This window comes from Streptomyces brasiliensis (assembly GCF_014647875.1).
Classification (GTDB): Bacteria; Actinomycetota; Actinomycetes; order Streptomycetales; family Streptomycetaceae; genus Streptomyces; species Streptomyces brasiliensis.
Map to the genome: position 1 here is coordinate 54,556 of NZ_BMQA01000016.1, position 56,129 is coordinate 110,684.

The 56,129-nt window shown below is 69.7% G+C and carries 50 protein-coding genes and 1 pseudogene (2 of these 51 only partly in view); 26 read left to right on the top strand and 25 right to left on the bottom strand.

Going from position 1 to position 56,129, the window contains the following annotated elements:
• Positions 1 to 353 carry the 3' portion of a maleylpyruvate isomerase family mycothiol-dependent enzyme gene (locus IEZ19_RS23845; RefSeq protein ID WP_189313317.1) on the top strand. The gene continues 316 nt to the left of window position 1, outside the view, so only the last 353 of its 669 coding nucleotides appear in the window; the start codon falls outside the window, past its left edge; the stop codon is at positions 351 to 353.
• A gap of 106 nt (positions 354 to 459) precedes the next feature.
• Entirely contained in the window at positions 460 to 1,161 is a 702-nt protein-coding gene (locus tag IEZ19_RS23850; RefSeq protein WP_189313318.1) for a copper homeostasis protein CutC, read from the top strand.
• Positions 1,162 to 1,176: 15 nt separating this feature from the next.
• On the opposite strand, the gene IEZ19_RS23855 is transcribed toward IEZ19_RS23850, so the two are convergent.
• On the bottom strand, positions 1,177 to 3,219 hold the full coding sequence (locus IEZ19_RS23855; protein WP_189313319.1) for a HelD family protein: 2,043 nt from the start codon (positions 3,217 to 3,219) through the stop codon (positions 1,177 to 1,179).
• 283 nt (positions 3,220 to 3,502) lie between these two features.
• Here IEZ19_RS23855 and IEZ19_RS23860 point away from each other — a divergent pair, with 283 nt between their 5' ends.
• Both IEZ19_RS23860 and IEZ19_RS23865 read left to right on the top strand, forming a co-directional pair.
• Positions 3,503 to 3,685, top strand: a complete 183-nt coding sequence (locus tag IEZ19_RS23860; RefSeq protein ID WP_189313320.1) for a hypothetical protein — start codon at positions 3,503 to 3,505, stop codon at positions 3,683 to 3,685.
• An 18-nt stretch (positions 3,686 to 3,703) separates the two neighbouring features.
• On the top strand, positions 3,704 to 4,876 hold the full coding sequence (locus tag IEZ19_RS23865) for a glycosyltransferase 87 family protein (protein WP_229840665.1): 1,173 nt from the start codon (positions 3,704 to 3,706) through the stop codon (positions 4,874 to 4,876).
• A gap of 14 nt (positions 4,877 to 4,890) precedes the next feature.
• On the opposite strand, the gene IEZ19_RS23870 is transcribed toward IEZ19_RS23865, so the two are convergent.
• A complete protein-coding gene (locus IEZ19_RS23870) occupies positions 4,891 to 6,534 on the bottom strand; it encodes a DNA repair helicase XPB (protein ID WP_189313321.1) in 1,644 nt (547 codons plus the stop codon).
• 73 nt (positions 6,535 to 6,607) lie between these two features.
• Positions 6,608 to 9,142: a helicase C-terminal domain-containing protein gene (locus tag IEZ19_RS23875; protein WP_189313322.1), complete on the bottom strand. Its 2,535-nt coding sequence runs from the start codon at positions 9,140 to 9,142 to the stop codon at positions 6,608 to 6,610.
• A gap of 145 nt (positions 9,143 to 9,287) precedes the next feature.
• Between IEZ19_RS23875 and IEZ19_RS23880 the strand changes: the two genes are divergently transcribed.
• Entirely contained in the window at positions 9,288 to 10,256 is a 969-nt protein-coding gene (locus tag IEZ19_RS23880) for a hypothetical protein (protein ID WP_189313323.1), read from the top strand.
• 78 nt (positions 10,257 to 10,334) lie between these two features.
• A complete protein-coding gene (locus tag IEZ19_RS23885) occupies positions 10,335 to 10,967 on the top strand; it encodes an HAD family hydrolase (RefSeq protein WP_189313324.1) in 633 nt (210 codons plus the stop codon).
• On the opposite strand, the gene IEZ19_RS23890 is transcribed toward IEZ19_RS23885, so the two are convergent.
• Positions 10,946 to 11,194 carry a hypothetical protein gene (locus IEZ19_RS23890; protein WP_189313325.1) on the bottom strand — a complete coding sequence of 83 codons (249 nt, stop codon included), beginning with the start codon at positions 11,192 to 11,194 and terminating at the stop codon, positions 10,946 to 10,948. The two genes, IEZ19_RS23885 and IEZ19_RS23890, sit on opposite strands and share 22 nt — an antisense overlap.
• Positions 11,195 to 11,345: 151 nt before the next feature.
• Between IEZ19_RS23890 and IEZ19_RS53115 the strand changes: the two genes are divergently transcribed.
• Positions 11,346 to 11,729, top strand: a complete 384-nt coding sequence (locus IEZ19_RS53115; protein ID WP_189313326.1) for a cold-shock protein — start codon at positions 11,346 to 11,348, stop codon at positions 11,727 to 11,729.
• 4 nt (positions 11,730 to 11,733) lie between these two features.
• On the opposite strand, the gene IEZ19_RS23900 is transcribed toward IEZ19_RS53115, so the two are convergent.
• From IEZ19_RS23900 to IEZ19_RS23915, 4 genes are all read right to left on the bottom strand, one after another.
• Positions 11,734 to 12,582 (bottom strand): 1,4-dihydroxy-6-naphtoate synthase, encoded by an 849-nt coding sequence (locus tag IEZ19_RS23900; protein WP_189313327.1) that lies wholly within the window; start codon positions 12,580 to 12,582, stop codon positions 11,734 to 11,736.
• Positions 12,572 to 13,270: a futalosine hydrolase gene (locus tag IEZ19_RS23905; protein WP_189313328.1), complete on the bottom strand. Its 699-nt coding sequence runs from the start codon at positions 13,268 to 13,270 to the stop codon at positions 12,572 to 12,574. The genes IEZ19_RS23900 and IEZ19_RS23905 overlap by 11 nt, the downstream gene beginning before the upstream one ends.
• A gap of 23 nt (positions 13,271 to 13,293) precedes the next feature.
• On the bottom strand, positions 13,294 to 13,764 hold the full coding sequence (locus IEZ19_RS23910) for a DUF2771 domain-containing protein (RefSeq protein WP_189313329.1): 471 nt from the start codon (positions 13,762 to 13,764) through the stop codon (positions 13,294 to 13,296).
• 62 nt (positions 13,765 to 13,826) lie between these two features.
• On the bottom strand, positions 13,827 to 15,251 hold the full coding sequence (locus IEZ19_RS23915) for an MFS transporter (protein ID WP_189313330.1): 1,425 nt from the start codon (positions 15,249 to 15,251) through the stop codon (positions 13,827 to 13,829).
• Positions 15,252 to 15,539: 288 nt separating this feature from the next.
• Between IEZ19_RS23915 and IEZ19_RS23920 the strand changes: the two genes are divergently transcribed.
• Positions 15,540 to 16,466, top strand: a complete 927-nt coding sequence (locus IEZ19_RS23920) for a DUF3027 domain-containing protein (RefSeq protein ID WP_189313331.1) — start codon at positions 15,540 to 15,542, stop codon at positions 16,464 to 16,466.
• A gap of 139 nt (positions 16,467 to 16,605) precedes the next feature.
• On the opposite strand, the gene IEZ19_RS23925 is transcribed toward IEZ19_RS23920, so the two are convergent.
• A complete protein-coding gene (locus IEZ19_RS23925; RefSeq protein ID WP_189313332.1) occupies positions 16,606 to 17,223 on the bottom strand; it encodes a DUF4232 domain-containing protein in 618 nt (205 codons plus the stop codon).
• Positions 17,224 to 17,471: 248 nt separating this feature from the next.
• On the opposite strand from IEZ19_RS23925, the gene IEZ19_RS23930 reads away from it, so the two are divergent.
• The 5 genes from IEZ19_RS23930 to IEZ19_RS23950 all read left to right on the top strand — a co-directional run bounded on the left by IEZ19_RS23930 (position 17,472) and on the right by IEZ19_RS23950 (position 24,650).
• Positions 17,472 to 20,639 carry a sacsin N-terminal ATP-binding-like domain-containing protein gene (locus IEZ19_RS23930; RefSeq protein ID WP_189313333.1) on the top strand — a complete coding sequence of 1,056 codons (3,168 nt, stop codon included), beginning with the start codon at positions 17,472 to 17,474 and terminating at the stop codon, positions 20,637 to 20,639.
• Between the two features lie 250 nt (positions 20,640 to 20,889).
• Positions 20,890 to 21,822: a hypothetical protein gene (locus IEZ19_RS23935; protein ID WP_189313334.1), complete on the top strand. Its 933-nt coding sequence runs from the start codon at positions 20,890 to 20,892 to the stop codon at positions 21,820 to 21,822.
• Between the two features lie 256 nt (positions 21,823 to 22,078).
• The gene (locus IEZ19_RS23940) at positions 22,079 to 23,002 is read left to right on the top strand and encodes a hypothetical protein (protein ID WP_189313335.1); all 924 of its coding nucleotides are present in this window, start codon (positions 22,079 to 22,081) and stop codon (positions 23,000 to 23,002) included.
• A 244-nt stretch (positions 23,003 to 23,246) separates the two neighbouring features.
• Positions 23,247 to 24,032, top strand: a complete 786-nt coding sequence (locus IEZ19_RS23945) for a hypothetical protein (RefSeq protein ID WP_189313336.1) — start codon at positions 23,247 to 23,249, stop codon at positions 24,030 to 24,032.
• 129 nt (positions 24,033 to 24,161) lie between these two features.
• Positions 24,162 to 24,650, top strand: coding sequence for a hypothetical protein (locus IEZ19_RS23950; protein WP_229840666.1), 489 nt, complete (start codon positions 24,162 to 24,164; stop codon positions 24,648 to 24,650).
• Here the strand turns inward: IEZ19_RS23950 and IEZ19_RS23955 are convergent.
• The 4 genes and pseudogenes from IEZ19_RS23955 to IEZ19_RS23970 form a co-directional block, all read right to left on the bottom strand.
• Positions 24,635 to 25,405 carry an SDR family NAD(P)-dependent oxidoreductase gene (locus IEZ19_RS23955; protein WP_189313337.1) on the bottom strand — a complete coding sequence of 257 codons (771 nt, stop codon included), beginning with the start codon at positions 25,403 to 25,405 and terminating at the stop codon, positions 24,635 to 24,637. The genes IEZ19_RS23950 and IEZ19_RS23955 overlap by 16 nt on opposite strands.
• Before the next feature lie 320 nt (positions 25,406 to 25,725).
• Positions 25,726 to 26,205, bottom strand: a pseudogene (locus tag IEZ19_RS23960) (transposase); the annotation flags it as partial.
• Between the two features lie 45 nt (positions 26,206 to 26,250).
• On the bottom strand, positions 26,251 to 27,876 hold the full coding sequence (locus IEZ19_RS23965; RefSeq protein ID WP_189313338.1) for a flavin-containing monooxygenase: 1,626 nt from the start codon (positions 27,874 to 27,876) through the stop codon (positions 26,251 to 26,253).
• A 116-nt stretch (positions 27,877 to 27,992) separates the two neighbouring features.
• On the bottom strand, positions 27,993 to 28,892 hold the full coding sequence (locus tag IEZ19_RS23970; protein WP_189313339.1) for an alpha/beta hydrolase: 900 nt from the start codon (positions 28,890 to 28,892) through the stop codon (positions 27,993 to 27,995).
• 353 nt (positions 28,893 to 29,245) lie between these two features.
• On the opposite strand from IEZ19_RS23970, the gene IEZ19_RS23975 reads away from it, so the two are divergent.
• From IEZ19_RS23975 to IEZ19_RS23990, 4 genes are all read left to right on the top strand, one after another.
• Positions 29,246 to 30,421, top strand: a complete 1,176-nt coding sequence (locus IEZ19_RS23975; protein ID WP_189313340.1) for a substrate-binding domain-containing protein — start codon at positions 29,246 to 29,248, stop codon at positions 30,419 to 30,421.
• A 215-nt stretch (positions 30,422 to 30,636) separates the two neighbouring features.
• Entirely contained in the window at positions 30,637 to 31,359 is a 723-nt protein-coding gene (locus tag IEZ19_RS23980) for an SDR family NAD(P)-dependent oxidoreductase (protein WP_189313341.1), read from the top strand.
• A 45-nt stretch (positions 31,360 to 31,404) separates the two neighbouring features.
• Positions 31,405 to 34,032, top strand: a complete 2,628-nt coding sequence (locus IEZ19_RS23985; RefSeq protein WP_229840668.1) for an ATP-binding cassette domain-containing protein — start codon at positions 31,405 to 31,407, stop codon at positions 34,030 to 34,032.
• The gene (locus IEZ19_RS23990; RefSeq protein WP_189313342.1) at positions 34,029 to 35,090 is read left to right on the top strand and encodes an ABC transporter permease; all 1,062 of its coding nucleotides are present in this window, start codon (positions 34,029 to 34,031) and stop codon (positions 35,088 to 35,090) included. The genes IEZ19_RS23985 and IEZ19_RS23990 overlap by 4 nt, the downstream gene beginning before the upstream one ends.
• Before the next feature lie 109 nt (positions 35,091 to 35,199).
• On the opposite strand, the gene IEZ19_RS23995 is transcribed toward IEZ19_RS23990, so the two are convergent.
• Together IEZ19_RS23995 and IEZ19_RS24000 are read right to left on the bottom strand one after the other, a co-directional pair.
• A complete protein-coding gene (locus IEZ19_RS23995) occupies positions 35,200 to 36,915 on the bottom strand; it encodes a sigma-54-dependent Fis family transcriptional regulator (RefSeq protein WP_506005001.1) in 1,716 nt (571 codons plus the stop codon).
• Positions 36,916 to 37,045: 130 nt separating this feature from the next.
• The gene (locus IEZ19_RS24000; protein ID WP_229840670.1) at positions 37,046 to 37,720 is read right to left on the bottom strand and encodes a GntR family transcriptional regulator; all 675 of its coding nucleotides are present in this window, start codon (positions 37,718 to 37,720) and stop codon (positions 37,046 to 37,048) included.
• 234 nt (positions 37,721 to 37,954) lie between these two features.
• Here IEZ19_RS24000 and IEZ19_RS24005 point away from each other — a divergent pair, with 234 nt between their 5' ends.
• Genes IEZ19_RS24005 through IEZ19_RS24015 form a run of 3 tightly spaced genes read left to right on the top strand, consistent with a single transcriptional unit; the run spans position 37,955 to position 41,654 of the window.
• Positions 37,955 to 39,445: an NAD-dependent succinate-semialdehyde dehydrogenase gene (locus IEZ19_RS24005; protein ID WP_189313344.1), complete on the top strand. Its 1,491-nt coding sequence runs from the start codon at positions 37,955 to 37,957 to the stop codon at positions 39,443 to 39,445.
• A complete protein-coding gene (locus IEZ19_RS24010; RefSeq protein WP_189313345.1) occupies positions 39,442 to 40,680 on the top strand; it encodes an iron-containing alcohol dehydrogenase in 1,239 nt (412 codons plus the stop codon). The genes IEZ19_RS24005 and IEZ19_RS24010 overlap by 4 nt, the downstream gene beginning before the upstream one ends.
• 32 nt (positions 40,681 to 40,712) lie before the next feature.
• Positions 40,713 to 41,654, top strand: a complete 942-nt coding sequence (locus IEZ19_RS24015; RefSeq protein ID WP_189313346.1) for a 3-hydroxyacyl-CoA dehydrogenase — start codon at positions 40,713 to 40,715, stop codon at positions 41,652 to 41,654.
• Positions 41,655 to 41,784: 130 nt separating this feature from the next.
• On the opposite strand, the gene IEZ19_RS24020 is transcribed toward IEZ19_RS24015, so the two are convergent.
• Complete coding sequence (locus IEZ19_RS24020) at positions 41,785 to 44,181, bottom strand: HAD-IC family P-type ATPase (RefSeq protein ID WP_189313347.1); 2,397 nt, start codon at positions 44,179 to 44,181, stop codon at positions 41,785 to 41,787.
• Positions 44,182 to 44,288: 107 nt separating this feature from the next.
• Positions 44,289 to 44,555 carry a DUF2530 domain-containing protein gene (locus tag IEZ19_RS24025; protein ID WP_189313348.1) on the bottom strand — a complete coding sequence of 89 codons (267 nt, stop codon included), beginning with the start codon at positions 44,553 to 44,555 and terminating at the stop codon, positions 44,289 to 44,291.
• Between the two features lie 167 nt (positions 44,556 to 44,722).
• Here IEZ19_RS24025 and IEZ19_RS24030 point away from each other — a divergent pair, with 167 nt between their 5' ends.
• Positions 44,723 to 46,174: an NCS2 family permease gene (locus IEZ19_RS24030; RefSeq protein WP_189313349.1), complete on the top strand. Its 1,452-nt coding sequence runs from the start codon at positions 44,723 to 44,725 to the stop codon at positions 46,172 to 46,174.
• 16 nt (positions 46,175 to 46,190) lie between these two features.
• On the opposite strand, the gene IEZ19_RS24035 is transcribed toward IEZ19_RS24030, so the two are convergent.
• Positions 46,191 to 46,373, bottom strand: coding sequence for a ribbon-helix-helix protein, CopG family (locus IEZ19_RS24035; protein ID WP_189313350.1), 183 nt, complete (start codon positions 46,371 to 46,373; stop codon positions 46,191 to 46,193).
• Positions 46,374 to 46,548: 175 nt separating this feature from the next.
• Between IEZ19_RS24035 and IEZ19_RS24040 the strand changes: the two genes are divergently transcribed.
• Positions 46,549 to 46,986: a MarR family winged helix-turn-helix transcriptional regulator gene (locus IEZ19_RS24040; protein WP_189313351.1), complete on the top strand. Its 438-nt coding sequence runs from the start codon at positions 46,549 to 46,551 to the stop codon at positions 46,984 to 46,986.
• Positions 46,987 to 47,166: 180 nt separating this feature from the next.
• On the top strand, positions 47,167 to 48,435 hold the full coding sequence (locus tag IEZ19_RS24045) for an MFS transporter (RefSeq protein WP_189313352.1): 1,269 nt from the start codon (positions 47,167 to 47,169) through the stop codon (positions 48,433 to 48,435).
• 14 nt (positions 48,436 to 48,449) lie between these two features.
• Here IEZ19_RS24045 and IEZ19_RS24050 read toward each other — a convergent pair whose 3' ends face one another.
• Positions 48,450 to 49,037 carry a Uma2 family endonuclease gene (locus tag IEZ19_RS24050; RefSeq protein ID WP_189313353.1) on the bottom strand — a complete coding sequence of 196 codons (588 nt, stop codon included), beginning with the start codon at positions 49,035 to 49,037 and terminating at the stop codon, positions 48,450 to 48,452.
• 105 nt (positions 49,038 to 49,142) lie between these two features.
• On the opposite strand from IEZ19_RS24050, the gene thpR reads away from it, so the two are divergent.
• Entirely contained in the window at positions 49,143 to 49,715 is a 573-nt protein-coding gene (thpR, locus tag IEZ19_RS24055) for an RNA 2',3'-cyclic phosphodiesterase (protein ID WP_189313354.1), read from the top strand.
• A gap of 150 nt (positions 49,716 to 49,865) precedes the next feature.
• Here the strand turns inward: thpR and IEZ19_RS24060 are convergent, their stop codons facing one another.
• The 4 genes from IEZ19_RS24060 to IEZ19_RS24075 form a co-directional block, all read right to left on the bottom strand.
• Positions 49,866 to 50,858, bottom strand: a complete 993-nt coding sequence (locus tag IEZ19_RS24060; protein ID WP_189313417.1) for an aldo/keto reductase — start codon at positions 50,856 to 50,858, stop codon at positions 49,866 to 49,868.
• 247 nt (positions 50,859 to 51,105) lie between these two features.
• Positions 51,106 to 51,897 (bottom strand): ABC transporter permease, encoded by a 792-nt coding sequence (locus tag IEZ19_RS24065; RefSeq protein ID WP_189313355.1) that lies wholly within the window; start codon positions 51,895 to 51,897, stop codon positions 51,106 to 51,108.
• Positions 51,894 to 52,856, bottom strand: a complete 963-nt coding sequence (locus IEZ19_RS24070; RefSeq protein WP_189313356.1) for an ATP-binding cassette domain-containing protein — start codon at positions 52,854 to 52,856, stop codon at positions 51,894 to 51,896. Before IEZ19_RS24070 ends, IEZ19_RS24065 begins: the two co-directional genes overlap by 4 nt.
• A 32-nt stretch (positions 52,857 to 52,888) precedes the next feature.
• Positions 52,889 to 53,560 (bottom strand): DUF4097 family beta strand repeat-containing protein, encoded by a 672-nt coding sequence (locus tag IEZ19_RS24075; protein WP_189313357.1) that lies wholly within the window; start codon positions 53,558 to 53,560, stop codon positions 52,889 to 52,891.
• A gap of 221 nt (positions 53,561 to 53,781) precedes the next feature.
• Here IEZ19_RS24075 and IEZ19_RS24080 point away from each other — a divergent pair, with 221 nt between their 5' ends.
• Entirely contained in the window at positions 53,782 to 54,549 is a 768-nt protein-coding gene (locus tag IEZ19_RS24080) for a helix-turn-helix domain-containing protein (protein WP_189313418.1), read from the top strand.
• Here IEZ19_RS24080 and IEZ19_RS24085 read toward each other — a convergent pair.
• Positions 54,546 to 55,112 (bottom strand): Uma2 family endonuclease, encoded by a 567-nt coding sequence (locus IEZ19_RS24085; RefSeq protein WP_189313358.1) that lies wholly within the window; start codon positions 55,110 to 55,112, stop codon positions 54,546 to 54,548. The two genes, IEZ19_RS24080 and IEZ19_RS24085, sit on opposite strands and share 4 nt — an antisense overlap.
• A 115-nt stretch (positions 55,113 to 55,227) precedes the next feature.
• On the bottom strand, positions 55,228 to 55,911 hold the full coding sequence (locus IEZ19_RS24090; protein WP_189313359.1) for an SGNH/GDSL hydrolase family protein: 684 nt from the start codon (positions 55,909 to 55,911) through the stop codon (positions 55,228 to 55,230).
• Between the two features lie 88 nt (positions 55,912 to 55,999).
• On the opposite strand from IEZ19_RS24090, the gene IEZ19_RS24095 reads away from it, so the two are divergent.
• Positions 56,000 to 56,129, top strand: the start of a protein-coding gene (locus IEZ19_RS24095; RefSeq protein ID WP_189313360.1) for a TolB-like translocation protein. It continues 842 nt past the right edge of the window; 130 of the gene's 972 nt are visible here — the first part of the coding sequence; its start codon is at positions 56,000 to 56,002; the stop codon falls past the right edge of the window.

Below are 56,129 nucleotides of genomic sequence, written 5' to 3' on the forward strand. Positions count from 1 at the left end.
TGATCGCCGCGGCGGGTGGTGTGCTCGATCTGATCGGGCTCGGCGAGTGGGTGCACGCCGGTGATGTGCGGGACGCTCTCGGCGAGCCCGGCGCCTACACCGGGGACGGTCTGCCGTACGCCCTCACCCTGCTGGCCCGTGCCACCCGGGAGAAGGGGCACCCGCCGCTGCATGCCGACCTCGACGATGTCGACGAGCCGCTGCTCCTCGGCGCGGCGAGCGGCACGCGGACGCCGGCGCGGTTCATCGGCGACGCCGCCACACTCGTACGGCTGTACTCGGGACGACCGCTCGACGGGGCGGTGTACGAACTCGTCGGAGCGGAGGCGGGACGGCTGAACATCTTCGGGTGACGAGCCCCATGACGGGGGTGATCTCGCGGTGCCGTGCCTTCCCGACGTACCCTGATATTGGACTAGACCTGTAGCCGCTCCAGGGAACACCGACGGAAGGGGTCCTATGAGCACGCGTGCAGTCCTGGAGGTGATCGCCCTCGGCGCCGAGGACGCGGTCGCCGCCCAGGCCGGAGGCGCGGACCGCCTCGAGCTGGTCACCGACATGGCGGCCGACGGGCTGACCCCGTCGGCCGAGACCTTCGCGGGGATCCGTGCCGCCGTCGACATCGACCTGCGCGTGATGCTGCGGCTCTCGGACGGGTTCTCGGCGGGCGGCTCTGCCGGGGCGGACCGGCTCGTGCGGGTGGCCCGGGAACTGCGCGGGGCCGGCGCCGATCAGTTCGTGCTCGGGTTCCTGGACACGGACGGCGGGGTCGACCTGGACACGGTGGAGCGGATCGTCGCGGAGCTCGGCGGCTGCCGGTGGACCTTCCACCGTGCGATCGACCGCGCCGCCGACCGCGACGCCCTGCGCAAGCAGCTGGCCGATCTGCCGGGGCTGGACAACTACCTGACCGCGGGGTCACCGGCCGGTGTGGACGACGGTCTCGCCACGCTGTGCGCCGAGGCGCGGAGAGACGGAGAGCCGGGGTACGAGCCGACGATCCTCGTGGGCGGCGGGCTGCGGCTGGAGCATGTGCCGACCCTTCGGGACGCCGGGATCGACGCGTTCCACATCGGAGGCGCGGCCCGGCCCCAGGGCTGGGCGGGGCCGGTGTCCGCGGCGGCCGTGCGGGAGTGGCGGCGGGTGCTGGACGAGGGGTGACCCGCCGCCGCGGTCTCAGGCCAACTGCTCCGGCAACGGCGCCGTATGCGTCACGATCAGCCCCGACACCGCTCGGGTCAGGGCAACGTACAGCCGTCGCAGTCCCGTCCGTTCGTCCGGCTCGCCGTCGACCACCGCCTGTGGTTCGTCCAGGACGACGTAGTCGTACTCCAGGCCCTTGGCGAGGGAGGCCGGGACCAGGGTCAGGCGGGTGTCGCGGGTGGTCTCCTCGCCGGGGGACAGGTACGTGACCCCCGCCGAGGCGAGCGCCTCGGACAGCGCCGGGATCCGGGCGTCCGCGGCGATCAGGCCCGTCGACCCCTCATTGCGCAGCAACTCCTCGCAGGCGCCGACCAGTTCAGCCGGATCACTGACGTGCCGGACCTCGAAGAAGCCCGGGTTCTCGCGGACCGACGCGACCGGCGCGAGGCCCGGCGCGATGTGCGGGAGCAGCCGGGAGGCGTACGTGATGACGTCCGTCGGGACACGGAAACCGGCCGTCAGCTCCTCGATCACGCCGTCGCTCTTGCCCAGGTGGGCCAGCGCCTCGCCCCAGCTCCGGGTCGCCCACGGCGTGGTGCCCTGTGCCAGGTCGCCGAGGACCGTCGCGCTGCCGGTGGTGCAGCGGCGGCCGACGGCCCGGTACTGCATCGGCGAGAGGTCCTGCGCCTCGTCCAGGACGACGTGCCCGAGGGAGTGCGTGCGCTGGACCAGGTCCGTCGCCTCGTCGATCAGCACCGCGTCCGCCGCCGACCACTTGGCCGACTTCACGCTGCGCACCGGCTTCGCCCACAGGATCGTCTTCTGCTCGTCCTCGGTGAGGATCCCGTCCGCGTGCATCGCGAGGAAGTCGCCGTCCGTCAGCAGCCGCAGCACCAGCTTCGCCGGGTCGACCGGCGGCCAGATCTCCTTGACCGCCGCCTTCACCGCGCTGCCCCGGGCCACCGCGTCCTGGACCCGGTCGTCCGGCGCCTCCCCGGACCTTTCCATCTGCACCAGCACCGCGTGCGCGATGCGCTGCGGCAGGGCCTCGCGGGCGGCGCCGTACCGAATCTCCCGGGCCAGCAACTCCCGCACGATCTCCTCGAGTTCGTACGCCGGAACACGCCACCGCCGTGACCCGCGCACGACCACGACCGGCTCCGTCGGCATGGTCACATGCGACTGGACGGCCCGGCGCAGCACCTCCGCCATCCTCGCGTCGCCCTTGACGATCGCGGCGGCCGCGTCGTCCGTGCCGCGCACCTCGACGTCCCGCGCGACCAGGTCGCCGACCGTCGCCTGCCGCACGGCAAGCTCGCCCAGCGCGGGCAGCACCTGCTCGATGTAGTGCAGGAACGACCGGTTCGGCCCGATCACCAGCGTGCCGGTGCGGGCCAGTCGCTCGCGGTGGGCGTACAGGAGATAGGCGACCCGGTGCAGGCCGACAGCGGTCTTCCCGGTACCGGGGCCTCCCTGCACACACACGGTGCCCGACAGCCCGGACCGTACGATCTCGTCCTGCTCGGGCTGGATGGTGGCGACGATGTCACGCATCGGGCCGACGCGCGGGCGCTCGATCTCCTGCTGGAGCAGCTTGCTGGTGCGGGCCGCCTCGGCCGGGTCGGAAAGGTGCTCGTCCTCGTACGCCGTGAGGTCGCCGCCGGTGTAGCCGAAGCGGCGGCGCAGCGCGATGTCCATCGGGTCCTTCTTGGAGGCCCGGTAGAACGGCTGCGAGACGGGCGCGCGCCAGTCGATGACCATCGGGTCGCCGTCCGCGTCGTGCACATGCCGCCGCCCGATGTAGAAGCGCTCGCCCTCCGCGCCCTCCGCCTGCTCGGCGCCGGGTGCGTGCAGATAGTCGAGGCGGCCGAAGAACAGGGGGGTGTCGCTGAGGTCGGCCAGCGCCTTGATGCGCTCCTCGATCTGGCGGGCGAGGACTTCGGCGTTCACCCAGTTCGCGGTGACGTCGCTGATGTCGAGCGACTCGACGTCCTCGCGCATGGCGCGCAGGGCGGAGCGGGAGGAGGCGAGGTGGGAACGCTCTCGGGAGAGGGGGTTGTCGGCGGGCGCGGACAAGGGAGGGCCTCCTGATCTTCCGTGACTGTGGGGCCGGCCGGTTTCCGTCCGGTCGGCTGCACTCCGTGAGGGAGGCGGGCAAGAGCGGAGATTTTAGTGAGGGCGGGGGCCGGGGGCCAATCGTTTTCCCGCGGACTGTTTCGTGCCGCTTGCTCCCCGTCCCCTAGGGGACGCGTCTCCCCGGCACAGGGGCGCGGGTCCCTCCACGGGTGGACGGAGAGATGCCGGAGATTGCCCCTGGAGACCGATGCCGCCCTTATGTCCCTGGAGCGACCATGGAGACATGAGCGCAGCAACCATCCATCCGGTCCCCGCCCGCCCCACGGGCGCGACGGCCATCGACGAAACCGTCCGTCGGCACCGCCTGGGCGACGCCCTGCGGGCCCTGAAGGTGTTCGCGGAGGCGGCGTTCGGTGTCGTCATCCTCGGCGAGTACGGCGAGGAGGCGGGCGTACGCCGAAAGTAATCACATAGGTTCACGTCCGTGGCAAAACGGACGGTGACCCCAGTTGTCCTCTCTCTCCTTCTCCTGTCCTTCTCCTCGTTGGCGGCCCTCTGTTTCCTGCAACCCGTCCCGATGGTCGACGTGCTGGTCTACCGGGCCGAGGGCGAAGCCGTCGTCCACGGCGGTGATCTGTACGGCTTCACGGTCACCGAGTGGCGGCTCCCGGCAACGTATCCGCCCTTCGCGGCGGTCCTGTTCGTCCCGACGACATGGATCCCCGTCCCGGTCCTCAAAGCGACGTTCCTGGCGGGCAACGCGCTCCTGCTGGCCGCATTCACCACCCTCTCCGCCCGCCTCGCGGGCCGCACGGTCCGAGCACCCCTCCTGTGCACAGCCACCGCGCTCGCGCTCTGGCTCGAACCGGTCTTCCAGACGCTCCTCTTCGGCCAGATCAACCTGGCCGTCGCCTGCCTGGTCCTGTGGGACCTCACCCGGCGACCGGGTGCCCGCGGCCGGGGCGTGGCCCTGGGCGTGGCGGCGGGGATCAAGCTCACCCCGGTCGTCTTCGTCGTGTACCTCTTCCTGACGGGCCGCCGCCGGGAGGCGGGTACGGCCATGGCGACGTGCGCCGCGACGACGGCCCTGGGAGCCGTACTGCTCCCGTCGGCCAGCGCCGACTTCTGGACCCGACGGCTCTACGAGACCGGCCGGGTCGGCAAGGCCTGGATCATCGACAACCAGTCCCTCCAGGGCCTGGTCGCAAGGGCGTTGCGCGACCCGGCACCCGGCGTTGCCTGGGCACTCCCGGCGGCGGCGATCGCGGCGGGCGGGCTGTGGCTGGCGGTACACACGAAGGACGACCGTCACGGCATCCTGGTGACGGCCGCCACCGCCCTCCTCGTCTCACCGATCAGCTGGTCCCACCACTGGGTGTGGTGCGTCCCCCTGCTCGCCGTCCTCCTGGCGGACGGTCACATGCGCCTCGCGGCGCTGACGGCGGCCCTGTTCACGGCCCGCACGATGTGGCTCCTGCCGCACGAGGGCGACCGAGACCTCCACTTCCCGTGGTGGCAACAGCCGTTGGCGTCCCCGTACCCGATCTACGCCCTGGCCCTGCTCACCACGGCGGCCCTGCACGCCCGCTCGGTCACCGGAATGCCCGAGGACGCCTCCGTGGGTGTGCCGGTCACCGGTGTGGGAGGCCGGCACTGACGACGGCCCCCGGCTCAGCTCTCCGCGAGGATCTCGTCCGCGTCCACGATCCGGTACGCGTAGCCCTGTTCAGCCAGGAAGCGCTGGCGGTGGGCCGCGAAGTCCTGGTCGATGGTGTCCCGGGCCACCACCGAGTAGAAGTGGGCCTGGTGGCCGTCGGCCTTCGGGCGGAGGACCCGGCCGAGGCGCTGTGCCTCCTCCTGGCGGGAGCCGAACGTGCCCGACACCTGGATGGCGACCGTGGCCTCCGGCAGGTCGATGGAGAAGTTCGCGACCTTCGACACCACCAGCACGCTGATCTCGCCCTCGCGGAACGCGTCGAACAGCTTCTCGCGCTGCGCGTTGGACGTCTCGCCCTTGATGACGGGCGCGTCGAGGTGCTCGCCCAACTCGTCCAGCTGGTCGATGTACTGGCCGATCACCAGGATCTGCTGGCCCTCGAAGCGGCGGACCAGCGCCTCCGTGACCTTGCGCTTCGTCGCCGTCGTGGCGCAGAAGCGGTACTTCTCCTCCGTCTCGGCCGTCGCGTACGCCAGCCGCTCGGAGTCGGTCAGGTTCACGCGGACCTCGACGCAGTCGGCGGGCGCGATGTAACCCTGCGCCTCGATCTCCTTCCAGGGCGCGTCGAACCGCTTCGGGCCGATCAGCGAGAACACGTCCGACTCGCGGCCGTCCTCGCGCACCAGCGTCGCCGTCAGGCCCAGGCGGCGACGCGCCTGCAGGTCGGCCGTGAACTTGAAGACGGGCGCCGGGAGCAGATGCACCTCGTCGTAGACGATCAGGCCCCAGTCACGGGAGTCGAAGAGTTCGAGGTGCGGATAGACGCCCTTCCGCTTCGTCGTCAGCACCTGGTACGTCGCGATGGTGACCGGCCGGACCTCCTTCCGCGTACCGCTGTACTCGCCGATCTCGTCCTCGGTCAGCGAGGTCCGCTTCACCAGCTCGTGCTTCCACTGCCGCGCCGAGACCGTGTTGGTGACGAGGATCAGGGTCGTCGACTTGGCCTGCGCCATGGACCCGGCGCCGACCAGCGTCTTGCCCGCGCCGCACGGCAGCACGACGACACCGCTGCCGCCGTGCCAGAAGTTCTCCACGGCCTGCTTCTGGTACGGCCGCAGCGCCCATCCGTCCTCGGCCAGTTCGATCGGATGCGCCTCGCCGTCCACGTACCCGGCGAGGTCCTCGGCCGGCCAGCCCAGCTTGAGCAGCACCTGCTTGATCTGCCCGCGCTCGGAGGGGTGCACGACGACCGTGTCCGGGTCGATCCGCGTGCCGACCAGCGGGATGATCCGCTTCGAGCGCAGGATCTCCTCGAGGACCGGCCGGTCCGTGGTGGTCAGGACCAGCCCGTGGGCCGGGTGCTTGGACAGGGTCAGCCGTCCGTAACGGTCCATCGTCTCGGCGATGTCGACCAGCAGCGCGTGCGGCACCGGATACCGGCTGTACTGCACCAGCGCGTCGACGACCTGCTCGGCGTCGTGTCCGGCGGCACGCGCGTTCCACAGGCCGAGCGGCGTCACCCGGTAGGTGTGGATGTGCTCCGGCGCCCGCTCCAGCTCGGCGAACGGCGCGATGGCGCGACGGCAGTCGTCCGCCCGCTCGTGGTCGACCTCGAGGAGCAGGGTCTTGTCGGACTGGACGATCAGCGGACCATTCACGCGCGGCACCCTTTCCGTACGGCCATTGTCATCGGCCAAACGTCCAGTGTGCCCTACGGCCGGGTGATCACGGTCAGTCGTCCGCGAGCTCGGCGACTCCCGTGACCCTGTGCAGCGGGTACGTGCGCACCTCGTCAGCGGTGTGGTCGTACGCCGTCACGAAGCCGCCCTCGACGCGGATCGGGGCGATGACGCGCTGGCTCGCCGAGCCCTCGGCGTTGACGTACCCGATCCACAGGGCCTCCCCGGTCAGCACCGCGGCCTGCATGGTGGCGAGGGTCTCGGCGGAGCTGGTGCGGGGCAGGTCGCCGCCGCCCGCCGGGACACCGGCGGGCTTGCGCGGGGCCGTGGCGGCCAGGTCGCCCGCGCGGATCGCCCGGATCGCGGCCGACAGCAGGGTCGCGTCCGGCGTCGGCGGGCCGTCCGGGACCGGCTCGGGTGCCGTGCGGGGCGGGGTGCGGTGCGCGAGGGCGCGGGTGATCAGCACGTCGCCCTCCGCCGACTCGGCGGCCGGGGCGAACCCCATCGCGCGCAGTCCCTCCAGCAGGGTCGCCGGGTCGGCCTGCGTGGCCACCACGGTCGGCGCGAGGCGCCGCAGGCGCAGGGCGGCGGCCCGCTTGTCGGCGAGGATCTCGTTCAGGAGGGCGTCGTCGTCGCAGCGGACGTACGCCGAGGCCGCGCCCACGCGCAGATGGCCGTGCCGGCGCGCCACGTCGTCGATCAGATACGCCAGCGGCTGCGGAACCGGGGTGCGGGCGTGCGCCACGAGGAAGGCGTGCAGGTCGGAGGCGCTGCGGCCGGCGTCCAGGGCGCGGCGTACGGAGGCGGGCGTGAACCGGTAGACCGTCGCGCCACCCTTCGACTCCACGTCTGCCAGCACGCCCAGCATGTCGGCCAGCGGCCGCTCCAGCGGACCCGGCGCCACCGCCGTCAGGTCGGCCTGCAGCAGCACGTGGTCCAGGGGCTCGGGCAGCAACGGCGCCAGCAGCCGCGCAGCCGAGGCGGAGGCGACAGCCTGCTCCGGCGGCGAGAGGGGCAGCAGGGGCGTGTGCGGACGGTGATGGTGGTGGGCGGGCAGCTTGTCGCCAGGGCCGGAGGGAGCACGGGACTCGGCGCTCGGAGCGGGTACCGGGGCCGGCGCTCCCAGCAGGGCCCGGCCCTGCACCGACAGGGCGCCCCGGCCGGTCACCCCGAGCTGCTCCGCCTCGGACAGCGTCCAGCGGGCCAGCCGGGAGCGCAGGTCGTCGTCCTGCTGGGGGCCGCGCAGCGGGCGCTCCCAGCGCAGCCGGGCCAGGACCGAGCCGGGGTCCGGGGCGGCGCCCTCCGGCAGCGTGGCCAGCAGGCTCAGCGCCCGGTGCCGTACCTCCGGCGCCGCCGAGCGGTCCAGGCCGGGGCCCAGCGCCGACAGCGCACGGTCCTTCGCGTCCCGCCCGCCGACCAGCCCCGGCGTACGGGTCGCCGTCAGCCACGCCTCGGCGAGCCGAGCCCAGCGCTCGGCCGGGGGCTGCTCCAGCCACTCGTCGTAGGCCGGGGTCGCCGCGTACCGCTCGTCGGCCTCGCCGTCGGAGGCCAGCAGCCCCGCCGCGTAGGCCAGTTCCACCCAGAACGCGGCGACCGGCTCGGGCACGTCGAGGGCGACCGCCGTCCGCTTCAGGTCCCGCACGCTGAGCCCGCCCGCCCGCAGCACCGAAGGCCCGCCCTCGTCCCAGTCCTTCAGCAGCTCCTCGACGGTCGCCAGAGCGGTGTAGGCCTGGCCGGCCGCCGTGGCGTCCACGATCTGCGGGGCGTGTGTGGCGGCAGGTTCGACCGGCGGCGGTACGGCCTCGGTCGTGCGGTGGGCGCGGCCCTCGCGCAGATGCAGGGCGACCTCGCGGGGGAGTACGACCGTCCCGGGCGCCGTCGGCAGCAGCAGACCGCGGTCCAGGAGCCAGCGCAGACGGGGCGCGGGGTCGGCGGTGACCTGCCCGTACGGAGGACCCCACACCAGCCGGTCCAGCACCTCGCGGGACTCCTCGGAAGCCCCGTCGAGCAGTACGGCCATCCGCTTGCGGTCCGTGAACAGGGCCGTGAGCGCGGCGGCGGCGGAGACCGGGTCGTGCGTGGAGGGGAGCCCGGCGGCGGTGACGATCTCCTGGACGCGGCCCGGCGACATGCCCGCGGTCGCCTCCTGCACCGTCGGGCCCAGGCCCGTCGGGGAGGGATGCTGCGGCGTGGGCGCGAGCACCTCGCGGGCGGTGCGCACCAGCCGCAGCCGGTCGTCGCCGCCCCACACCAGGGCCTGCTCGCGCAGCGTGCCGAGGGCGTGCGGCAGGGCGGCGGAAACGGCCGCGTCACCGCCGTCTCCCGCCATGAGCCGCAGCAGCTCCTCGTACGTCGCCGGATCCGCCGCCACCGCCAGCGCCTCCGCCGTCTGCAGCGCGAACCGGTCCAGCCGCTCCAGCGCGCGCAGCACCGAGGCGCGGGTGCCCGCGCGGGTGGCCAGCTGCGTGAGGTCGGTGGGGACGGGGGTGATGAGGTCGGGGCGGCTGCGCAGCAGCGCGGCCAGGGAGGCTTCGTCCCTGGCACGGAGCGCTTCGGCGAGGGAGCGGGGCCGGTCCGCGGTGCTCATCTGCCCAACGGTAGCCTCCGGCGGCTCGACGGACGACGTGCGGGCTGCTTGTGGTGCACCCTCCGTCGGTGCTGACGTCGGCTGTCGGCGCTCACGCGATACCGTCGCAGCCGGAGTTCAACGGCCACACCCCCGGAGGGACTTCGTGGGTATCGAGAGTGACCAGGTTGTCTACGAGTATCTGAGCCGCGTCGGCGACGTCGCGCAGCAGCGGCAGTTGCCGTCGGCCGTGCGGATGCGGCTGGTGTCGGAGCTGCGCAACGAGATCGACCGCAGCCGCGCCGAGGTCACCGTCGACTCTCCAGCCGCCGTCCGCCGCATCCTGGAGCGCCTCGGCACCCCGGACGAGGTCGTCACCGCCGCGGGCGCGGGCGCCGGTGTGCCACAGCCGCCGTCCGCCGCCGTACCCGCACAGCCCCCACCGCCCGAGTCACGGCCGAAGGGCCTGCGCCGGGTCGTACCGAAGCCGCGCCCGGCCGAACCCGCGCCGCCGACGGACGCCCCCGCCCCACCGCATCTCGCAGGCGAGCACGAACTCGGCGGTCCCGCTGTGCAGCCCGACTGGTGGCGGGTGGACGGCAGCCCCTTCGACGCCGGTGACGCAGTACCCGGCTTCGTCGGCGGCGTGGAGATCCCGGAGCTGCTCAAGCCGCCGCCGAAGGAACGGGAACCGCTCGAGAAGGAACCGCCGGCCGAGGCGGCGCCCGCGACCCCCGAGCCCGCCGCGGCCGAGCCCGCCGCGCCCCGTCGCCGGCTCTTCCTTCCCAGGCCCGCCACCCGCTGGACCAACCCCCTGCTGCTGCTCGCCGCAGCCGCACTCGTCGCCGGCGCGGTCCTCGGCAACTGGTTCGCGCTGATCCTCGGCTGGCTCATCGCCTACGGCTCCCGTCGCCTCACGCCGGCCGAGACCAAGTGGGCCGTCCTGGGCATGCCCGGCCTCGCCCTCACGGCCGGCGTCGTCTGGCTGTGGGGCCGCATCGACGGCCGCTGGGGCGACCCCATCGCCGAGGGCCGGATGAACGCGGCGCTCACGGAGACCTGGCCCTGGGTGGTCCGCGGCGCGGCGGCGGGCTCGGCCCTGTTCCTGGTCTGGCGCTCGCAACGACGGAGGTAGCCGGGTCGGCCCCGGCCGGACCCGGGAGCCGTCGAGGTCACAGCCCCGTCCTGCCTGGTCGCCGTACCCCTGGGCACAATGGCCCATATGACTTCTCCCGCGCTGACCGTCGGCTTCGACCTCGACATGACCCTGATCGACTCCCGGCCCGGCATCCACGCGACCTATGTGGCGCTGGCCGATCGGACCGGGACGTACATCGACGCCGACCTCGCGGTCACGCGGCTCGGGCCGCCGCTCACGGAGGAACTGGTCCACTGGTTCCCGGCCGAGCGGATCGCGCCCATGGCCGACCTTTACCGCTCGATGTACCCGTCGTACGCCATCACCGGCACGCTCGCCATGCCCGGCGCCCGGGAGGCGATCACGGCGGTGCGGGAGGCGGGGGGACAGGCGATCGTCGTCACCGCCAAGCACGAGCCGAACGCCAAGCTGCACCTGGACCACCTGCGCATCGACGCGGACGCGGTCATCGGCGACCTGTGGGCCGAGCAGAAGGCGGAGGCCCTGCGCGCGCACGGCGCGGCCGTGTACGTCGGCGACCATGTGGGGGACGTCCGGGGCGCGCGGACCGCCGGTGCCCTGTCCGTCGCCGTGGCCACCGGCCCGTGCGCCGCGGAGGAACTGCACGCCGCGGGCGCGGACGTCGTCCTGGACGACCTGTCCGCGTTCCCCGGCTGGCTGACCGCCTACCGCGCGGCGCGCGCCTGACGCCGCTGCGCCGCGATCGACCGCAGCACACCCGCGCCGGCGACGAGGAAGCCGACGCCCATCAGCATGCTGAGGCCGAACATGTACGTCGGAAAAGGCTTCGTACCGAGGAAGAGCGGGGCCACGGTGACGAGAGTGGCCACGGCGCCGATGAAGAAGACCACGGCACCGGCGCGGATCAGTCCGTCACCGGGCCCGGCGGAATTCGTTTGGGTTTTGTCACGCACCGGACCAGGGTAGTTCCCAGCGCGAAGGAACAACCGGGTGACGTCTTGTCACCGGCCCGAAGACCATTAGCCTTGGTACCGGCGGGTCGCGGTCAGCCCGCTTAGCCCATTTTCCAGCAGTTTTCCGACGAAGACGAGGACGAGGACAGACGTGCCTACCGGCAAGGTCAAGTGGTTCAATACTGAGAAGGGCTTCGGCTTTCTCTCCCGTGACGACGGCGGTGACGTCTTCGTCCATTCCTCGGTTCTCCCCGCCGGAGTCGATTCGCTCAAGCCGGGACAGCGCGTGGAGTTCGGGGTGGTCGCCGGCCAGCGCGGTGACCAGGCGCTCTCGGTCGTCATCCTCGACCCGACCCCCTCGGTCGCCGCCGCGCAGCGCAAGAAGCCGGACGAGCTTGCCTCCATCGTGCAGGACCTGACGACCCTTCTCGAGAACATCACGCCGATGCTGGAGAAGGGCCGTTATCCCGAGAAGGCCTCCGGCAAGAAGATCGCCGGCCTGCTGCGGGCGGTCGCCGACCAGTTGGACGTCTGAACCGTCAGGGGAATTCGAGTGCCTCCGGGCCGAGGGGCGGCAGCAGCCCCTCGGCCGCCGCGCGTGTGAGCAGCCCGCGGACCGCCGCGTAACCGTCCTCGCCGAGGCCCGACGTGAACTCGTTGACGTACAGCCCGATGTGCTGGTCCGCGACGGCCGGGTCCATCTCCTGGGCGTGCTCCATGACGTAGGGGCGGGAGGCCTCGGGGTCGTCCCAGGCGGCGTGCACCGACGCGCGCACCGACTCGGCGAGCCGTGTCAGCGTCTCCTCGCCCAGCGACCGCTTGGCGATGATCGCGCCCAGCGGGATCGGCAGCCCGGTCGTGCTCTCCCAGTGCTCGCCCATGTCGGCGAGCTTGTGCAGCCCGTAGTTCTGGTACGTGAAGCGCGCCTCGTGGATGACGAGTCCCGCGTCGACCTTCCCGTCCCGCACGGCCGGCATGATCTCGTGGAACGGCATGACCACGATCTCGCCCACGCCGCCCGGCACCGTGTCCGCGGCCCACAGCCGGAACAGCAGATAGGCGGTCGACTTCTCGCTGGGCACCGCGACCGTGCGGCCGGTGAGATCGGCGTCCGCCTCCCGCGTGAGCACCAGCGGCCCGCAGCCCCGGCCCAGCGCGCCGCCGCACGGCAGCAGCGCGTACTCGTCGAGGACGTAAGGCAGCACCGCGTACGACACCTTCAGCACGTCGAACTCACCGCGCTCGGCCATGCCGTTGGTGATGTCGATGTCGGCGAACGTCACGTCCAGCGCGGGCGCGCCGGGGACGCGGCCGTGGGCGAGGGCCTCGAAGACGAAGGTGTCGTTCGGGCAGGGGGAATACGCGATCCTCAGGGGCTCAGTCGTCATGTGGGTTCCAACTCTCCAGTACGGGCGCGAGCTTCCCGAAGCCCTCGGTGAGGGCCGCGAGGGCGTCGCCGATGCGCCAGGCCGCGCGGTCGCGCGGGCCGACGGGATTGGACACGGCGCGGATCTCCAGGACCGGCACACCGTGCGCGCCGGCCGCCTCGGCCACCCCGAAGCCCTCCATGGCCTCGGCGAGGGCACGCGGGTGGCGGTCGCGCAGCGCGTCGGCGCGGGTGGCGGTCCCCGTCACGGTGGACACGGTCAGTACGGCCCCGGCGCGCGCCCCGGTGGCCGCGGACGCGGCTCGTACGAGTGATTCCGGCGGACGGTGACTGACGGCCCCGAAGCCCAGCTCGGTGACCGGGAGGAAGCCGTCGGCGGTCTCGGCGCCCAGATCGGCCGCGGTGATCTCGTCGGCGACGACGAGCGATCCGACGGGCGCGCCCGGCCGGAAACCACCGGCGATCCCGGCGGAGACGACGAGGCCGTAAGGGGCTCCGGCCAGGGCCGCGGCGGTGAGGGCGGCGGCGGTGGAGGCGGCGGCGAGGGCGGGGCCGACACCGGCGGCGAGGAGGTCGTACCCGCTGCTGTCGACGCGGTGGAGCGTCACCCCAGGCAGCCGTACCTCTTTCGTCGTGCCGGGGAACGCCCGGGCCACCGCGTCCCGCTCTGCGGGGACCGCGGTGGCCACCAGGACATGCGGAGCGGACGTGATCAGGCGTCCTTCTTCAGCTTGAAGGACCACAGGCCCTTGACCGTCTTGTCGCCCTCCTTGATGGAGACCGTGGTCGTGTTGCCCTGCGCGCCGTACTGCGCGTTGAAGAACACGCTGCCCGGGATCGTGCGGTACGTCTTCGTGCTGGAGTCGGTGAGCGGCTGACCGTTCAGCAGGATCGTCCAGGAGCTGTCCGCGATGGACGGGTCGACGCCGAAGCGGACGGTCTCGTCCGGGTCGACCTTGATCGACTTGATGTCGGTGTTCTTGAGGCACTCGGCGAGGGCGGCCGTGTCCAGGGCGTTGCCGTCGTTGTAGCAACTGGCTTCGGAGCTGACCGAACTCGTACCGACCGTGATCGTCGCGGTCGGGGTCGGCTTTTCGCAGGCCGACAGGACGAGCAGTCCGGCGGAAACGGCGCCGGCGGCGGCGACGGCGCGGCGGCGTCGCGGAGCGGATTGCATGGTCATGGCCGAAGGCTATCGGGCGCCTGGCACAGACTCCCCACGTGGGGTGCGGCGTGCCCGGTTCGTTACGCCACTCGCGGTCCCGGCCTGCCCCCGTGGCGTGCCGAGGCCAGCAGTCCGCGCAGGGTGGTCAGCCAGCCGGTGGCCACGATCGCGGCGGCCACCGACAGGCCGAGCGTGCCGTTGAGCGGCATCACGATGCCGACCGCGCCGCCGAACACCCATGCCATCTGCAGCAGCGTCTCCGAGCGTGCGAACGCCGAGGTGCGCACCAGTTCCGGCACGTCCCGCTGGATCAGCGCGTCCAGCGACAGCTTGGCCAGCGCCTGCGCGAACCCGGCGACCGCGGCCAGACCCGCCACCAGGAACGCGCTGAAGAACATCGCCGCGACGATGGTCGTGCCCAGCGCCACCGCGACCACGGTCACGATGATGATCTCGGGCGCCCGTGACCTGAGCCAGGCCCCGACCGCCGTACCGAGCGCGTTGCCCGCGCCCGCCGAGACGCCGACGATCCCCAGTGACACGGCCGCGCTCTCGCCGGTCAGCGGGTGCTCGCGCAGCAGGAAGGCGAGGAAGAAGATCAGGAAGCCGGACAGACAGCGCAGACAGGCGTTGGCGCCGAGGGCGTGCGTGACGGCCGTACCGACCGTGCGCAGCGCCGGACGCTTCAGCTGCTTGAGGCGCGGGCCGTGCAGATGCTCCTCGTCGGCGGCCAGCAGGGCGGTGCCCTCGCCCTTGGCGGAGTCGACCTTCGGCGGCAGGGAGAACGACAGGAACGTACCCGCGACGAAGATCACGAAGGCGCCGTAGAGCGGCCAGGGCGCGCCGATCGCGTGCAGCCCCGCGGCGACGGGCGCGGCGACGCCGGTGGCCAGCAGCCCGGCGAGGGTCACCCGGGAGTTCGCCTTCACCAGGGAGAACCGGGGCGGCAGCAAGCGAGGCACGACGGCGCTCCGTACGACCCCGTACGCCTTCGACGCCACCAGAACACCGAGCGCGGCCGGATAGAGCTCCAGACTCCCGCTGGCCACGGCCCCCGAGATGATCAGCGCGAGCAGGGCGCGGGCGAGCATCGCGCCGGCCATCGCGGCGCGGCGGCCGTGCGGCAGACGGTCGAGGAGCGGGCCGATCACGGGCGCCAGGACCGTGAACGGGGCCATGGTGATGGCGAGATACAGCGCGACCCGGCCACGGGCCTCGTCCGTCGGGACCGAGAAGAAGACGGTGGAGGCGAGGGCGACGGTGACCATGACGTCCCCGGCGCCGTTCACGGCGTGCAGCTCGATCAGCTTGCCGAGGCCCGACTCGCCGGCGCCGTGCGCGTGCGTGGCCTTGCGGATGCCGCGGGCGGTACCGGTGAAGGGGGAGTGCAGGGCACGCCCGACCGCGCGGACGGCACCACCCACTCGGCCCGCACCGCCACCTCGACTGCTCCCCCTGACCCCACCGACCCCGGCGGCGCCCTGGGACGACCTCGCGGCTGCCACGACGTTCATAGTGCCCTGAGAAAGCTGTTCGTAGAGCACTTTGGGGCCGAGCCAGTCGGGTGGCCGGACGGGAAACGACGCCGCGCAGCGGCGAAAGGACCGTCGGTGTAGGCCGAGCGCCGGTGAACAGGTAGCGTGCATATCCCAGCCATCCCGCAGAATGGATGGAGAGGTACGCCCCCCGTGCGAACGGGTGCGAACGTCGATGCGGTCCAAGGGTCCGCTCCGTCCGCCCCACCGCCCAAGGCACGCGTATCCGTGAGACGGCGTAGGAGAGAAGCGATACCTGTGAGCGCAGCGACAACGCGAAGCCGCACCCCCGACCGCCTGTGCGCCGAGGCGATCGACCTCGCCCGCGCCGCAGCCGAGGAGGCCGCCGCGCCCGGTGTGGTCGGCGAGCACTCCGGACTGGTCTCCGAGGGCGACCGCGTTGTCACGCACTACTTCGAGTGCAAGGAGCTCGGGTACCGCGGCTGGCGCTGGGCCGTGACGGTCGCCCGCGCCTCCCGCGCCAAGGTGGTCACGCTGGACGAGGTCGTCCTGCTCCCCGGCCCGGACGCGCTGCTCGCGCCGGAGTGGGTGCCGTGGAGCGAGCGCCTGCGCCCCGGCGACATGGGCCCGGGCGACCTGCTGCCCACCGAGGCCGAGGACCTGCGCCTGGAGCCCGGCTACTCCGGCGACGACGTTCCCGCCCCCAACTCCCCGGTGTCGGAGGACATGGCGGAACTGGTCGAGGCGGAGGACGCGGAGGTCACCGCGGGACCCCCGGCCGCGCTGCCGTCCGCACCCACCCGGGGCTCGATCGCCGCGGTGGCCGAGGAACTGGGCATGCGCCGCGCCCGGGTCCTGTCCCGGTACGGCCTGCATGTCGCCGCCGACCGCTGGGAGGACGCGTTCGGCCACAAGACGCCGATGGCCCAGGCGGCTCCTGCGGCCTGTGTGAGTTGCGGCTTCCTGCTCCCGCTGGGCGGCTCGCTCGGCCAGGCCTTCGGGGTGTGCGCGAACGAGTTCTCGCCGGCCGACGGCCGCGTGGTGTCGCTGTCGTACGGCTGCGGCGGCCACTCGGAGGCGGCGATCATGCCGAAGCCGCCCCAGCCGGCAGCGCCGGTGATCGACGAGACCCGGATCGACCCCTTCCCCCTGCGCCCGGCACCGGACTCTGGGTCGGTGACGGTCACGGGGGACGAGGAGACGGCGGAGCTCGGCCACTCGTAGCCGCGGCGGAAGCGTCCGTCCGAGCCCGCCCCGAGTTCGGTCGCGCACTCCTCGGGCACCGTCACGCCTCGGGCGACGAACTGCCTGGCACCGTCCCCGTCGCTGAGTTCGAGGCTCAGGCATGCCAGGACGGTCAAGGCTACTTTCCGGTGCCCACCGGGTCCACCGTGATCTGCTGTCCCGAGCCGTCGGTGACCGGGACGTTGATCCTCACCGGCAGGGTGTGGGAGTGGGTCTCGTCGGGCGGGGTCACCACGAGGCTGGTGAATGTCACGCCCGTGCCGCCCGAGCTGTTCGGCGGGTAGTGCAGGGTGAAGCGGGTCTCCTCGCCGGGCTTGACGCCGACGCTCGGCGGGGTGAGGGCGCTGCGGGCCGCGCTCACGGTGCCGTCCTTGCTCTGCAGGTCGGCACCGGGGAAGCCCTTGAGCGTGCAGACGGCCGACCCGGTGTTCTCGAGGTTCACGATGAGCGTCCCCTCGCCCATCCCGGGGGAGGTGCTGAAGGCCAGCTGGGACGTCTGGCAGGCACCGCCACCGGAAGCCTGGGAGGCGGAGCCCTCGGAGTCGGGCGCCCGGGAGCCGGACGCCTGGGAGCCGGACGCCTGGGAGTTGGAGCCCTGCGCCGTGGAGGTCCGGACCGGGGACGGGGAGTCCTTCACGGCGCCCGAGGCGTCGTTCCCGCCGTTCCCGTCGCACGCGGTGAGCGAAAGGCCCGCGACGACGGCGATGGCGAGGAGGGAGAGATTCTGAACGCGCATGGGACCCCTTCGGAGTTGCCGACCGCCCGGTCCGAGCGGGTCGTGCTGATCACTGGCTGACACTGACCAACGAGACAACCGTGCTGCGGGCTTCGTTCCGTCCCGCCGCGGGCCAATACACGCCCGGTACACGTAAGACACGGCTGTTACGAGCGACCCTCGCCCCGGCCCCGCCCGCCCGCGGCCGCATGCCGCAGCCGAGCCCGCCAGGAGGTACCTTCGTCCTCACGTCGACGAGGAGAGGGAACGTGAGCAAGTTCGTGCGGCCGGCACCCGAGGGTGCCGATCCCTTCGGCACGGCCCGGCTCCGCCGTGGCGTCCTCGACGCCTGGGCCACCAGCCCCGCCCGCTTCCGCGAGGACGCCAACGCCGAGGAGGACCTGGTCCTCGGCGGCTACCGCGACCGCCTCGTCGTGGAGCTCGCCCAGAACGCCGCCGACGCCGCCGCCCGCGCCCGTACGCCCGGTCGTCTGAGGCTCACCCTCCGCGACGGCGTCCTGTTCGCGGCCAACACCGGCGCCCCGCTGGACGCGGCCGGTGTCGAGTCCCTCGCCACCCTGCGCGCCTCCGCGAAGCGGGACGCCGAGGACGGCCAGGACGCCCACGGCACCGTCGGCCGCTTCGGGGTCGGCTTCGCCGCCGTACTCTCGGTCACGGACGAACCCGCGGTCGTCGGCCGGCACGGCGGTGTCCGCTGGTCCCTCGCCGAGGCCCGCCAGCTGGCCGAGGACACCGCCACCCGCAGCCCCGGCCTGGGCGACGAGATCCGCCGCCGCGACGGACACGTACCGCTCCTGCGCCTCCCGTTCGCCGCCGAGGGCACCGCCCCCGACCCGTACGACACGGTCGTCATCCTCCCGCTGCGCGACACCGCCGCCACCGACCTCGCCGAACGCCTCCTCGACAGCGTCGACGACGCCCTCCTCCTCGCCCTGCCCGGCCTGGAAGAGGTCGTGATCGAGACCGACGGAGTGCGGACCCTCCGGCGCCACACGGACGGAGGCATCACCGTCGTCGAGGACTCGCGCGACGGCACCACCCGCTGGCGTACCGCCTCCGTGCACGGCCCGCTCACCCCCGACCTCCTCGCCGACCGGCCCGTGGAGGAGCGGCTGCGGCCCCACTGGTCGGTCACCTGGGCCGTGCCCGTCGACCAGGAGCAGCGGCCGGCACCGCCCCGCACCGCCCCCGTCGTGCACGCGCCCACCCCCAGCGACGAGCCCCTCGGTGTGCCCGCCCTGCTCATCGCCTCGTTCCCGTTGGACACCACCCGGCGGCACGCCGCGCCCGGTCCGCTCACCGACTTCCTGGTGCAGCGGGCGGCCGACGCATACGCCGAACTCCTCGCCGGCTGGCGGCCGGTGACCGACGGCGTGATCGGTCTCGTGCCCGGTCCGCTCGGCAAGGGCGAGCTGGACGGGGCGTTGCGCCAGGCGATCCTCGACCGGCTGCCGCGCACCGCGTTCCTGCCCCCGGCCGCCGAGCCCGGGGCGGACGGCGCCGACGATCTGCCCGAGGCGCTGCGCCCGCGGGACGCCGAGGTCGTCGAGGGCGCGGGCCGCGACACCGTGCGCGTCCTCGCCGAGGTGCTGCCCACCCTGCTGCCCGCCGGTCTGGAGCGCCGCGTCGAGCTGCGCACCCTGGGCGTCGCCCGCCTCCCGCTCGCGGACGCGATCGACCGGCTGGCCGGACTGGAGAAGGACCCGGACTGGTGGTACCGGCTCTACGACAGCCTCGCCGGGGTCGACCCCGACCGGCTCTCCGGACTGCCTGTGCCGCTTGCCGGGGGTACCTCACAGGCTTTCGGCTCCGGGGGAGGACGTACGACCATCGGGCCTCGCCAGGTCCTCCTGCCCACCTCGGACACCTCTCGCATCGCCCCGGAGGTCCTCGCCCGGCTCGGTCTCAAGGTCGCCCACCCCGACGCCGCCCATCCGCTCCTGGAGAAGCTGGGCGCCCTGCCCGCGACCCCGCGGGCCGTGCTCACCACCCCGCAGGTGCGCGCCGCCGTCGCTGCCTCCCTCGACGACGAGGGCGCGGTGGCCTGGGAGGAAGACGCCCTGGGCGCCGAGGAGTTGGCCGACACCGTGCTCGCCCTGGTGCGCGACGCGGGCCTCGAACCCGGCGACGAACCCTGGCTCGGCGCGCTCGCCCTGCCCGACGAGGACGGCGAACTCGCCCCCGCCGGTGAGCTCGTCTTCCCCGGCAGCCCCTTCGCCCAGGTCATCCGGGAGGGAGAACTTGCCGCCGTGGAAGCCGAGTTGGCCGCGAAGTGGGGCGAGCAGCCGCTGGCCGCCTGCGGTGTCCTCGCCGACTTCGCCCTGGTCCGCGCCACGGACGTCGTCCTCGACCCCGACGAACTGGAGCCGCGCGAAGGCGACTTCGCCGAACCCGACGACGCGGGTCTGCTCGACGCGGTGGACGTGTGGTGCGAGGACATCCTCGACCGCTTCCCGGACAGCCCCGTCCCGCCGGTGGCGACCGAACTCGTCGCCGTGCGCGACCTCGACCTCGTCGACGACGACCACTGGCTGCAGGCCCTCGCCCTGCTCGCCCGCCCGCCCCTGCGCGACGCGCTCACCCAGCCCGTGCGGATCCTGCTCCCGGACGGCACCCACGAGGTCGTACGGCCGTACACCGCCTGGTGGTTGCGCGGGCACCCGGTGCTCGACGGCCGGCGCCCGGCGGGTCTGCTGGCGGCGGGCGGCGACCCGCTCCTGCGCGGCCTGTACGACGAGGCCGACGCCACCGGATTCGACGACGAACAGGTGCTGCGCGCCCTCGGTGTGCGCACCTCGGTGGCCGCGCTGCTCGGCGAACCGGGCGGCGCCGCCGAACTCCTCGACCGTCTGGCGGACTCGGAGCGCCCGGTCGGGCCCGCGCAACTCCACGGTCTGTACGGTGCGTTGGCCGACCTCGATCCCGAGCAGGTGACCCTGCCCGACGAGCTGCGGGCCGTCGTCGACGGGCGGGTCGAGGTGGTCGACGCGGCGGACGCGGTCGTCGTCGACTCGCCCGACCTGCTGCCCTTCACCTCGGGCGTCCCCCTCCTGCCGGTACGGCCGTCGCGAGCCGCCGAGTTGGCCGAGCTGTTCCAGGTCCGGCGACTGAGCGAGTCGGTCACGGGGTCGGTGGACTCCGAGGGCACCGAGCACGACGTACCCGACTCGGTGCGGGTCCTGCTCGGCCCGCGCACCCCGGACACCTACGTCGAGCACGAGGAACTCGTCGTCGACGGCGTCGAGATCGACTGGCGCCTGACGGCGGACGGCGTCCTGCACGCGGCCACCCTCGAGGGCGTCGCCGCGGGTCTCGCCTGGGCGGCCGGCCAGTGGCCCCGCCGCTTCGAGGTGGCCGCTCTCCTGGAGGACCCGTCCCGCACGGAGGAACTGGCCCGCGACCGCTGGTTCGACTGAGCCGCCGGCGCGGCCGATCCGACTCGGCCGGGCCCACGACCGCCCCGGTGCGGAGACCTTCCGTACCGGGACGGTTTCCTCACCCGTAACCTGGATGGCGCGCACATGAATTCTTCAACTTCCCTACAACGATCGCCACTTGCCGCGGATCTGATCACCTGAGTCAACAGACTCCACGATCACGTGGGCCTCGGAGGCGGCGAGCCGTAGCGAACGTCCGTCCCGGGCCCCACTCTCCACAGGGGAACGCATGCGCATACGTGCCACCGTGGCCGCCGTCTCCGGCGCCCTGGCCCTCTCCGCCTTCGTCGTGCCGGCCGCACACGCCGGCAACGGAACCGCGTTCGACCACGACGACCTCGTGAAGGCCGCGCAGGCCGCGCACCACGGCGCCGGCAAGTCCGCGTTCAGCACGTCCGCCGCCGCCGACACCGGCGTGCCCTACGCGCTGGACCTCTCTTTCTCCAACGTAAAGATCAACAACGGTAAGTCGATCAACGGTGGCACCACCACCCACACGACGGTCCCCGTGACCTACACCGTCACGCACGCCGAGGGCATCGACGTCAACGCGCCCGACTTCATGATGGACGTCGAGATCTACCGCGGCACGTACGACAACCCGGTCAACGTCCTTTTCGGCGACGCCTGGCCGACCTGCACCGTGGTCTCCGCGACCCAGGACAGCTGCAAGGGCACCATCGACGTCTACGCGGACATCGAGCTGACCAACTCGGACGCGACCAAGTGGAAGGCCATCGGGTACGCGATCGACTGGAACGACCAGGACCCGAACTCCGACAACATCGACTGGAACAAGGTCGGTTACGTCGACCAGGACGGGGTGGCCACCGCCAGCCTCAAGCGCCTGACCAAGGCTACGGCCGACGGCTCGCCGGAGCCCGTGGTGAAGGGCAGGACCATCACGATCAAGGGCAAGCTGACCCTGGCCAACTGGAACGACCACAAGTACCACGGGTACGCCGGCCAGAGCGTGCAACTGCAGTTCCGCAAGAAGGGATCCACCACCTACAGCTCGGTGAAGGGGATCAAGTCGGACTCCGCGGGCAACCTGAGGACCACGGTCACCGCGTCGGTCGACGGCCACTACCGCTTCTACTTCCCGGGTGCCTCGTACAGCGCCCAGGTCACCGCCACGGGTGACTACGTCGGCGTGAAGTAAGCGGCACGCGAGGCCGTTTCGGCCTCTGTTACGGCCCCGGAGTGGCCGGGGCCGTAACACTCTCTCTGCATTCGGTCATGAGAATGCAATGAAGGATCAAAATCTGCCGCCGTGCCCCCTCGCTCGTACAACCAGTCCCCCGGGTCGGGGATCTGATCACCCGAGTCAACAGGCTCCACGATCACGTGGGCCTCGGCGCCGGGGAGCCGTATCGATCGACACCGGCGCCGGGCCCCACTCTCCGACTGGGGAACGCATGCGCATTCCTGCCACCGTGGCCGCCGTCTCGGGCGCCCTGGCCCTGTCCGCCTTCGCCGTGCCGGCCGCGCAGGCGGACGACGCCGCCTCCTACAAGACGGACGCCGCGACGATCTTCCAGGCCGCGCACTCCGTGTCCGGAAAGACCGCGTTCAGCACCGCCGCGGACGCCGAGGACACTCCGTACGCCATGAACGTCACCTTCTCCAACGTCAAGATCGCCAAGGCGGTCAAGGTCGGCACCACCAACCACGTCTCCACCACGGTCACCTACACGCTGACCCACGACGCGAGCGTCGACATCACGGCCGCCGACTTCCTCACCGGCCCGTACATCTACCGGGGCTCCTACGACCTCCCGGACAACATGCTGCTCGGCGACCTGCCCGCCACTTGCAAGGTGACCTCGAGCACCACCGCCGGCTGCACGGGCAAGATCGACGTCTACCCCGCCGAAGGCGAGCTCTGGAACTCGGACGCCGGTACCTGGAAGGCTGGGGCGCTGGCCATCGCGTACAACGGCCAGGACCCGACCAGTGACGCCTTCGACATCACCAAGGTCGGTTACGCCGACCAGGGCGGCCTCGGCAGCACGCTGGTGCAGCGCTACTCGAAGCTGACGGTCAACGCCTCGCCGGAGCCCGTGAAGAAGGGCGCGACCGTCACCGTCACCGGCAAGCTGTCGCGGGCCAACTGGGAGGACAACAAGTACCACGGGTACACCAACCAGCCGGTGAAGCTCCAGTTCCGCAAGAAGGGCTCCAGCACCTACACCACGCTGAAGACCATCAAGTCGAACTCGACGGGCAACCTGAAGACCACGACGAAGGCGACCGTCGACGGCTACTACCGCTACTCCTTCGCGGGCACCACGACCACCCCGGCGGTCAGCGCCGCGGGTGACTACGTCGACGTGAAGTAACAGCGCCCAGGGGTTCCGGCCCTGGCCACGGCCCCGGGGAGACCCGGGGCCGTCGCGTTTTCTCCGTGTTCGGTCATGAGAGCGCAAGCCATGGTCATGGGCATGTAATCCATGATCAAAATCTGCTGTCGCATCCCCTCACCCGTACAACCAGTCCCCCCGGTCGCGGATCTGATCGCGTGAGTCAACAGACTCCACGATCGGCTCGGGCCCCAGGCCCCTCTTTCTCCACCAGGGGAACTCCATGCGCATTCGCGCCACCGTGGCCGCCGTCTCCGGCGCCCTCGCCCTCTCGGCCTTCGCCGTCCCGGCCGCGCACGCCGCCACGCCCGCGGCACCGGCCGTCACCTTCTCCAATATGAAGGTCAACAGCGGCAAGGCGGCCACCGTCGGAGCCACGACCACCGTGAAGCTCCCGGTCACGTACACCGTGACCCACGCCTCCGGGCTGGACCTCAGCACCATCGAGAACGGCCCGCTGATCTACCGGGGCACCTCGCCGCAGGACTACTCCACGGAGATCATCAGCGACGACCAGGGCACCTGCACCGCCGCGTCCACGACCACGCTGAACTGCAAGGCCACCATCTCCGTCCCCGCCTCCGAGCTGTACAACTCGGACGCCGGCACCTGGAAGGCGGGCGGTCTCGCCGTCGACACCAAGACCGGCGGCCAGAAGTGGCAGGGCGACCTGGGCACCATCGCCATCCGCCGCCAGGCCAAGCTCACCGCCGACGCGACTCCGGAGCCGGTGAAGAAGGGCAAGACGATCACCGTCACCGGCAAGCTGACCCGGGCCGACTGGGAGAGCGGGAAGTACGTCGCCCTCGGCGGCCAGTCGGTCAAGCTCCAGTTCCGCAAGAACGGCACGACCACCTACACGACCATCAAGACGATCAAGTCGTCCTCCACGGGCGCCCTGAAGACGACGGTCACCGCGTCCGTCGACGGCTACTACCGCTACAGCTTCGCGGGCATCGCCACGACGTCAACGGTGAGCGCGACGGGCGACTTCGTGGACGTGCAGTAGTCGGTCCTGCGCGCCTGAGAAGCTGTTGTCCTTCCGGACTTGAGGGATGCGTTTCCGCTGGTCGGGCGTAGGGTCGGAGGTTCCGTGGGAGTAGTGGCCTGTCGTGCTGTCGCTCCCGGGAGGTTGTGGATGCCGTCGGTGGTCGGGCTGCTGGAACAGCGTGAGCCGGGTGCTCGCCGTCGCGTGGACGAGCTGCGGGAGGAAGCTGACGGCATCCAGGCCGAGTTGGCCGTGGCCGAGCGGGAACGGAAGGAGTGGGCCATCGCCCGCTCGCGGGTGGGCGAGGTGCCGGTCCCGGCGGGCGGTACCGGGCAGGACCACGACCGGACCGTGCCGGCCGCTCAGGAGCCGACCGGGAAGACGTCGCGGGTGCCGGATGCGGCGAAGGCGAAGTCGCAGGTGCCGCTGTACCGCGAGGGGCTGGCCTGGTCGGTGCTGTCGGTGGACCACCGGCGCAGACGGCGGGCGGCGGCCAACCCGACCGCGTGCCGCTACCCCTGTACATGTCGGGCGGTTCGCACCGGGACTCCCGGAGGGGGACAAGGCGACGGCGTCGGCCCTTCCCCGAGCGCTTCGGAGAAGGGCCGACGCCGATGGGCTGGTCAGCGCGCCGTGTAGCCGCCGTCGATCGGCAGGTTGACGCCCGTCACCCAGTCCGCTTCGTCCGAAGCCAGGTAAAGGACCCCGTAGGCGACATCGATCGGACGACCCAGGCGACGCAGAGACTGGTTTCCCGTCATGTACTCCTCGTAGGCCGACAGACCACCGGGGAACTCAGCCGCGATGCCCTCGACCAGCGGGGTCAGGACCGTGCTCGGGTGCACCGAGTTCACGCGAATGTTGTATTTGCCGTAGCTGGCAGCGTCCTGCTTGGTCTGCATCGAGACCGCGCCCTTGGCAACGTGGTACGCCGTGAACTCGTCGTTCCCGATCATCCCGTAGATGGATGAGTAGTTGACGATGCTGCCCTTGCCCCGCTCGATCATGTGCGGGATGGCGTGCTTGGTGCAGAAGAAGACGCCCTTCACGTCGACAGCGAACAGAGCGTCCCACTCGGCCTCGGTGAGCTCGTGGGTCGGCTTGTCGACGCCAATGATGCCGGCGCAGTTGACGAGGATGTCGAGACCACCGAACTCCTCTGCTGCTGCGTCGATCACCGACTTCGCCTCGGCCTCCCGGGCGACATTCAGGCTCCAGAACTCCGCGGTCCCGCCGGCCGCACGGATCCCCGCCACGACCTCCTTGCCCTTGACCTCGTCCAGGTCGGTGACCGCGACCTTGGCGCCCTCGACCGCGAACAGCTCTGCGGTCGCTCGGCCCATGCCCATTGCGGCCCCGGTGATCAGGGCGACCTTGTTCTCCAGACGTCCCATGACGATTCCCTTTCCGTCGCGTTTGGTGGGCCTGTACAGCCAGTGGTGTGACTCGGGTGGTGTGAGCGTTTGCGGCCCTGCCCGGTGGGGTCGAGGCTCATGACGGCCGCTGGTGCTGTGACCGGAAAGGTTCACCGGCTCGCGACGCCCGGCAAACCTTCCCGGCCACAGCACTAGACGGACTTGAGCGCCGCTGCCTGGAGTGCCCGCGGGCCCGGACGGCCCGGCAGCCTGGTGTTGACGCTCTCGATGGCGTTGGTGGAGCACACGGCGCGGCATATCGCGCTGTCGAACTCCAGGAACTGCACGAACTCGGCGCAGCTGATGGTCGAGATCGTCTGCTTGGACACACCGGCCCTGTAGACCTCCGCGAGGTGTGCGGAGATGTCGCTGTGGGTCATCCCACGCGCGGACAGGGACAGAGCCATCTCATCGATCCCGGACGGTCTGCGCTGCTGCTTGTTGACGACCTGCGGCTCGAACGCGCCCGGCCGGTCCCTCGGGACGCCGACCTCGACCGGGCCGACGTCGGCCAGCACGGTCTTGGACCGGACACCGGTGCGGGAGTTCCCGCTCCTGGCACCGGCCGGGCCGTGCTTCTCATGGCCGAGGTGGTCGGTGATCTCGCCCTCCAGGGCGGGCTGCAAGACCTTCTTCGTCAACTGCTGCAGCAGCCCGCCCTCATCGGTCAGCCGCAGCCGGCCAGCCCGGGCCCGGTCGGCCAGCTGTCCGATCAACTGATCGTCCAGCAGATCCGCGGGCACCTCGGCCGGGCGAGCATCCTCGACATCCTCGGCCATGACAGTCACGTCGACACCGTTGACCGTGCAGGTCCCGTTCGGTTCTCAGGCCTTGGCCGACTGGTTGGCCAGGAAGGAGTGGTAGCCGTCGGCCTCAGCTGCACGGCAGAACTGCTGATACACCTGTCCGCCGCCCATGTAGACCTGGAACTCCTCAGGCTTACCGGGGAGGTTGTCGCCCAGGAACCACGCCTTGGCCTTCTTGCCCTCGGAGTACATGACGGTGGCCTTGCCGGCCCGCTCGGTCTCCTCCATCCACCAGGTCTCCGACTCGGGGGTGGCCTCGAGGAACGGCACGTCGTTCTCACGCGCCCACGCGATGGCCCTCTGAAGCCACTGGGCACCGAGCTGGATCGGGACCGGCAGGTTCGAGTACGGCGTCTGCGGGCCGAGGGACATGAAGAAGTTCGGGAACCCGTTGGCGTTGATGCCGAGGTTCGACTTCAGGCCGTCGGCGAGCCACTTCTCGCGCAGCGTGCGGCCACCGCGACCCACGATGTCGATGTTGGTCAGGGTCCCGGTCATGGCGTCGAAGCCAGTGGCGAAGATCAGCACGTCGAGCTCGTACTCGGTGTCGCCGACCACCACGCCGCGCTCGGAGATCCGGCTGATCGACTGCGAGGCGACGTCGACGAGGTGCACGTTCGGCTTGTTGAACGCCGCGTAGTAGCTGTGGCCGGTCGGGACACGCTTGCCGTTGAACGAGTAGGTGGTCGGCGAGAGAAGGTCGGCGACGGCCTGGTCGTCAACGATCTCGTGGATCTTCTTGCGGATGAACTCCGAGGCGAGCTCGCTGGCCTCATGGCTGGTGGCCAGATCGTTGAAGCACTCGTTGGCGAAGTGGAATCCGCCCTCGGTCCACTTGCTCTCGAAGATCCGGTCGCGCTCCTCTGCGGAAACCTCGAGGGCGCTGTGCTCGGCCGGCTCCATCGCGACGCCGAAGGGGTGGTTCGCCGCCTTCTCGTAGATCTCGTCGTAGTGGTCGCGCAGGTAGGCCATGTCCTGCTCGGTCACCGGGTCGTTCGTGGTCTCGACGATGAAGTTCGGCGTGCGCTGGAAGACATGGAAGTCACCGGCGACCTTGGCGATCTCAGGCACCATCTGGATGCCGGAGGCACCCAGCCCGATGAGGCCGACCCGCTTGCCGGTCAGGTCCACGCCGCCGCGGGGCCACATCGAGGAGTGGTACTTCTCGCCCTTGAACGTGTCAATGCCGTCGATGGCAGGGAAGATCGCCTGCGAGAGGACGCCCATGCCGGAGACGAGGTAGGTCGTGGTCAGGGTGCTGCCGTCGCCGAGGTGGACGGTCCACGTGTTCGCGCCCTCGTCGTAGACGGCCTTGTTCACGCGGGTGGACAGGCGGATGTCCTTGCGCAGGTCGAGCCGGTCGGCGACGAAGTTGAGGTACTTCAGGACCTCCGCGCCGGCCGGGTACCGCTCGCTCCAGCCCCACTCGTCGCGGACCTCCTTGGAGAAGGAGAAGGAGTAGTAGCTGTACTCGCTGTCGGTGCGGACGCCGGGGTAGCGGTTGACCCACCAGGTGCCGCCGATGCCGTCCTCGCCGTCGACCACGAGGGTCGAAAGACCGATCTCGCGCAGGTGGTGGAGCATCGCCAGGCCGGAGAAGCCGGCGCCGATGACGATTGCGTCGTAGTCGGGCTTGCTGGTCATGTGTGTGTCGGTCCTTTCACCGAGTGATGACAGAGGGGCACTTCTGGGGGAGCGCGCAGGAGGAAACGCGGACAAGCCGCGGTCAGGGGTCGGGCCAGGGCGCCGGTAGGTCCTGGTCAGGACCGGTACCAGGCGGCCATGGAGGCGATCTCCTCGTCGGCGCGCGCGAGGCGCCCGGCCTGGAACGGGAAGACGTGCTGCATGCCCTTGCCGATGGAGAACGTCACGTCGACGCCGGCGTTCTTGGCCAGGTCGACCAGGCGCTCAGAGTCTTCGAAGAGAGATTCGGTGTCGGCTGCGCAGACGTAGAGCCGCGGGAACCCCTCATAGGTGGCGTAGAGCGGGTTGACGTACGGGTCCGTCGGGTCCGCGCCCCCGGAGAGGTACCGGCCGATGTTCCCGGCGAGGCCTTCGCGAGTGATCAGGAAGTCCGTGTCGTTGTTGGTCTCGATCGTGGCACCGGTGTTCTCCATGTTCAGCCACGGCGACATCGTCAGGACACGTCCGGGCAACGGGCGGCCGTCGCGACGCAGCGTGAGTGTCATCGCGACCGCGAGGTTCCCGCCGGCGCTGTCGCCGACGAAGCACACGTCGTCTGCCTTGATGCCCTGGTCCAGGAGGGCCTGGTAGACAGCGAGGCCGTCCTCGATCTGCGCCGGGAACGGGAACTCCGGCGCGAGCCGGAAGTCGAGAACGAACGCATGGGTTCCGCAGGCCTTGGCCAGGTGCCCGGCGAGCTTGCGGTGGCTGGCGGAGGACCCGAGCGCGAACCCTCCGCCGTGCATGACCACCATCACCTGAGAGGGATCCGCGTCGACCGGAGTCACGAGGACGCCCGGTACGCCACCGATGGTGGTCGTGGCGTAGGTGACCCCTTCGGGCTCAGTGGTCGCTCGCTGCCAGTCCTCGAAGACCCAGCGCATCAGCTGGAGCGACATCTCCGGGTTGGCCTCGAACTCCACGCTCCACTCGGCGTAGATCTTCCCAAGATGGCATGAAGGACGGGGAAGGGGCATCGGTGCTCCTCAACGTCAGGGTTGGTGGTGCTGGCTGTTCGTCGGGCCGACAGACGGCTGACCCGGCCAGTCGAGGATCACCACGCCCAGGCGTCGAAGCTGGACGCTGTCACAAAATGAGGCACCGCCGTCTCAGGGTGACTCGCGCCATACGGTCCTGCTCGCGACAGCCTTCTGCCGGGCCCTCACCGAGCCCGTTTCCATCACCCAGGCGTTCACATCACTCCGGTCACGCCGGCGATCCCGCTCTCGGAGTCGGACCAGGTACCGCGCTCTCCGGGCTCGGTGCTTGCGCACACCTGGTGCTCTCGGGCCTGCGTGGTCCTTCACAGCTCTCGACGAGGAGACAATCCATGCACATCAAGAAGCGGGCCGTCGCGGCGGCCAGCGCCGCAGCAGCCATGGCCATGGCGCTGAGCGCCTGCGGGGGTCTGTCCACCAGTTCCACCGGCTCCGGTGGCTCCGGTGATTCCGGCGCGTCGGTCGGCTCCGGCGGCCCGTGGCCGACCGTGAAGGTGGGCGGTGTCGGCGTGCAGGCCGACATCCCGGACATCAGCAAGTTCTGCGGCACCAAGCCGATCAAGGTGGGCTACGCCGACGGCAACAACAACAACACCTGGCGCAAGGCCACGATCGCGCTCTTCAAGGCCCAGGCGGCCAAGTGTTCGAACATCACCCAGGTCGTGGTGACCGATGCCCAGAACAACACCCAGAAGGCGATCTCGGACATCAACTCGATGGTCGCCCAGGGCGTCAACGTGATCGTCACCTTCGGCGACGCCGGACAGGCCCTCCTGCCGACCGTCCAGAAGGCGACCGCGGCCGGCGTGGCGGTCGTGCCGATTGTCTCCGGCATCGGCGGTACACCGGGCAAGGACTACGTCGACTTCGTCTCCGAGAACGTCGAGACGTACGGCAAGAACCTCGCCGACTGGACCGCCAAGGCGATGCACGGCAAGGGCAACCTGGTCATGCTGGGCGGTGTCGCCGGCAGCGCCTACTCCCAGACCGTCTACGACGGCGTCAAGAAGGCGGTCGCGGAGCATCCCGGCGTCCACCTGCTCAACGCGGACGGGTACGTCGCCACCGACTGGGACGTGAGCAAGACGCAGCAGGTCGTGGCCGGTCTCATCACGAAGTACGGCAAGATCGACGGCATCGTCTCCGACTTCGGCGGCGGTTCGGTCGGTGGTATTCGCGCGTTCATCGCCGCGAACAAGCCTCTGCCGGTCTGGTCGGCCAATGACTCCAACGAGTTCGCCTCGCTCTGGTACCAGTACCACAAGCGGTACCCGAGCTATCAGATCGCGACCGAGTCTTCCCGCAACTGGGTCGTCGAGGCCGCTCTGAACAAGGGCCTCGCGGCCTACAACGGCATCACCGACACGGAGCCCTCGACGTACAACCTGGAGATCATCGAGGACTCGACCAACCCGAAGATGATGCCGAAGTACGACAAGTCGCTGCCCGCTGACGCGATTCTCTCTTCCGGCCTGACCACCGAGCAGATCAAGGCCCTCTACAAGTAGGCCCTGTAGCGGCCCAGTCGGCTTTGAGTCCATCTCGGCCAGGCCGCCGCCCCGTTCACGGACAGAACCGGCCGCAGCTCCGGCAATTCCCAGCAGGTGCCCGGGCCTCCACGAGTTCCTTCAAGGCCCGGGCGGCTCACCTCATCGCTTTTCCGGACCGTTTCCCGTCCGAAACCCGAACTACGCAGCCACGTACGGATATCCGAGGAGCATCCATGAACCGACTCGACGGTAAGGTCGGCATCGTCACCGGCGCCTCGCGCGGCATCGGCCACGCGATCGTCGACGCGATGGCGGCCGAGGGTGCGGCCGTCATCGCGACCAGCCGCGCTGCCGCCGACGACTCATTCGGCGCCGGCGTCACGTACGCGTCCCTCGACGTGGCCAGCGAAGCCGACTGGCAGCGTGTGATCGCGGAGGTCATCGACCGCCACGGGCGCGTCGACTTCCTCGTCAACAACGCCGGCATCATCGCCTATGAAACCGTCCACGAACTCACCAGTGAGGAGTGGAATCGGGTCGTCGCGGTCAACCAGACCGGCACCTGGCTCGGGATGCGCGAGGTGATCCCGCAGATGATCACTCAGGGCGGCGGCAGCATCATCAACGTCTCGTCGATCTGGGGCAGCGCCGCTGTCGCCGGTGCGCACGCCTACCACGCGACCAAGGGCGCGGTGCGCAACATGTCGAAGAGCGCCGCCGTCAGCTACGCCAAGGAACGCGTCCGCGTGAACTCGGTTCATCCCGGTTTCATCTGGACCCCCCTGACCGAGGCTCAGGCCCCGGAGGTGAACGAGTACGTCATCTCCCAGACCCCGATGGGCCGCGCCGGACGACCGGAGGAGATCGCCGCCGGCGTCGTCTTCCTCGCCTCCGACGAGGCCAGCTTCGTGACCGGTTCCGAGCTCGTCATCGACGGCGGCTACCTCGCCCAGTAGTGGGCCCATCAACGGGCCGAGGCGTCGGCCCGACCACTCAGGTCTGTGCCCCTCAACATCTTCCAGGAGTCCGACGTGACCAACTTCGGCAGCAACGGACCTGAGACTCAGGTCCGGCCACCGCAGCAGGGTGCGAGCCCCGGCCCCACCCAGTCCAACCACGCAGCAAGTCAGACAGCGGGCCAGGCGGCCGGCCGTGCCGCATCGGTGCTCTCCATGCAGGGCATCGGGAAGTCCTTCCCGGGCGTGCGCGCGCTGGACGAGGTGAGCTTCGATGTCCGCCCCGGCGAAGTCCACGCCCTGGTCGGCGAGAACGGCGCCGGCAAGTCCACCCTGATGGCCGTGGCCTCGGGCGCATTGGCGGCAGACGACGGCACGGTCCTCATCGGCGGCGACCAACTCACGCATGCGCAACCCGAGCAGGCTCGCAGCCTCGGCCTCGGCATCGTGCGTCAGCATCCGGCGCTTCTTCCGGATCTGACCGTGGCGGAGAACATGGCACTCGGCGTCGGGTACAAGCGCGTCGGCGGGCTTCGCCGCGCGGTCGCCTGGGCCCGCGAGACCCTCGCGCCGTGGGAGATGAACATCGACCCGCGCGCCCGCGTCGCCGATCTGTCGATGGAGAAGCGGTTCATCATCGAGATCGCCAAGGCCCTCGCGCTGAACCCGAAGGTCCTGATCCTCGACGAGCCCACCGAGCATCTCAACGCCGAAGAAGTGCAACGTCTCTTCACGAAGGTCCGCGAGACCGTCGCAACCGGCGCCGGTGTCGTCTACATCTCCCACCGCATCCCTGAAGTCAAACAAATCGCCGACCGGATCACTGTCCTTCGCGACGGCCAGACCCGCGGAACCTTCGACGCCGACGCCGTTACCGAGGAGCAGATCGTCGAGCGCGTCGTGGGCCGCAAACTCGAGACGGTCTTCCCCACCAAGGAACCCGTACCTGCGGACGCGGCCGAGCGACTCGTCGTGAACGGGCTCTCCGGTCCCGGCTTCGAGAACATCTCCCTGACCGTCCGCTCCGGTGAGATCCTCGGCCTGGCCGGGGTTCAGGGCAATGGCCAAGCCGAGCTCGTCCGCGCCCTGGCCGGCCTGGCCTCGACTTCAGGCAAGATCGTCGTCGACGGGCAGCAGGTCCGCGGCGGAAACGCAGCGGCTGCGAACGCCGGTGTCGTCTACGTGCCTGCGGATCGGCACGGCGAAGGTGTCTTCCTCCCGCTCGGCGTGAGCGAGAACATCGTGGCGCGCACCCTGCACAAGGTCTCACGCCTCGGCCTTGTCAGCGACGTGCTGATCCAGGCCACCGCGAAGGACCAGATCCGCAACCTTGCGATCAAGACCCCGACCCCCGAGACGCCGATCAGCTCTCTCTCGGGAGGCAACCAGCAGAAGGCCGTCATGGCCCGCACGCTGTTGGCTGCACCGAAGGTCCTCGTGGTCGAGGAGCCCACTCAGGGTGTCGACGCCGGTGCACGCGTCGACCTGTACAAGATCCTGCGCACCGCGGCCGATGACGGTGCCGCCGTCATCGTGCTCTCGTCCGACAACGTCGAGCTCGAGGGCCTGTGCCACCGCGTGCTGATCATGTCCCGCGGAAGCGTCGTCGAGGAGCTCACCGGTGAGGAGATCACCGAAGCGGCCATCGCTCATGCCGCACTGACCTCGACGAGCGTGCGCGGACAAGAGAAGACCCGCCCGGAGAAGCGTCGCCGACTGCGGGCCTGGCTGGCGGGCGACCAGTCGCCCGCGGCAGTGATCACCGTGATCGTGGTGCTCCTCGGTCTAGGGACCGGGCTGCACAACGGCGACTACTTCGGTCAGCTCAACCTCAACAACCTCCTGCTCATGCTTGCTCCCCTGTTGCTGGTCGGTGCCGCGCAGCAGGTCGTCGTCATGGGAGCCGGGTTCGATCTCTCGGTCGGACCCCTCATGGGCTTCCTGGTCGTGATCGCGTCGTACTGGATCGTGGACGGCGGAAACCTGGTCCTCGGTCTGGTCCTGATGGCTCTCGGCGCCGTCGCGGTAGGCGTGATCAACGGCGTCATGGTGACCTGGTTCCGCATCAACCCGGTCGTCGCGACCCTCGCGGTCTACATGGCCCTCCAGGGCATTTACCTGTCCCTGCGAGACACGCCGGGCGGCACGATCTTCCCGTCGGTGGCAGCCGACATCCAGGCCCACTTCGGTGCGCTTCCACTGGTGACCATCATCGCGGTGCTCCTCGTTCTGCTCCTCGAGCTGGCACTGCGTCGCACCAGGTGGGGCGTCGAGCTTCGGGCTCTCGGGTCCGAGCCGGACGCCGCGGAGCGTCTCGGGGTGAAGGTCCGACTGATCCAGTTCACCTCGTACGTGATCTGCTCGGCACTGGTCCTGCCCGCCAGCATCATCCTGATGGCTCAGATCGGTATCGGTGACGGTCGTCCTGGTCTCGCGTACACCCTCAACTCAGTGACCGTGGTCGTGCTCGCGGGAGCCAGCATCTTCGGTGGCCGCGGTTCGTTCATCGGGATCATCGCCGCCGCTGTCCTCGCTCAGCAGCTGGTCAATGTCTCCCCGTTCCTCAACCTCTCCCCTGCCTGGGGCTACTGGCTCCCGGGCCTCATCACGATCGGCGCCGCGGCGCTGTACGCGCAGCTGCGCCGTACCCGCCGGACGGGAGCACACGCATGAGCACCCGAACGACCAACGCCTCCCGCCGCAACCCGAGTCATCAGGGGAACGCCATAAACAACTTCGACGCGGGCGCCACCTGGCGCCGCCTCCTTTCGGGCAGCTGGGTCGGGATCGTGATTGCCACGATCATCCTCTTCGCCCTCAGCCCCGCCATCGCGCACGGCAGCGTCGGCTCAGCCCCGCTGCTCAGCATGCTGCCCTTCGCCGCTGTGCTCGCCATGGCAGCCGTCGGGCAGACCCTCGTCGTGCAGCAACGTGGCCTCGACCTGTCGGTGCCAGGCATGATCGCGCTCGCTGCGGCCATCTGCACCTGCATGGTCCAGTCCCACGGTTGGCCGGCGTGGCTCGCCGTCATCGTCGCCGTGGTCGCCCCCGGTCTCGTCGGTCTGGTCAACGGAGTCCTGGTCGCTGTCGCCCGCGTCATGCCGCTGGTCGTGACGCTCGGCATGAACGCGGTCCTGCTCGGCACGGTCCTGGAGATCTCCGGCGGCTCACCGGCCACAGCACCAGGCGGCCTGAGCCGGTTCTCCGTCGACCGGACCCTCGGAATCCCGAACACCTTCATCATCGCGGTCGTCATGCTCGCCGTCGGCGGCATCATCGCCAAGCGCTCCGCGGTCGGGCGCCGATTGACCTACATCGGTGTCAGCGTTCCCACCGCCTCGGCCCTGGGCATCCGAGTCACCCGTTACCAGGTCGTCGCCTACGGTTTCGCAGGCCTCGCCTACGGCGCCGCCGGTGTTCTCCTGGCCGGCTACACCCGGACTCCCGGGCTCTTCATCGGGGACAGCTACGTGCTTCCGACCGTCGCGGCCGTGGTCCTGGGTGGCACCGCAATGACCGGCGGTATCGCGAGCATCGTGGCCAGCGGCGTCGCGGCGCTGTTCCTGACACAGCTCGGACAGCTGCTTCGCTCGTTGGGCTGGAACGACGCTCAGCAGCTCATCGCGCAGGCCGCAGTCCTCGCCGCGGTGGTCCTGCTTCGCCAGGCCGCTCCCGCTCTTCGCGGGCTGGCACAGCGCCGACGCCAACGGGCGTTGCCTGCGGTCGGCTGACGACCGAGCCACAGGTATACACAGAGTGGTCCGGGAGCTCTGCTCCCGGACCACTCTGTCGCGCTGCACCTTCGAGGTGGCCGTGCGGTGGCCGCTTTGACATCACCCATCACGAGTCGGTGATCTTGTAGGCCTTCATCTTGCGGTAGATCGTCGCTCGGGACAGGCCGAGCATCTCCGCTGCGCGGGAACGGTTTCCGTCGGTTTCCCGCAGCGCCCGGGAGATCGCCTCGAGCTCGGCACGCTCGATCATGGTCAGCGTACGGGCACCCTGGATCCGCTCCGGCAGGTCACCGGGGAGGACGTATCCGCGTTTGCCGGCAAGCGCCAACCCCTCCACGACGTTGTGGAGCTCCTTGAGGTTGCGGGGCCACTCGTATCCGGTGAGCAGGTCAAGGGTCTCCGAACGTGGCTCCAGGCCGACGCCCGGCATGGCCCGGTCCGTGAAGTAGCGCCACAAAGCGGACAAGTCGGCGGTGCGCTCCCTCAGCGGAGGAACCCACACGTGTGACGCCCCGAGAGCCACCGCCGTCTCCTCGGCCTCCGCGGCCGAGCGAAGCGTGGCAGTGAGCATCACAGGGCCCTTCGGAACGCTCATCTCCAACAACCCGGCCAGCGCGAGCCTCGCTGCAGGGTCGAGGGCGTCGATCCCCTTGACGATCACGGGCGCTCCGCCTTGCAGCCGCTCCGCGATGCTGCGAAGCCATCGCTTCCCCCCGATCAGGGTCCGCTCCACCGTGTCGATCACGATGTGAGCACCTGGCCCGGGCTCGCCGGAACGGAACGGGAACCCCAAGGCGAGTGACGTCTTCCCGACGCCGGCCTCGCCGGCGATCACCACCGGCCGCATCGCCTCCCGCCGTCGTGCGACCGCGTGCAGAGCCGCCATCCAGTCCGGCGAGCGTCCGATCAACTGCGCCCGGGCCGGCCCCAGTGCAGTGGTGGTCGAGGTCCTGCCCCGCTGGAGGGACACGATCGTTCCGGCGCCTCCCTCGACCGGTGCCAGCCGGACCTCGGTGAGGGTGCCGGAGAGTTCGATGATGAACCGGCCACCGGATTGCCGCTGGGCCAGATCTCCAAGCGCCGCGACATCTGCGCTGGACAGGCGGGCAGCGCCCTGGCTCTGCATGATCAGTCCCTGCGGACCGAACCCGACCACGGCGCCGGCCTTGGCCTTCGAGGCGTCCAGGAATGCCTGGAAGACCGCCCGGGCCTTGGGGGAGGCCACATCGAGGAGATGTTGCTGCAACTGGTCGGCGACCGTCTTGACCATGGGCCGCAGCAGCGAACGGCCCTCGATGAGTCCGCTGGACAACGTCACCACGGCAACGATCTTCTGGGTCAGCGGGTGCCGGATCGGCGTTCCGGTACAGACGGCGTCGCTGTACATGTCCGCGTAGTGCTCCGCGCCCGTGATCTGGACGCTCTGCCCGGTCGCCAAGACCGTGCCGACGCCGTTGGTGCCCACGAGCGACTCATCCAGGACGGCTCCGCGGTCGGTTCCGACCATGTCGAAGTGACGCCACGCGTCACGGTCTGCAGCCCAGCGTCCGAGAACACGACCTTGGGCGTCCGCCAGCAGAAGGCCGACACCCGTTCCCGACAAGTCGGCGGAGAAACGTGACATCGGCGCCTGAAACAGATCCAGGAGATGCTGATCCAGCTCATCTTCCGCCACACGCGGGACCTCGCGGACGTTGGCCGGCACACCGAGCGCCTCCCGGGAACGCTCCCAGGACCTCAGCAGCGCAGGCGCGACATCTATGCGGTCGGTGCTCCCCGTCAACCACTCGTCTTTGTGCTCGTGGACTGGCCAAATCGACATGCTCTTCCCTTCCTGCTGCAGAGCCGGAGCATAATGCGATATGGCGCGTATGCAGCCAGATCGCAATCATCATGTAATAGGAAAAAATCGACGAGCGTCGATTCCGGACCTATGCGAGTCGCTCGAGGCCTCAGGCCAGACGCCGGCGATACTCATCGACGGCCAGCGCTGCCGCGCCGAAGACATGGTGCTCGCACGCGGCTCGCGCCGCGGCGGCGTCACACACGACAGCCGCGGCTTCGACGATGCGGCCGAATTCCTCAAAGGAGATCCGCGCCCGTTGGTCGTCCATGAACGCGTAGCGACGAAAGATCTGGACCCGAGCGTGAACGCGGGCAACATCCTCGGCGAGGACCGGGTTGCCGGCGCCTTCGAGCAGGAGTCCGTAGAACCGCTCGTTCGCCTCCTCGCGTGTCTTGATGGTGCCCCTGAGGTAGGTCGTCTCCATCTCGATCAGGAGCGCTTGCAACTCGCTCTTCACCTGCTCTGACGCGCGGGCCACGAAGAGTTCGCCCACCAGGCCCTCGAGTGCGCGCCGTACCTCGTAGATCTGCTCGATGTCCTGCGGCGTCAACACGGTCACGACCGGTCCGTGGTGGGCGACCACCGTCACCAGCCGCTCGGCCTCGAGTTGGCGCAGCGCTTCTCTGACCACGGTGCGCGAGACTTCGTAGGCCTCGCACAGGCCGCTCTCGCGCAGGGCGTCGCCGGGCTGGAAGGCCCCACTCAGGATGTCTTCACGTAGCAGGCGTGTGATCTGCTGCCGCAGCGGTGCCGCATGTCGCGTCAGTCTTGAAGTGCTCATGATGGATCCCTCAACCTCCAACTGTCGCCTGCCAGACCCAGAGGTTCTTGGGGCTCGTGAGGCACTGTCTCAAATCGATGCACCGGACCGTATCCCGGGCTTTCGGCCGTAGCGTATTACGAGATGACGGTAATACGTCACCCCTGAACGTGCACGTGTGGCACCGGCGGCAGCTCTACCCGAGCCGCCTGGTTGCCGCCGCACCGCTCCCGCCGAACGAGGAGGACCCCTTCCATGACGACACCGACCGCGCCGGTCACAGCACAGGTCCGCGGACGGGAGATCCCCGTCGATCTGTACATCGGCGGTGCGTGGACACACGCCGCCGAGACATTCTCGGTCGTCAACCCCGCAAACGGTCAGACGATCGCCGAGGTCGCCGACGGCACCGTCGACCAGGCACTCGCCGCGCTCGATGCGGCCGTCGCCGCTCAGGACGCCTGGCGTCACGTGCTTCCGCGTGAGCGTGCCGACCTGTTCCACCGCGCGCACCGGCTGCTCCTGCAGCGTGCCGACGAGATCGTCGAGACCATGACGCTGGAGAGCGGCAAGCCGTTGGGCGAGGCCCGGGGTGAGTTCCAGCTCTCGGCTGACTTCTTCCTCTGGTACGCCGAGCAGATCGCCCACCTCCACGGCACCTATGCGCATGGCTCCCGAGGCGCCTACCGCATCGTCACCACCCACCAGCCGGTCGGCCCGTGCCTTCTCATCACTCCGTGGAACTTCCCGTTGCTGATGATCGCCCGCAAGGCCGGAGCGGCGCTCGCTGCCGGATGCACGGTCGTGGTGAAGTCCGCGAAGGAGACCCCGCTGACCTGTGCACTGTTCGTGCAGACGCTGCACGATGCCGGTTTCCCGGCGGGTGTGGTCAACCTCGTCCACACGACGACCTCGTCCAAGGTGTCGGCGGCGCTCATGGCGGACAGCCGTCTGCGCAAGGTGAGCTTCACCGGATCGACCGGTGTGGGCAGTACCCTGCTGAGCCAGGCGGCTCCGAACATCACCAATGCCTCGATGGAACTCGGCGGCGACGGTCCGTTCATCGTGCTCGATGACGCCGACCTCGACCTGGCGGCCGAGCAGGCGATCGTGTGCAAGTTCCGCAACGCCGGTCAGGCGTGTGTGGCGGCCAACCGGATCATCGTCGACAGCCGCGTCGCGGAAGAGTTCACGGCCAAGTTCGTCGCGTTGACCGAGAAGCTGAAGGTCGGCGACGGATTCGACCCGGACACGGAGGTCGGCCCGATCATCTCGGCCCGGCAGCGCGACACCGTCAAGGAGCTCGTCAACGGCTTCTCCGAGATCGGCGCGACCCTGCTGACCGGGGGCAAGGAGATACCGGGCGACGGATTCTTCTTCGAGCCGACCGTCTTCTCGGTGACGGAGGCGGATGACGACCTTTGCCACCAGGAGCTGTTCGCCCCCATCGCGACGATCTACACCGCCGACTCGGTCGCCGAGGCGGTCAAGGTCGCCAACGACACGACCTACGGGCTTGCCGCGTACGTGTTCACCCGCAACGTGGACCGCGCCATTGCCGTGAGCGAGCGCCTCGATTTCGGCATGGTCGGCATCAACCGCGGCATCATGGCCGACCCCGCGGCGGCGTTCGGCGGCATCAAGGCCTCCGGCCTGGGCCGCGAAGGCGGACACGAGGCGATCTACGAGTTCCTCGAGCCCAAGTACCTCGCCATCACCGTGAACGAGACGGAGGCAGGCCTGTGACCCCCTGCGTCGCCTCCATCGGCGTCCTGCGCCAGCCCAAGACCGTTCTCTTCGGTCCCGGCGAGCGGCGCCACCTGCCCCATCTCCTTGCCGAGATCGGACGGCACGTCCTCGTCGTCACTGACGCCCGTATGGCACAGGTGACCGAGTTCAAGGACATGGTCACTGCCATCGAAGGACGCGGGATCACGGTCTCGGTGTTCTCCGAGGCCGAGCCGGACCTGCCTCGCGAGAACGTACTCACCGTCGTCGACCGGTACGGCGACGCCGGCGTGGATGCGCTGCTCGCGGTCGGCGGCGGCTCCTGCCTCGACCTGGCGAAGGTGTCCGCTGCCGTCCTCGCACACGGCGGCGACGTTCGGGACTACTACGGCGAGTTCCTCGTCCCGGGCCCCGGGCTTCCGGTCATCACCGTACCGACCACCGCCGGTACCGGCGCCGAGGTCACCTGCATCTCGGTCGTCTTCGACCGGGAGAAGGGCATGAAGGTCGGCGTGGCCAGCCCGCACCTGGAGGCGTACGCCGCCGTCATCGACCCTGAGCTCACCGTCTCCTGCCCGCCGGCACTCACCGCGGCCACCGCGGCCGACGCGCTGACTCACCTGGTCGAGACGTTCACCGACCGGGTCAAGGACGTGACGCCGGAGTTCCTGGCCAACCATCTCTACGTCGGGAAGAACCCGCTGACCGACATCTTCTGCCGCAGCGGCCTGACTCTGCTCAACTCGTCCCTGGAGGGCGTGGTCGCCGACCCGTCCGACATCGAAGCACGCTCCGCGACCATGCTGGCCGCGTACAACGCAGGCATGGCCATCAACACCGCCGGTACCGCCGCGGCGCACGCGATCCAGTCCCCGATCGGTGCGCTGACCCACACGTCGCACGGGTTCGGGGTCGGAGCGCTTCTGCCGTACGTGATGCGCTTCAACCTTCCGACCCGGATCGCGGAATTCGCCGAGATCGGGGCGCTGCTCGGTGCCGCGGACCCCGAGTCGACCCCGTTGGATCAGGCGAAGGCCGGCATCTCCCGCGTTGAGGCGCTGCTGGAGACCGTCGGCTGCCCGACCGACCTGAAGACGCTCGGCCTGGACCCGAAGGACTTCTCCTACGTGGCCGACCAGGCGATGCTCGCGACCCGCCTGACGGCCAACAACCCGCGCGATCTCACCCACGAGTCCGTAGTTGAGATCCTGCAGCGTGGCTACGACAACGACCGCACCTGGTGGTCGGTGTGACGAGCACAGCCGCGACACCGGCAAGTGGCCCGATGGAGCCGGTCGCCGTCGCCGGCGCCGGCTCCATCGGGGTCGCCTTCGCCATCGTCTTCGCACGAGCCGGGCACGCGGTCCGGGTGTGGGATCCGTTCCCGGACGCTCTGGAGCGCGCCCAGGGTGAGCTCTCCGATCGCCTTGACCAGTTGTCCGCGCACGGCCTCGTCGAGAATCCGAGCGCTGTGAGTGCGCGGGTCACGTTCGCCAGTGACTTGGCGGAGGCAGTCGCGGGAGCAGCGCTGGTGCAGGAATGCGCACCGGAGCGGGTAGATGTCAAGCAGGACCTGATCCGGCGAGCGGCCCAGAGCGCGCCTGAGCAAGCGGTGTTCGCCAGCTCGAGCTCAGCGATACGTCCCAGTCTCATGACAGCCGACCTGCCCGAAGGGCTGCGGGACCGGATCCTGGTCGGTCACCCCGGCAACCCGCCGTACCTCATCCCGGTGATCGAGGTCGTCCCCTCCCCCAGCACTGCTACGTGGGCAGTCGAGCGCGCCCGTGCCATCTACACCGGCGCAGGGCTACGCCCGATCACGGTCAACCATGAACCGGAAGGGTTCGTGTTCAACCGTCTCCAAGGTGCGGTACTGCGTGAGGCCTACTGCCTGGTCCGAGACGGGGTTGCGACCGTTGACGAGATCGACGAAGTCGTCCGCAGTGGTCTCGGGCGCCGGTGGAGTCTCATCGGCCCGTTCGAGACCGTGGACCTCAACACCCGCGGCGGTCTTGAATCACACGCGGAGAAAATGGGACCTGCGTATGCACGAATCGGCGCCGAGCGCGGTCAGAACGACCCATGGACGCCAGACCTCGTGTCCACCGCGGTACACCAGCGTCGCGCTCTTCTCCCACTCGACCGATGGGAAGAACGGGTTCGCTGGCGAGACGAGCAGCTCATGCGGCTGACGCCACTGTGGGAGGACATTCGCGCCACCTCCTGAGTTCCTCTCGCGTCTTCCTTATATCGGCGCGGATGGCTGGTCGAGGTGCCTCGCACATGTGAACTGTTCCGAGGCACCTCGATCTGCCGACGAATCCGACACGTTTTTCCGCCTGCGTCGTGATCTCGCCTCACACAGGGAAACGGCGGTCGACCCAGTTCCACAGGAACTCCAGGGCGGCCGCCGCCACCACCGCGATGAGCACCGCCGTCCACGGCATCGTGATCCCCACCAGCTTCAGCGCGAAGAAGCGCTGCAGCGCCGGCACCACCAGTACGAACACGAACGCCGCGCCCATCGAGGCGACCAGCAGCACCCGCCACCACGTGTAGGGGCGGGCGACGATGGCCAGGACCCACATCGAGATCAGGAAGAGCGTGAGCGTGGCCGCGCTGGTCTCCGCGTCCAGCGCACCCGGCCCCGTGTAGTAGAGACGTGCCGTCAGATACGTCACGAAGGTCGCGACGCCCGCCACCACCCCGCCCGGGATCGAGTACCGCATCACCCGCCGGACGAAGTGCGGCCGGGCCCGCTCCTTGTTGGGCGCGAGCGCCAGGAAGAATGCCGGGACGCCGATGGTGAGCGTGGACAGCAGGGTCAGGTGCCGGGGCAGGAAGGGATATTCGACCTGCCAGCACACCACCAGCACGGCCAGCAGCACCGAGTAGACCGTCTTCACCAGGAACAGCGTGGCCACCCGCGTGATGTTGCCGATGACCCGCCGGCCCTCCGCGACCACCGACGGCAGCGTGGCGAAGCTGTTGTCGAGCAGCACGATCTGCGCCACCGCCCGCGTCGCCTCCGACCCCGACCCCATCGAGACGCCGATGTCGGCGTCCTTGAGGGCGAGCACGTCGTTCACGCCGTCGCCGGTCATCGCGACCGTGTGCCCGCGCGACTGCAGCGCGCCGACCATGTCCCGCTTCTGCTGCGGGGTGACCCGGCCGAAGACAGTGCCCTCGTCGAGGGCCTTCGCCATTCCGTCCTTGTCGGCGGGCAGTCGCCGCGCGTCCACCGTCGTGCCGCTGAGCCCGAGCTTGGCGGCCACGGCCCCCACGGACACCGCGTTGTCGCCGGAGATGACCTTGGCGCGGACGTTCTGGTCGGCGAAGTAGCGCAGGGTGTCGCCGGCGTCGGGGCGCAGCCGCTGTTCGAGGACGACGAGGGCGGCTGGCCGGGCGCCCCGGGCCACGTCCGTGTCGTCGAGGTCGCGGGTCGCGCGGGCCAGCAGCAGGACGCGCAGCCCCTGCTCGTTGAGCCGCTCGGTCTCGGCCAGCGCCGGGTTCTTGTCGGTGAGCAGCACATCGGGCGCGCCGAGCAGCCAGGTGCTGTTCTCGCCGTCGCCCTCGCTGAAGGTCGCGCCGCTGTACTTGCGGGCGGAGGAGAAGGGCAGCGACTCGACGCAGCGCCAGTCCTCGCTGTCCGGGTAGGCGTCGATGATCGCCTGGAGGGAGGCGTTGGGGCGCGGGTCCGACTCGCCGAGCGCACCGAGGACCTTGCGTACGTACGTCTCGTCGACGCCGTCGAGGGAGCGCAGCTCGGTGACGTCCATGCCGCCCTCGGTGAGCGTGCCGGTCTTGTCGAGGCAGACCGTGTCGACGCGGGCGAGGCCCTCGATGGCGGGGAGTTCCTGGACGAGGCACTGCTTGCGGCCGAGGCGGATGACGCCGATCGCGAAGGCGACGGAGGTGAGCAGGACGAGGCCCTCGGGGACCATGGGAACGATGCCGCCGATCGTGCGGGCGACGGCGCCCTTGAGGTTGTCGTTCTTGACGACGAGCTGGGTGATGACGAGTCCGATCGCGGCCGGGACCATCATCCAGGTCACGTACTTGAGGATCGTCGAGATACCGGTGCGCAGTTCGGAGTGGACGAGCGTGAAGCGGGAGGCCTCCTCCGCGAGCTGGGCGGCGTAGGCCTCGCGGCCGACCTTCATGGCGGTGAACGCACCACCGCCCGCGACGACGAAGCTGCCGGACATGACCCGGTCGCCGGGGCGCTTGACGACGGGGTCGGCTTCGCCGGTGAGCAGGGACTCGTCGATCTCCAGGCCGTCGGCCTCGGCGCAGACGCCGTCCACGACGGCCTTGTCGCCCGGCCCTATCTCCATGAGGTCGCCGAGGACGATCTCGTTGGTGGCGACTTCGACGGCGTTGCCGTCCCGTCTGACGGTCGGCCGGGCCTCGCCGATCACGGCGAGGGAGTCGAGGGTCTGCTTCGCGCGCCATTCCTGGACGATGCCGATGCCGGTGTTGGCGAGGATGACGAAGCCGAAGAGGCTGTCCTGGATCGGGGCGACGATCAGCGTGATCACCCACAGGACGCCGATGATCGCGTTGAAGCGGGTGAAGACGTTCGCCCGTACGATCTCGGCCATCGAGCGGCTGGAGCGGACCGGGACGTCGTTGACCTCGCCGCGGGCCACCCGCTCCGCGACCTCGGCGGTGGTCAGGCCGGTCGACGGGGTGGACGGCAGAGGTACCGGATGCACAGGGTCCAGCTCGGCCCCCGCGTCGATGTGCGTCATGCATTCGACGGTACGTGCGGATTTGCGGCTTCACCTGCCGAGTGGGGCGAAGATCCGACCTGGGGAGGAGACGGCTCGTGCCCTGGTTGTAGGCGAGCCGCGTCCGCTCATTCCGGGACGGTCACCCGGGGTGCCGCCGCCCTCTTGATCGCCGCGTCCCGCCTTCGGACGTACCAGATGCCGATGAGGCCCAGTCCACCGCCGGCCAGACAGGTCCACAGCCACCAGGTGTGCCCGTGGTCGTCGAACCAGTCGTAGAAGGGGAGCTGGACCAGGAAGAGGACGAACCACACGATCGTGCCGCCGGTGATGGTGGCGACCACAGGGCCCTCCAGGGGCTCCGGTGCCTCGTGCTTGGGGGTCCACTTCGTCATGTGCACAGCTTACGAGGCTCGTCGCTCGGTCTGGCGGCCCACTGGGTCTACGCGCGGAGATAGCGATCTTTTACTCATATGTTCATACTGAAGCCGTTTGTGTCTGGCCACTTCCATTCGTATGAAAGTCCAACGGGGTCGGGGGATCCGTTGGTGTGAGGTCCCGCATGTCCACCTCGGCACCTGCCAAGGTCCCCGCTTCCGAGCAGCCCGGCGGCGACCCCGCCTACGGCACGCTCGACCGTTTCTTCAAGATCTCCGAGCGGGGCAGCACCCTGCCGCGCGAGATCCGTGGCGGATTCGCCACGTTCTTCGCGATGGCCTACATCATCGTGCTGAACCCGATCATCCTCGGCAGCGCGAAGGACATGTACGGGCATCACCTCGACAACGGCCAGCTGGTCACCGCCACCGCCGTCAGTGCCGCCTTCACGACGCTCCTGATGGGTGTCATCGGCAACGTCCCGATCGCGCTCGCGGCCGGCCTCGGTGTGAACTCCGTCGTCGCCCTCCAGCTCGCTCCGCGCATGTCGTGGCCGGACGCGATGGGCATGGTCGTCCTCGCCGGCTTCGTCGTCATGCTGCTCGTCGCCACCGGGCTGCGCGAGCGCGTCATGAACGCGGTGCCGTACTCGCTGCGCAAGGCGATCTCGATCGGTATCGGCCTGTTCATCATGCTGATCGGTCTCGTCGACGCCGGCTTCGTCAGCCGCATCCCGGATGTCGCCCAGACCACCGTCCCGGTCCAGCTCGGCGCCGACGGTCACCTCAACGGCTGGCCCGTGCTCGTCTTCATCCTGGGCGTCCTGCTCACGTTCGCGCTGATCGTCCGCAAGGTCTCCGGCGCGATCCTCATCTCGATCGTGTCGATGACCGTGCTCGCGTTGATCATCAACGCGGTCGCGAAGGTCCCGTCCTGGGGCCTGACCACCCCGAAGTGGCCCGGCAACCCCGTCGCCACCCCGGACTTCGGGCTGCTCGGCCAGGTCAGCCTCTTCGGCGGCTTCGGCAAGGTCGGTCTCCTGACCGGCATCCTGTTCGTCTTCACGGTGCTGCTGTCCTGCTTCTTCGACGCCATGGGCACGATCATGGGCGTCAGTGACGAGGCCAAGCTGACCGACGCCCAGGGCCAGATGCCCGGCATCAACAAGGTGCTGTTCGTCGACGGCATCGCCGTCGCGGCCGGTGGCGCCAGCTCCTCCTCGGCCACCACCTGCTTCGTCGAGTCGACCGCGGGTGTCGGCGAGGGTGCGCGCACCGGCTTCGCCAACGTCATCACGGGTGCCCTGTTCGCTGTCGCGCTGTTCCTGACGCCGGTCGCCACGATGGTCCCGTCCCAGGCGGCCACCCCCGCGCTGATCGCGGTCGGCTTCCTGATCCTGGCCGGTTCGGTCAAGGAGATCGACTGGGCCGACTACACGGTCGCGATCCCGGCCTTCGTGACGATGGTGATGATGCCGTTCACCTACTCGATCACCAACGGCATCGGCATGGGCTTCATCGCCTTCGTGGTGCTGCGTCTGGCGGCGGGCCGCGGGCGCGAGATCCCCGCGCCGATGTACGTCGTCTCGGCCGTGTTCGCCTTCTACTACCTGATGCCGGCCCTCGGCCTGACGTGAGCCCGGTTCTACGGGCTCACGTGACCCCGTAGAACTTCTCCGTCTCCTCGACGGCGGCCTGGAACCGCTCGTCGAAATCGTCCCGAATGAGCGTCCGGACCACATAGTCCTGGACGCTCATTCCTCTTTTCGCCGCATGGTCCCGGAGCCGTTCGAGCAACTCCCCGTCTATCCGCAGGCTGAGCACACTGGTCCCCATGGCTACGAGGGTCGCGACCCCCGGGCGCCCGGTGCCTCACTTTCCGGATTCGGCTCACTCGTACGGGTGATAGATGCGCCCTGCATGCGTTAACCATGATTCAGTGGCCCAAGTCACGGGCGACCAGGCGTGTCAGCGGTGGTCTTTAGCGAGAGTAATGAGTTACTCTAAGGACATGCCGGACCTCACCCATGGCGACGACGCTGCCGCCGTGAACGCCCTTCGCTCCGCCGTGATGCGGTTGTCCCGTCGGCTCAAGCACCAGCGGGTCGACGAGTCGCTGAGCCCCACCGAGATGTCGGTGCTCGGCACCTTGTCCAACTGCGGCCAGGCCACCCCGGGCGAGCTCGCCCGCAAGGAGCATGTCCAGCCGCCCTCGATGACCCGCATCGTGGCGCTGCTCGAGTCCAAGGGGCTGGTCCGTCTGGAGCCGCATCCCGAGGACCGGCGCCAGAAGGTCGTCACCAGGACCGAGCAGGCCGAGGTGATGCTGGAGGAGAGCCGCCGCAAGCGCAACGCGTTCCTGGCCGGTCTGGTCGAGGGCCTCGACGAGGACGAGTGGGCGAAGATCCGCGCCGCCGCCCCCGTGCTGGAGAAACTCGCACACCTGTAAGCACGCGGCGCGCATCGCATCGCGAACCAGCCGTACTGCGCGCCGGTGCCGGGAGCACGGGCGCGCGCAGACGAAAGAGCAGTCGACCTAGGAGGCGAACCCACTTTGAGTACGGGATCCGGAGCAGCTTCCGCCCCCGCACCAACCGCCACTACCACCACCGTTTCCCACAAGTCCTCGATGTTCAGCTCGCTGAGGATCAGGAACTACCGACTCTTCTTCGCCGGTCAGGTCGTCTCCAATACCGGCACCTGGATGCAGCGCATCGCACAGGACTGGCTGGTGCTGAGCCTCACCGGCTCCTCCGCGGCCGTCGGCATCACGACGGCCCTGCAGTTCCTGCCGATGCTGCTCTTCGGTCTCTACGGCGGCGTCCTCGTCGACCGCCTGCGCAAGCGCCCCGCGCTCCTCGTCACGCAGACCTCGATGGCCGTCACCGGCCTCGTCCTCGCCGCGCTCACCCTGACCGGCCACGTCCACGTCTGGCACGTCTACGTCGCCGCCTTCGCCGTCGGCCTCGCCACGGTCGTCGACAACCCGGCCCGCCAGTCCTTCGTCTCCGAGATGGTCGGCCCCGAGCAACTGCAGAACGCGGTCAGCCTGAACTCCGCGAACTTCCAGTCCGCCCGCCTGATCGGCCCCGCCGTCGCCGGTGTCCTCATCACCGGCGTGGGCACCGGCTGGGCGTTCCTCTTCAACGGCCTGTCCTTCGTCGCCCCCATCGCCGGCCTGCTGCTGATGCGCGCGCGTGAACTGCACGTCGTCGAGCGGACGCCGCGCGGCAAGGGCCAGCTGCGGGAGGGGCTGCGCTATGTCGCCGGCCGCCCCGAACTGATCTGGCCGATCGTCCTCGTCGGCTTCATCGGCACCTTCGGCTTCAACTTCCCGGTGTGGCTGTCGGCCTACGCGGACGACGTCTTCCATGCGGGCGCCGGCGCCTACAGCCTCTTCAACACGCTGATGGCCGTCGGCTCGGTCGCCGGAGCCCTGCTCGCTGCCCGCCGCGGCACGGCACGGCTGAGGGTGCTGATCGCGGCGGCGGTGGCCTTCGGCACGCTGGAGATCGTGGCCGCGCTCGCGCCGTCGTACTGGCTGTTCGCACTGCTGATGGTCCCGATCGGGGTCTTCGGCCTGACGGTCAACGTCACGGCCAACACCTCGGTGCAGATGGCCACCGACCCGGCCATGCGCGGCCGGGTGATGGCCCTGTTCATGATGGTCTTCATGGGCGGTACGCCGCTGGGCGCACCGCTTGTCGGCTGGGTCACCGACGCCTACGGCCCGCGGGTCGGCTTCGTCCTCGGCGGCATCGTCTCGGCCGCTGCGGCCGCCGTCATCGGCGTGGTCCTGGTCCGCATCGGCGGCCTGCGCCTGAGCGTGCGCTGGTACCACGGCCACCCACAGGTACAGGTCGTACCGCGCGAGCCGGAACTGGCGACCGCGGCCTGAGCGGCCGGTCCGGGTCAGTCGCAGGGGAAGTCGTCGGTCTTGAGGACAAGGCCGACGACCGTTCCGGTCAGGTCGATGTCCTCGCCGAAGGGGATCTTCGTCTCGGTCGCGTACGCGCCGTCCTTGGGGTGCGTGTACAGGTAGCACCTGGCCTGGTACGGGTCGGCGATGAGGTACACGGACACCTCGGCGGCAGCGTACGCGTCCTTCTTGGGGCCGTAGTCGTTGGCCGCGGTCTTCCTCGAGATCACCTCGGCGACGAACTCGACGTCCTCGTAGTGCCAGAGTCCTTTGGGGTTCAGGGTGGCTCCCTCGGTCATCAACGTCATGTCCGAGGCGAAGCCGTTGAGGTGGCCGGGGTAGTCGATGCGGACATCGGACTTCAGGCGCTTGCGCGGGAACTTGGTGCGCAACGCGTCGTAGAGAGCGGCGATGATCTCCCAGTGGGTGTCGCGCTGCGGCGCCGTGAAGATGTTCCCCTCGACGATCTCGACCTTGTACCCCTCGGGGACGGGCATCCTCTCCAGCCACTCGAACATCATGTCGAGCGTGAGTTCGCCGCCGCTTTCGGCCATCTCGATCCTGTCGTCAAGGACGGACATCGTGGCGCTCCTCCCCGGCTGCCCCACGGACGAGCGCAATCGCGCGCTGCAACGATACGCACGGTCATCCGGACACGCCCGGCACACGGCAGGCAGACTGGTCGTATGAGACTCTTCGCCGCCGTGGTGCCCCCCGAAGAGGTCCTTCGTGAACTGGCCTCGGAAGTCCACGAGTTGAGCAATTTCCCCGGCGCCGGTGGGCTGCGCTGGACCGGCCGCCCCGGCTGGCACTTCACGCTCGCGTTCTACAGCGAGGTCGACGACGAGCTGGTGCCGGATCTGTCGGAACGCCTGGAGCGCGCCGCGCACCGCACCGCCCCCTTCTCCCTCGCCGTCTCCGGCGGCGGACAGTTCGGGCGCGGGCGGACCCTGTGGGCCGGGGCCGAGGGCGACCTGGCGACGCTGCGGCTGCTCGCCGACCGGGCGGAGGCGGCGGCGCGGAAGGCGGGCGTGCCGATGGGGGAGCACCGGCGGTACAAGGCCCACCTGACGGTGGCCCGCAGCCGTGACGCCGTGGACGTACGGCCGTACGTCACCGCCCTCGCGCAGTTCACGAGCCGCACCTGGACGGTGGCGGACCTCGCCCTGGTACGCAGCAACCTGCCGAGGTCGGGCGTGCCGGGGGAGCAGCCCCGGTATGAGGCGGTCGCCCGCTGGGCACTCGGCGCCGCCGGTTAGGCTCGAGAACGTGGACCCGAAAACCCGGAACCGGATCATGGCCGGTGCCCTTGTGCTGATGTTGGTCGTCGTAGTGCTGGCGGCGGTCGGAAGGTAAGCCCGAGACTGACCGCCGCCGTCATCGGCGCTATCGCCGCGGCTCGAGCCGGCCTACCAGGCGAAGGCCTCCGGAGACGGTCCCGTACCCGGGAAGATCTCGTCCAGACCGGCCAGCAGTTCCTCGCTCAGCTCCAGCTCCACCGCACGCAGCGCGGACTCCAGCTGCTCGGCGGTGCGCGGACCGACGATCGGGCCGGTCACCCCGGGCCGGGTGAGCAGCCAGGCCAGGGCGGCCTCGCCGGGCTCCACGCCGTGCTTGTCGAGCAGGTCCTCGTACGACTGGATCTGCGCGCGGACGGTGGGGTTGGCCAGGGAGTCCGCGGACCGCCCGGAAGCGCGCCGGCCGCCCTGCACCTCCTTCTTGATCACACCGCCGAGCAGACCGCCCTGCAGCGGGGACCACGGGATGACGCCGAGGCCGTAGTCCTGCGCGGCGGGGATGACCTCCATCTCGGCACGCCGTTCGGCGAGGTTGTAGAGGCACTGCTCGCTGACGAGCCCGATGGTGCCGCCCCGGCGAGCGGCGGTCTCGTTCGCCTGGGCGATCTTGTAGCCGGGGAAGTTGGAGGAACCGGCGTACAGCACCTTGCCCTGCTGGACCAGGACGTCGATCGCCTGCCAGATCTCGTCGAAGGAGGTGCTGCGGTCGATGTGGTGGAACTGGTAAAGGTCGATGCGATCGGTCTGCAGCCGCTTGAGGCTGGCGTCCACGGCACGCCGGATGTTCAGCGCGGAGAGCTTGTCGTGGTTGGGCCAGGCGTCGCCTTCCGCGGCCATGTTGCCGTACACCTTGGTGGCGAGGACGACCTTGTCGCGCCGCTCGCCGCCCTTCGCGAACCAGTTCCCGATGATCTCTTCGGTACGGCCCTTGTTCTCGCCCCAGCCGTACACGTTCGCGGTGTCGAAGAAGTTGATGCCCGCGTCCAGCGCCGCGTCCATGATCGCGTGGCTGTCGACCTCATCGGCCAGCGGGCCGAAGTTCATGGTGCCGAGGACGAGTCGGCTGACCTTGAGTCCCGTGCGTCCTAGCTGCGTGTACTTCATGGTCACCCAGCCAACGTCTTGGAGTGCGCTCTATGCAAGCGCATGGATGGTGCGGATGAAGGCTGTCCAGGTCGGTCGGAGCCGTCGGAGAGGGTGCCGTTTGTCGGGGGACAGAGGTTGTGCAGGCTGGCGGGTGAGTGGCTGGGTGGCACACATGGAACGGGGCGGCGTACGTCGACGGGGTGTCGATGTACGCCGCCCTCGGGTGGGACGCGTTGCGGGATGAGGGCCTGCGTTGTCATGGCGGTTATTTCGGGTCGTCGTTGAACTTCGAGGTCGACCAGAAGTAGCCGAGTACCGCGAGGCCCAGGCACCAGGCGACGGCGAGCCATCCGTTGGTGCCGATCTCCGTGCCGAGCAACAGGCCGCGCAGGGTCTCGATGGCGGGCGTGAACGGCTGGTATTCGGCGATCGGCTGGAACCAGCCCGGCATCGCGTCGATGGGGACGAAGGCGCTGGACAGGAGCGGCAGCAGGATCAGGGGCATGGCGTTGTTGCTGGCGGCCTCCGCGTTCGGGCTGACCAGGCCCATGCCGACCACGATCCAGGTGAGCGCCATGGAGAAGAGCACGAGCAGCCCGAACGCCGCGAGCCACTCCAGGACGGTGGCATCGGTGGAGCGGAAGCCGATGGCCACGGCGACGGCGCCGACGAGGACCACGCTGACGACCGACTGCAGCACGCTGCCGATGACGTGTCCGACGATCACGGAGCCGCGGTGGATCGCCATCGTGCGGAAGCGGGCGATGATGCCCTCGGTCATGTCGTTGGAGACGGATACCGCGGTGCCGATCGTGGTGCTGCCGATGGTCATCAGCAGGAGGCCCGGGACGATGTAGGCGATGTACTCGGAGCGGTCCGGACGGCCGCCCCCGATGCCCGCGCTCATGGTGTCGCCGAAGATGTAGACGAAGAGCAGCAACAGCATGATCGGCGTGAGCAACAGGTTCAGGGTGAGGGACGGGTAGCGCCGGGCGTGCAGGAGGTTGCGGCGCAGCATCGTGGACGAATCGCGCAGGGCGAGGGAGAGGGAGCTCATCGGGCAGCCTCCTTGGGCTGGGTGGGGATGGCGGTTCCGCCGGTCAGGGCGAAGAAGACGTCGTCGAGGTCGGGGGTGTGCACGGTCAGTTCGTCGGCCTCGATGCCGTTCGAGTCCAGGCGGTCGAGGATGGAGCGCAGCTCGCGCTGGCTGCCGTCGCTGGGAAGCTGGAGGGTGAGGGACTCGTCGTCGCAGGTGACCTCGCGCAGGGCGGACGCGGCGCTCTGGTAGGCGGCCGGGTCGGTGAAGCGGAGCCGGACGTGTCCGCCGGGGATGAGCCTCTTCAGTTCCTCGGCGGTGCCCTGGGCGGCGATCTTGCCGTCGTTGAGCACGGCGATCCGGTCGGCGAGTTCGTCGGCCTCCTCCAGGTACTGGGTGGTGAGGAAGACGGTGACGCCGTCGGAGACGAGCTCGCGGATGATCTGCCACATGGTGTGCCGGGAGCGCGGGTCGAGGCCGGTGGTCGGCTCGTCGAGGAAGATGATCCGCGGGTTGCCGACCAGGGTCATGGCGATGTCGAGGCGGCGTTTCATGCCGCCGGAATAGGTGGACGCGGGCTTCTTCGCGGCCTCGGTGAGGTCGAAGCGCTCCAGCAGCTCGGCGGTGACCTGCCGTCCCTCGAGTCTGGAGAGGTGGTGCAGGTCGGCCATGAGGAGCATGTTCTCCTCGCCGGTGATCAGGCCGTCGACGGCGGAGAACTGCCCGGTGACGCCGATCGCGGCGCGTACGGCCTGCGGCGCGGTGGTGAGGTCGTGGCCGCCGACGCGGATCCGGCCACTGGCGGGGTCGGGGGAGATCAGGGTGGAGAGGACCTTGACGGCGGTGGTCTTGCCGGCGCCGTTCGGGCCGAGCAGGGAGAAGATCGTTCCTTCCGGGACGGCCAGGTCGACGCCGTCGAGGACGGTCTTGTCGCCGTAGGACTTGCGCAGCCCGTTCGCCGCGATGGCCGGGTCGGTCATGAGGGGTTGCTCCTCCGTACAGGGATGCGGGTTCACAGGCTGCGGGCGGTGATGTCGCCGTAGGCGGTGGTCGCGTGGATGTTCAGGCCGGCGGAGCCTCCGTCGGTGTTCTTGAGCGCGTTGTGGATCCGGCCGTAGGAGGTGCCGGCGTCGAGAGAGGCGGAGACTCCGGAGGCGGCGCCGATGAAGATCTCGCCGTGCTCGGTGCGCAGCGTGACCGTGCCGCGGGCGGCCTCGGCGATGCTCAGGTCGCCCTTCTGGGTGCTGATCTCGGCGGGGCCGCTCAGGCGGCCGACCGTGACATCGCCGGCCTGGACGGTGAGGCGAGCGCTGTCGGCCTCGTCGAGCTTGACCGTGGCCTGCGCGCCCTCGAAGGCGACGTCGCCGAGGCGTCCGACGCCCCGGAGTTCGGCGGCGGCCGCCTTCGCCTCGATGCGGGAGCCGGCGGGCAGTTGGACCGTCATCTCGACGGACCCGGAGTTGCCGAGGACCCGGTTCTTCGCCGCCGGGGCCTCGATCCGCAGGACGCCGTCGCTGTAGGCGACCTCGATCTGCTCCGCCGCCTTCACGTCGCGGCTCTTGGCGGCGTTCGCGGGCAGGATCTCGACCGTGGTGTCGGCCCGGTCGGCGGCGATGAACTGGATGCGTCCGGCAGGGATGTCGAGGACGGCCGAGACCGGGGCGGGGGTGTCGAACTTCTGCATCGTGCGCTCCTTCGGTTCGTTGTTTCCGACATTGGAAACGCTACGTTGCGTTCATGAAACTGGCAACAAGGTTGTTGCATCAAATCGCTGTCAGTGCAGGATAAAGCAGAGATTTCGTTGCAATGAATCTTCTTCTAATGCAACAACTCGCATCTGGTCGTTGCAATGAATTGAAGGTGAACGCTATGCTGGAGACACCACGCACCATGAAGGAGGCCGCGATGCCGGGAGGCAGGCTCACCCAGCAGGAACGCCAGCAGATCGCGCTGGGACTGGCCGACGGCCTCGCCTACGCGGAGATCGCCAGGCGCCTCGACCGCCCCACCTCGACGATCACGCGTGAGGTGATGCGCAACGGCGGCCCCACCGCCTACCGCGCCGACCTGGCTCACCGCGCCACCGAGCGCCGCGCCCACCGCCGCAGGCAGATCGTGCCCCGGGACCCGAACACGCCCCCGCAGCCCCACGGACGCGACGCCGAGGCCGTGCGCGAGTACGAGGAGACGTTCACCACCCTCCTCATGCAACAGGGCCTGCCCAAGATGATGGCCCGGGCGCTGACCTGCCTGTTCGTCACCGACGCGGGCAGCCTCACCGCGTCCGAGCTGGTCGAGCGCCTCCAGGTCAGCCCGGCGTCCGTCTCCAAGGCGATCGCGTTCCTCGAGAGCCAGGGCCTCATCCGCCGAGAACGCGACGAACGCCGCCGCGAGCGCTACCTCGTCGACGACGGCGTCTGGTACCAGTCGATGGTCGCCGCCGCCCGAGCCAACGCCCAGCTCGCCCAGACCGCCCGGCAGGGTGTCGGCGTCCTCGGCCCCGGCACCCCGGCCGCCGCCCGCCTCGAGAACATCGCCCGCTTCATGGACTTCGTCGGCGAGAGCATCGCCCGCGCCGCGGAGCAGGCCCGCGAGATCCTCTACGCGAAACCCGAGACGACCGCAGGCGGCACTGCCGACGCAAGCTCGGACGCCGGCTCCACCTCGGCCTAATCCCGGGGAAAGTCGTCGGTCTTGAGGACGAGGTCGACCACCGTTCCGGTCAGGTCGATGTCGGTGCCGAAGTCCACCGGCGTCCTCTTCTCGTAGTCGCCGTCCTTCGGGTCGGTGTAGACGTAGCACCGGCCCTGGTAGGGATCGGCGACGACGTAGACCGGGACCTCGGCGACCGCGTAGGCGATCTTCTTCGGACCGTAGTCGTTCGCGGCCGTGCCCTTGGAGATGACCTCGGCGACGAACTCGACGTCCTGGTACCGCCAGTGGCCTGTGTCGTCTTTCTTCGCCGAGTCGCTGAGCTTGGCGATGTCCGGGCAGAAGCCGTTCTCGTGGCCCGGGAAGTCGATCCTGACGTCCGAGAAGACCCTCACCTTCCTGCCGAACCGGTCTACAACGGACAAGAGGATCTCGCGGATGATTTCCCAGCGAGTGTCCCGCTGCGGCGTCATGAAGACGTATCCCTCGACGATCTCGACCCTGAATCCTTCGGGGACGGGCATCCGCTCGAGGCGCTCGAACCACTCGTCCAGGCGCTCGGTGTTGGCGTCGGCGTCGGCCATCTAGATCCTGTCTTCCAGGACGGTCATCGTGGCGCTCCTCCCCGGCTGCCCCACGGACAGATACAGCCGCGCGGTACAACGATACGCACCGTGACCAGGAGACGCCGGAAATCGGTCAGTCTGTTCCGGCCACGTACTGGTGCCCGATCCCCCACGCCTCCCACATCGCCCCCGCGAACGCCCCCGCCAGCTTGTGCTCGCCGCTCGCGTTCGGGTGGGTGCCGTCGTACGTGTCGATGTTGAAGTCGTACGACTCCGGTACCGACGCCAGCAGGAGTGGTGACGTCGGCTCGTCCAGGTCCGCCGCCGCCTTCGCCAGCAGTTCGTTGAAGAGGGTGACCTGGGCGGCGAAGGGCGGGTCCGTCTCCACGCGGACGTTCGGGATCACCGGGAGCAGCACCATGCGTATGCGCGGCTTGGCCGCCCGCGCCTGTGCGATGAAGGCCCGGACGTTCTCCGCCGTCTGCTCCGCGTTCGTGTAGAAGCCCAGGTCGATCAGGCCCAGGGAGACCAGGAGCACGTCCGCGCGGTGAGCGCGTACCGCCTCGCCGATCAGCGGAGTCATGTGCTGCCAGCCCTCGCCCCAGCCGGCCAGGTGGGCGCGCGGGAAGCCGGGGTCGGCGTAGGCGTACGACGTCGGGGCCTCGGCCACCTTGTCGTACAGCGTCTCGCGCGGGCCGACCAGCGTGAACGGGCCGCCGTACGTCCCGCACAGGTGCTGCCACAACCGGTAACGCCATGTGTGTTCGCCCGTGCTTCCGATCGTCATGGAGTCACCGACGGGCATGAACCTGAGCATCCGCTCATGATGGACGATCGCGGCGGTGGGTGGGGTGTGAGGCCCACCACGTACGGTCAACGCCCGGCGGGGATGGCACGCTTGCCTCATGCGTCGACCGGTCGCCCTGCTAGCCGGGGTTCTGCTCATGGGTGCCCTCGCCGTGCCCGCCTCCGCCGCCGACGGTGACGAGGGGTTCACGATCAAGGACCCCCGCATCACCGAGTCCAGCGGCCTCG

Excerpts from the sequence above, each read along its gene's own strand:
- IEZ19_RS23950 (WP_229840666.1), top strand. The coding sequence starts at position 24,162 with ATGCCGTCGGTGGTCGGGCTGCTGGAACAGCGTGAGCCGGGTGCTCGC.
- IEZ19_RS23975 (WP_189313340.1), top strand. The coding sequence starts at position 29,246 with ATGCACATCAAGAAGCGGGCCGTCGCGGCGGCCAGCGCCGCAGCAGCC.
- IEZ19_RS24025 (WP_189313348.1), bottom strand. The coding sequence starts at position 44,555 with ATGACGAAGTGGACCCCCAAGCACGAGGCACCGGAGCCCCTGGAGGGC.
- IEZ19_RS24075 (WP_189313357.1), bottom strand. The coding sequence starts at position 53,560 with ATGCAGAAGTTCGACACCCCCGCCCCGGTCTCGGCCGTCCTCGACATC.
- IEZ19_RS24020 (WP_189313347.1), bottom strand. The coding sequence starts at position 44,181 with ATGACGCACATCGACGCGGGGGCCGAGCTGGACCCTGTGCATCCGGTA.
- IEZ19_RS24000 (WP_229840670.1), bottom strand. The coding sequence starts at position 37,720 with ATGAGCACTTCAAGACTGACGCGACATGCGGCACCGCTGCGGCAGCAG.
- IEZ19_RS24015 (WP_189313346.1), top strand. The coding sequence starts at position 40,713 with ATGGAGCCGGTCGCCGTCGCCGGCGCCGGCTCCATCGGGGTCGCCTTC.
- IEZ19_RS23935 (WP_189313334.1), top strand. The coding sequence starts at position 20,890 with ATGCGCATACGTGCCACCGTGGCCGCCGTCTCCGGCGCCCTGGCCCTC.
- IEZ19_RS24090 (WP_189313359.1), bottom strand. The coding sequence starts at position 55,911 with ATGCTCAGGTTCATGCCCGTCGGTGACTCCATGACGATCGGAAGCACG.
- IEZ19_RS24030 (WP_189313349.1), top strand. The coding sequence starts at position 44,723 with ATGTCCACCTCGGCACCTGCCAAGGTCCCCGCTTCCGAGCAGCCCGGC.
- IEZ19_RS24035 (WP_189313350.1), bottom strand. The coding sequence starts at position 46,373 with ATGGGGACCAGTGTGCTCAGCCTGCGGATAGACGGGGAGTTGCTCGAA.
- IEZ19_RS24060 (WP_189313417.1), bottom strand. The coding sequence starts at position 50,858 with ATGAAGTACACGCAGCTAGGACGCACGGGACTCAAGGTCAGCCGACTC.
- IEZ19_RS23925 (WP_189313332.1), bottom strand. The coding sequence starts at position 17,223 with ATGCGCGTTCAGAATCTCTCCCTCCTCGCCATCGCCGTCGTCGCGGGC.
- IEZ19_RS23900 (WP_189313327.1), bottom strand. The coding sequence starts at position 12,582 with ATGACGACTGAGCCCCTGAGGATCGCGTATTCCCCCTGCCCGAACGAC.
- IEZ19_RS23910 (WP_189313329.1), bottom strand. The coding sequence starts at position 13,764 with ATGACCATGCAATCCGCTCCGCGACGCCGCCGCGCCGTCGCCGCCGCC.
- IEZ19_RS23980 (WP_189313341.1), top strand. The coding sequence starts at position 30,637 with ATGAACCGACTCGACGGTAAGGTCGGCATCGTCACCGGCGCCTCGCGC.
- IEZ19_RS23885 (WP_189313324.1), top strand. The coding sequence starts at position 10,335 with ATGGCCCATATGACTTCTCCCGCGCTGACCGTCGGCTTCGACCTCGAC.
- IEZ19_RS24050 (WP_189313353.1), bottom strand. The coding sequence starts at position 49,037 with ATGTCCGTCCTTGACGACAGGATCGAGATGGCCGAAAGCGGCGGCGAA.
- IEZ19_RS23955 (WP_189313337.1), bottom strand. The coding sequence starts at position 25,405 with ATGGGACGTCTGGAGAACAAGGTCGCCCTGATCACCGGGGCCGCAATG.
- IEZ19_RS23965 (WP_189313338.1), bottom strand. The coding sequence starts at position 27,876 with ATGACCAGCAAGCCCGACTACGACGCAATCGTCATCGGCGCCGGCTTC.
- IEZ19_RS24085 (WP_189313358.1), bottom strand. The coding sequence starts at position 55,112 with ATGGCCGACGCCGACGCCAACACCGAGCGCCTGGACGAGTGGTTCGAG.
- IEZ19_RS23995 (WP_506005001.1), bottom strand. The coding sequence starts at position 36,915 with ATGTCGATTTGGCCAGTCCACGAGCACAAAGACGAGTGGTTGACGGGG.
- thpR (WP_189313354.1), top strand. The coding sequence starts at position 49,143 with ATGAGACTCTTCGCCGCCGTGGTGCCCCCCGAAGAGGTCCTTCGTGAA.
- IEZ19_RS23990 (WP_189313342.1), top strand. The coding sequence starts at position 34,029 with ATGAGCACCCGAACGACCAACGCCTCCCGCCGCAACCCGAGTCATCAG.
- IEZ19_RS23945 (WP_189313336.1), top strand. The coding sequence starts at position 23,247 with ATGCGCATTCGCGCCACCGTGGCCGCCGTCTCCGGCGCCCTCGCCCTC.
- IEZ19_RS24070 (WP_189313356.1), bottom strand. The coding sequence starts at position 52,856 with ATGACCGACCCGGCCATCGCGGCGAACGGGCTGCGCAAGTCCTACGGC.
- IEZ19_RS24040 (WP_189313351.1), top strand. The coding sequence starts at position 46,549 with ATGCCGGACCTCACCCATGGCGACGACGCTGCCGCCGTGAACGCCCTT.
- IEZ19_RS24005 (WP_189313344.1), top strand. The coding sequence starts at position 37,955 with ATGACGACACCGACCGCGCCGGTCACAGCACAGGTCCGCGGACGGGAG.
- IEZ19_RS23940 (WP_189313335.1), top strand. The coding sequence starts at position 22,079 with ATGCGCATTCCTGCCACCGTGGCCGCCGTCTCGGGCGCCCTGGCCCTG.
- IEZ19_RS24045 (WP_189313352.1), top strand. The coding sequence starts at position 47,167 with ATGTTCAGCTCGCTGAGGATCAGGAACTACCGACTCTTCTTCGCCGGT.
- IEZ19_RS23875 (WP_189313322.1), bottom strand. The coding sequence starts at position 9,142 with ATGAGCACCGCGGACCGGCCCCGCTCCCTCGCCGAAGCGCTCCGTGCC.
- IEZ19_RS24080 (WP_189313418.1), top strand. The coding sequence starts at position 53,782 with ATGCCGGGAGGCAGGCTCACCCAGCAGGAACGCCAGCAGATCGCGCTG.
- IEZ19_RS24065 (WP_189313355.1), bottom strand. The coding sequence starts at position 51,897 with ATGAGCTCCCTCTCCCTCGCCCTGCGCGATTCGTCCACGATGCTGCGC.
- IEZ19_RS23850 (WP_189313318.1), top strand. The coding sequence starts at position 460 with ATGAGCACGCGTGCAGTCCTGGAGGTGATCGCCCTCGGCGCCGAGGAC.
- IEZ19_RS23860 (WP_189313320.1), top strand. The coding sequence starts at position 3,503 with ATGAGCGCAGCAACCATCCATCCGGTCCCCGCCCGCCCCACGGGCGCG.
- IEZ19_RS23970 (WP_189313339.1), bottom strand. The coding sequence starts at position 28,892 with ATGCCCCTTCCCCGTCCTTCATGCCATCTTGGGAAGATCTACGCCGAG.